This window comes from Nocardioides astragali, assembly GCF_024436375.1.
Classification (GTDB): Bacteria; Actinomycetota; Actinomycetes; order Propionibacteriales; family Nocardioidaceae; genus Nocardioides; species Nocardioides astragali.
In genome coordinates this window covers 681,893-739,563 of record NZ_JAFMZM010000002.1, presented here as the reverse complement: position 1 = coordinate 739,563, position 57,671 = coordinate 681,893, and the positions used below count along the sequence as shown (strand labels likewise).

General features: G+C 69.5%; 49 protein-coding genes (2 of these 49 running past the window's edge). 19 read left to right on the top strand and 30 right to left on the bottom strand.

Annotated elements, in window-relative coordinates; all coding sequences use genetic code 11:
• The 4 genes from J3P44_RS08405 to J3P44_RS25870 form a co-directional block, all read left to right on the top strand.
• Window positions 1–283: the 3' portion of a signal peptidase I gene (locus J3P44_RS08405; protein WP_255889853.1), read on the top strand. Its footprint begins 236 nt before the window's first position; 283 of the gene's 519 nt are visible here — the last part of the coding sequence; its start codon lies beyond the left edge, outside the window; it ends in the stop codon at window positions 281–283.
• Window positions 276–914 (top strand): TasA family protein, encoded by a 639-nt coding sequence (locus J3P44_RS08400; protein WP_255889851.1) that lies wholly within the window; start codon window positions 276–278, stop codon window positions 912–914. The genes J3P44_RS08405 and J3P44_RS08400 overlap by 8 nt, the downstream gene beginning before the upstream one ends.
• A complete protein-coding gene (locus tag J3P44_RS08395; RefSeq protein WP_255889850.1) occupies window positions 911–1,405 on the top strand; it encodes a hypothetical protein in 495 nt (164 codons plus the stop codon). The genes J3P44_RS08400 and J3P44_RS08395 overlap by 4 nt, the downstream gene beginning before the upstream one ends.
• A gap of 157 nt (window positions 1,406–1,562) precedes the next feature.
• The gene (locus J3P44_RS25870) at window positions 1,563–3,059 is read left to right on the top strand and encodes a sensor histidine kinase (RefSeq protein WP_255889849.1); all 1,497 of its coding nucleotides are present in this window, start codon (window positions 1,563–1,565) and stop codon (window positions 3,057–3,059) included.
• A 12-nt stretch (window positions 3,060–3,071) separates the two neighbouring features.
• On the opposite strand, the gene J3P44_RS08385 is transcribed toward J3P44_RS25870, so the two are convergent.
• Window positions 3,072–3,686 (bottom strand): hypothetical protein, encoded by a 615-nt coding sequence (locus tag J3P44_RS08385; RefSeq protein ID WP_255889848.1) that lies wholly within the window; start codon window positions 3,684–3,686, stop codon window positions 3,072–3,074.
• A gap of 120 nt (window positions 3,687–3,806) precedes the next feature.
• On the opposite strand from J3P44_RS08385, the gene J3P44_RS08380 reads away from it, so the two are divergent.
• The 3 genes from J3P44_RS08380 to J3P44_RS08370 all read left to right on the top strand — a co-directional run bounded on the left by J3P44_RS08380 (window position 3,807) and on the right by J3P44_RS08370 (window position 6,738).
• Window positions 3,807–4,856: an ABC transporter substrate-binding protein gene (locus tag J3P44_RS08380; protein ID WP_255889847.1), complete on the top strand. Its 1,050-nt coding sequence runs from the start codon at window positions 3,807–3,809 to the stop codon at window positions 4,854–4,856.
• Between the two features lie 62 nt (window positions 4,857–4,918).
• Window positions 4,919–5,914 (top strand): FecCD family ABC transporter permease, encoded by a 996-nt coding sequence (locus J3P44_RS08375; protein WP_255889846.1) that lies wholly within the window; start codon window positions 4,919–4,921, stop codon window positions 5,912–5,914.
• The gene (locus tag J3P44_RS08370) at window positions 5,911–6,738 is read left to right on the top strand and encodes an ABC transporter ATP-binding protein (RefSeq protein WP_255889845.1); all 828 of its coding nucleotides are present in this window, start codon (window positions 5,911–5,913) and stop codon (window positions 6,736–6,738) included. The genes J3P44_RS08375 and J3P44_RS08370 overlap by 4 nt, the downstream gene beginning before the upstream one ends.
• Window positions 6,739–6,775: 37 nt before the next feature.
• On the opposite strand, the gene J3P44_RS08365 is transcribed toward J3P44_RS08370, so the two are convergent.
• The 5 genes from J3P44_RS08365 to J3P44_RS08345 form a co-directional block, all read right to left on the bottom strand.
• Complete coding sequence (locus tag J3P44_RS08365) at window positions 6,776–7,969, bottom strand: glycoside hydrolase family 5 protein (protein WP_255889844.1); 1,194 nt, start codon at window positions 7,967–7,969, stop codon at window positions 6,776–6,778.
• Between the two features lie 192 nt (window positions 7,970–8,161).
• Window positions 8,162–8,602: a GNAT family N-acetyltransferase gene (locus J3P44_RS08360; protein WP_255889843.1), complete on the bottom strand. Its 441-nt coding sequence runs from the start codon at window positions 8,600–8,602 to the stop codon at window positions 8,162–8,164.
• A gap of 96 nt (window positions 8,603–8,698) precedes the next feature.
• On the bottom strand, window positions 8,699–9,205 hold the full coding sequence (locus tag J3P44_RS08355; protein ID WP_255889842.1) for a PH domain-containing protein: 507 nt from the start codon (window positions 9,203–9,205) through the stop codon (window positions 8,699–8,701).
• Window positions 9,206–9,214: 9 nt separating this feature from the next.
• Window positions 9,215–9,382 (bottom strand): hypothetical protein, encoded by a 168-nt coding sequence (locus tag J3P44_RS08350; RefSeq protein WP_255889841.1) that lies wholly within the window; start codon window positions 9,380–9,382, stop codon window positions 9,215–9,217.
• Between the two features lie 201 nt (window positions 9,383–9,583).
• Window positions 9,584–9,730, bottom strand: coding sequence for a hypothetical protein (locus tag J3P44_RS08345; RefSeq protein WP_255889840.1), 147 nt, complete (start codon window positions 9,728–9,730; stop codon window positions 9,584–9,586).
• A gap of 297 nt (window positions 9,731–10,027) precedes the next feature.
• Here J3P44_RS08345 and J3P44_RS08340 point away from each other — a divergent pair, with 297 nt between their 5' ends.
• Both J3P44_RS08340 and J3P44_RS08335 read left to right on the top strand, forming a co-directional pair.
• Window positions 10,028–10,831 (top strand): class I SAM-dependent methyltransferase, encoded by an 804-nt coding sequence (locus J3P44_RS08340; protein ID WP_255889839.1) that lies wholly within the window; start codon window positions 10,028–10,030, stop codon window positions 10,829–10,831.
• Entirely contained in the window at window positions 10,831–11,583 is a 753-nt protein-coding gene (locus J3P44_RS08335; protein WP_255889837.1) for a class I SAM-dependent methyltransferase, read from the top strand. Before J3P44_RS08340 ends, J3P44_RS08335 begins: the two co-directional genes overlap by 1 nt.
• Before the next feature lie 25 nt (window positions 11,584–11,608).
• On the opposite strand, the gene J3P44_RS08330 is transcribed toward J3P44_RS08335, so the two are convergent.
• The 6 genes from J3P44_RS08330 to J3P44_RS08310 form a co-directional block, all read right to left on the bottom strand.
• Complete coding sequence (locus J3P44_RS08330) at window positions 11,609–12,583, bottom strand: exonuclease/endonuclease/phosphatase family protein (RefSeq protein WP_255889836.1); 975 nt, start codon at window positions 12,581–12,583, stop codon at window positions 11,609–11,611.
• Between the two features lie 275 nt (window positions 12,584–12,858).
• Window positions 12,859–13,284, bottom strand: a complete 426-nt coding sequence (locus J3P44_RS25865; protein ID WP_443678171.1) for a rolling circle replication-associated protein — start codon at window positions 13,282–13,284, stop codon at window positions 12,859–12,861.
• 1,188 nt (window positions 13,285–14,472) lie between these two features.
• On the bottom strand, window positions 14,473–14,991 hold the full coding sequence (locus J3P44_RS25445; protein ID WP_255889835.1) for a DUF4145 domain-containing protein: 519 nt from the start codon (window positions 14,989–14,991) through the stop codon (window positions 14,473–14,475).
• Window positions 14,992–16,211: 1,220 nt separating this feature from the next.
• Window positions 16,212–20,873, bottom strand: coding sequence for a ThuA domain-containing protein (locus J3P44_RS08320; RefSeq protein ID WP_255889834.1), 4,662 nt, complete (start codon window positions 20,871–20,873; stop codon window positions 16,212–16,214).
• 100 nt (window positions 20,874–20,973) lie between these two features.
• Complete coding sequence (locus J3P44_RS08315; RefSeq protein WP_255889833.1) at window positions 20,974–21,855, bottom strand: sugar phosphate isomerase/epimerase family protein; 882 nt, start codon at window positions 21,853–21,855, stop codon at window positions 20,974–20,976.
• Entirely contained in the window at window positions 21,852–22,985 is a 1,134-nt protein-coding gene (locus tag J3P44_RS08310; RefSeq protein ID WP_255889832.1) for a Gfo/Idh/MocA family protein, read from the bottom strand. Before J3P44_RS08310 ends, J3P44_RS08315 begins: the two co-directional genes overlap by 4 nt.
• 91 nt (window positions 22,986–23,076) lie before the next feature.
• Between J3P44_RS08310 and J3P44_RS08305 the strand changes: the two genes are divergently transcribed.
• Together J3P44_RS08305 and J3P44_RS08300 are read left to right on the top strand one after the other, a co-directional pair.
• Complete coding sequence (locus J3P44_RS08305; RefSeq protein WP_255889831.1) at window positions 23,077–24,219, top strand: XylR family transcriptional regulator; 1,143 nt, start codon at window positions 23,077–23,079, stop codon at window positions 24,217–24,219.
• A 210-nt stretch (window positions 24,220–24,429) separates the two neighbouring features.
• Window positions 24,430–24,717 carry a hypothetical protein gene (locus tag J3P44_RS08300; protein ID WP_255889830.1) on the top strand — a complete coding sequence of 96 codons (288 nt, stop codon included), beginning with the start codon at window positions 24,430–24,432 and terminating at the stop codon, window positions 24,715–24,717.
• Window positions 24,718–24,758: 41 nt separating this feature from the next.
• Here J3P44_RS08300 and J3P44_RS08295 read toward each other — a convergent pair whose 3' ends face one another.
• On the bottom strand, window positions 24,759–25,556 hold the full coding sequence (locus tag J3P44_RS08295; RefSeq protein WP_255889829.1) for an alpha/beta fold hydrolase: 798 nt from the start codon (window positions 25,554–25,556) through the stop codon (window positions 24,759–24,761).
• Window positions 25,557–25,752: 196 nt separating this feature from the next.
• A complete protein-coding gene (locus tag J3P44_RS08290; protein WP_255889828.1) occupies window positions 25,753–26,340 on the bottom strand; it encodes a TetR/AcrR family transcriptional regulator in 588 nt (195 codons plus the stop codon).
• 176 nt (window positions 26,341–26,516) lie between these two features.
• On the opposite strand from J3P44_RS08290, the gene J3P44_RS08285 reads away from it, so the two are divergent.
• Both J3P44_RS08285 and J3P44_RS08280 read left to right on the top strand, forming a co-directional pair.
• Window positions 26,517–29,114 carry an RICIN domain-containing protein gene (locus tag J3P44_RS08285; protein WP_255889827.1) on the top strand — a complete coding sequence of 866 codons (2,598 nt, stop codon included), beginning with the start codon at window positions 26,517–26,519 and terminating at the stop codon, window positions 29,112–29,114.
• Window positions 29,115–29,162: 48 nt separating this feature from the next.
• Window positions 29,163–30,029, top strand: a complete 867-nt coding sequence (locus J3P44_RS08280; protein WP_255889825.1) for an alpha/beta hydrolase — start codon at window positions 29,163–29,165, stop codon at window positions 30,027–30,029.
• A 16-nt stretch (window positions 30,030–30,045) separates the two neighbouring features.
• On the opposite strand, the gene J3P44_RS08275 is transcribed toward J3P44_RS08280, so the two are convergent.
• Window positions 30,046–31,284, bottom strand: a complete 1,239-nt coding sequence (locus J3P44_RS08275) for an MFS transporter (protein WP_255889824.1) — start codon at window positions 31,282–31,284, stop codon at window positions 30,046–30,048.
• Between the two features lie 145 nt (window positions 31,285–31,429).
• Here J3P44_RS08275 and helR point away from each other — a divergent pair, with 145 nt between their 5' ends.
• On the top strand, window positions 31,430–33,619 hold the full coding sequence (gene helR / locus J3P44_RS08270) for an RNA polymerase recycling motor ATPase HelR (RefSeq protein ID WP_255890022.1): 2,190 nt from the start codon (window positions 31,430–31,432) through the stop codon (window positions 33,617–33,619).
• Here helR and mmuM read toward each other — a convergent pair.
• The 7 genes from mmuM to J3P44_RS08235 all read right to left on the bottom strand — a co-directional run bounded on the left by mmuM (window position 33,606) and on the right by J3P44_RS08235 (window position 43,947).
• The gene (mmuM, locus tag J3P44_RS08265) at window positions 33,606–34,517 is read right to left on the bottom strand and encodes a homocysteine S-methyltransferase (RefSeq protein ID WP_255889823.1); all 912 of its coding nucleotides are present in this window, start codon (window positions 34,515–34,517) and stop codon (window positions 33,606–33,608) included. The genes helR and mmuM overlap by 14 nt on opposite strands.
• 20 nt (window positions 34,518–34,537) lie before the next feature.
• Complete coding sequence (locus tag J3P44_RS08260; protein ID WP_255889822.1) at window positions 34,538–35,215, bottom strand: alpha/beta fold hydrolase; 678 nt, start codon at window positions 35,213–35,215, stop codon at window positions 34,538–34,540.
• Window positions 35,212–37,575, bottom strand: coding sequence for an ATP-binding cassette domain-containing protein (locus J3P44_RS08255; protein WP_255889821.1), 2,364 nt, complete (start codon window positions 37,573–37,575; stop codon window positions 35,212–35,214). The genes J3P44_RS08260 and J3P44_RS08255 overlap by 4 nt, the downstream gene beginning before the upstream one ends.
• 167 nt (window positions 37,576–37,742) lie before the next feature.
• On the bottom strand, window positions 37,743–39,599 hold the full coding sequence (locus J3P44_RS08250) for a hypothetical protein (protein WP_255889820.1): 1,857 nt from the start codon (window positions 39,597–39,599) through the stop codon (window positions 37,743–37,745).
• Window positions 39,600–39,668: 69 nt separating this feature from the next.
• Window positions 39,669–40,790 (bottom strand): DNA glycosylase AlkZ-like family protein, encoded by a 1,122-nt coding sequence (locus tag J3P44_RS08245; RefSeq protein WP_255889818.1) that lies wholly within the window; start codon window positions 40,788–40,790, stop codon window positions 39,669–39,671.
• Window positions 40,791–41,119: 329 nt separating this feature from the next.
• Window positions 41,120–42,934, bottom strand: a complete 1,815-nt coding sequence (locus J3P44_RS08240) for an alkaline phosphatase D family protein (protein WP_255889817.1) — start codon at window positions 42,932–42,934, stop codon at window positions 41,120–41,122.
• Window positions 42,931–43,947 (bottom strand): zinc-dependent alcohol dehydrogenase family protein, encoded by a 1,017-nt coding sequence (locus J3P44_RS08235; protein ID WP_255889816.1) that lies wholly within the window; start codon window positions 43,945–43,947, stop codon window positions 42,931–42,933. The genes J3P44_RS08240 and J3P44_RS08235 overlap by 4 nt, the downstream gene beginning before the upstream one ends.
• A gap of 83 nt (window positions 43,948–44,030) precedes the next feature.
• Here J3P44_RS08235 and J3P44_RS08230 point away from each other — a divergent pair, with 83 nt between their 5' ends.
• Complete coding sequence (locus tag J3P44_RS08230; protein ID WP_255889815.1) at window positions 44,031–45,554, top strand: helix-turn-helix domain-containing protein; 1,524 nt, start codon at window positions 44,031–44,033, stop codon at window positions 45,552–45,554.
• Window positions 45,555–45,731: 177 nt separating this feature from the next.
• Here the strand turns inward: J3P44_RS08230 and J3P44_RS08225 are convergent, their stop codons facing one another.
• Window positions 45,732–45,992, bottom strand: coding sequence for a TFIIB-type zinc ribbon-containing protein (locus J3P44_RS08225; RefSeq protein WP_255889814.1), 261 nt, complete (start codon window positions 45,990–45,992; stop codon window positions 45,732–45,734).
• Window positions 45,993–46,027: 35 nt separating this feature from the next.
• Between J3P44_RS08225 and J3P44_RS08220 the strand changes: the two genes are divergently transcribed.
• The 3 genes from J3P44_RS08220 (at window position 46,028) to J3P44_RS08210 (ending at window position 48,842) form a co-directional block, all read left to right on the top strand.
• Window positions 46,028–46,855, top strand: coding sequence for a glycerophosphodiester phosphodiesterase family protein (locus tag J3P44_RS08220; RefSeq protein ID WP_255889813.1), 828 nt, complete (start codon window positions 46,028–46,030; stop codon window positions 46,853–46,855).
• Window positions 46,855–48,216, top strand: a complete 1,362-nt coding sequence (locus J3P44_RS08215; RefSeq protein ID WP_255889812.1) for an MFS transporter — start codon at window positions 46,855–46,857, stop codon at window positions 48,214–48,216. The genes J3P44_RS08220 and J3P44_RS08215 overlap by 1 nt, the downstream gene beginning before the upstream one ends.
• A gap of 245 nt (window positions 48,217–48,461) precedes the next feature.
• Window positions 48,462–48,842, top strand: coding sequence for an RNA polymerase-binding protein RbpA (locus tag J3P44_RS08210; protein ID WP_255889811.1), 381 nt, complete (start codon window positions 48,462–48,464; stop codon window positions 48,840–48,842).
• Window positions 48,843–48,851: 9 nt separating this feature from the next.
• Here the strand turns inward: J3P44_RS08210 and J3P44_RS08205 are convergent, their stop codons facing one another.
• From J3P44_RS08205 to kdd, 7 genes are all read right to left on the bottom strand, one after another.
• Window positions 48,852–49,385, bottom strand: coding sequence for an FxsA family protein (locus J3P44_RS08205; protein WP_255889810.1), 534 nt, complete (start codon window positions 49,383–49,385; stop codon window positions 48,852–48,854).
• A complete protein-coding gene (locus J3P44_RS08200) occupies window positions 49,382–50,104 on the bottom strand; it encodes a polyprenol monophosphomannose synthase (protein ID WP_255890021.1) in 723 nt (240 codons plus the stop codon). The genes J3P44_RS08205 and J3P44_RS08200 overlap by 4 nt, the downstream gene beginning before the upstream one ends.
• A 26-nt stretch (window positions 50,105–50,130) precedes the next feature.
• Window positions 50,131–51,669: an apolipoprotein N-acyltransferase gene (lnt, locus tag J3P44_RS08195; protein WP_255889809.1), complete on the bottom strand. Its 1,539-nt coding sequence runs from the start codon at window positions 51,667–51,669 to the stop codon at window positions 50,131–50,133.
• Window positions 51,670–52,079: 410 nt separating this feature from the next.
• Window positions 52,080–52,481 carry a 3-aminobutyryl-CoA ammonia lyase gene (gene kal / locus J3P44_RS08190; RefSeq protein WP_255889808.1) on the bottom strand — a complete coding sequence of 134 codons (402 nt, stop codon included), beginning with the start codon at window positions 52,479–52,481 and terminating at the stop codon, window positions 52,080–52,082.
• Between the two features lie 76 nt (window positions 52,482–52,557).
• Complete coding sequence (kamE, locus tag J3P44_RS08185; protein WP_255889807.1) at window positions 52,558–53,331, bottom strand: lysine 5,6-aminomutase subunit beta; 774 nt, start codon at window positions 53,329–53,331, stop codon at window positions 52,558–52,560.
• 52 nt (window positions 53,332–53,383) lie between these two features.
• Entirely contained in the window at window positions 53,384–54,970 is a 1,587-nt protein-coding gene (kamD, locus tag J3P44_RS08180; RefSeq protein WP_255889806.1) for a lysine 5,6-aminomutase subunit alpha, read from the bottom strand.
• Entirely contained in the window at window positions 54,970–56,037 is a 1,068-nt protein-coding gene (gene kdd, locus J3P44_RS08175) for an L-erythro-3,5-diaminohexanoate dehydrogenase (RefSeq protein WP_255889805.1), read from the bottom strand. Before kdd ends, kamD begins: the two co-directional genes overlap by 1 nt.
• Window positions 56,038–56,207: 170 nt before the next feature.
• Between kdd and J3P44_RS08170 the strand changes: the two genes are divergently transcribed.
• Window positions 56,208–57,671 carry the 5' portion of a KamA family radical SAM protein gene (locus J3P44_RS08170; protein WP_255889804.1) on the top strand. Its footprint extends 3 nt past the window's final position, so 1,464 of the gene's 1,467 nt are visible here — the first part of the coding sequence; the start codon lies at window positions 56,208–56,210; its stop codon lies off the right edge, out of view.

Below are 57,671 nucleotides of genomic sequence, written 5' to 3'. Positions count from 1 at the left end.
CAGCCAGGCGGTCGACGACGAGGGCGTGCCGGTCTTCCAGACCAAGGGCGACGCCAACGAGGTGCCGGACCGGGCCTGGGTCCGGCCCGTGCAGATCAGGGGCGAGAAGTGGTACGCCGTGCCGTACCTGGGCTACGTGAGCAACCTGCTCACCGGGAGGGAACGCCAGATGGGGATCTACGTCGTGGCTGCGCTGCTGTTCGGCTACGCCATCGTGCTCGTCGGGTCGGGCCTTCGCGACCGACGCCGCGCCCCCCGCGCCACGAGGGCCCGGCATGTCTAGGCACCGCGCACCGAGGCACGCCGGGCCGAGGCACAGCTCAGTCCGCCGCGGCTCGGGGGACCGCGGCGTCCTGCGCTCCGCCCGCGTCCGGGCCGTGCTCTGCCTCGCCGTGGTGCTCGCCCTCGCCACCCCGGGCACCTATGCCCACTGGACGGACGAGGTGCAGGTGAGCGGCACCGCGATCACGAGTGGCACCCTCGATCTGCGCGTCGACGGTCAGGACCAGGTCACCGGCTACACGACGCTCGACATCGCACCCATGGTCCCGGGGAACTCGACCGCGGCCGTCCTGACGATCCGCAACAACGGCACCGCCCCGCTGTCGTACACCGCGGCGACCTCCGCCACCAACGCCGATGGGAAGTCGCTGGGCGCCGCGCTCGTCGCCAAGGTCACGGGCGACACCACTGTCACCGGAAGCGCGCCAGCGACCACCTGTGCCGGTGCGGCACTCTCGGGCTCTGCCGCCAGCCTCGCCGGCCCGCTGCTCTCGTCCGCCCGGCTGCTGGCGCCCGGCGCCACGGAGAAGGTCTGCGTCCAGGTCATGCTGCCGACGAACGCGGCGCCCGCGTTGCAGGGTGCGACCACCACGGTCGGCATCACGTTCACCGGCACCTCGGACGTGTCATGACCCGGCTCCTCCAGGCGCTGCTCACGGGCGGGAGACGCGCCACCTGTGTCGCCACCCTGCTCGCACTGGGCGGATCGCTCTTCGTGTCGCAAGCGTCCGCCTCCTGGGCGGCGTGGACCGACTCGGCGGCCGTCAGTGGCGCCACGCTCGGCGCCCACGAGGTACTGCCACCGACGACCGTGGACTGCGATGGGACCGGCGTGCTGGTGCCGCTGACCTTCTCGTGGCCCAGCAAGGACCCGCGCTACACCTACCGGGCACAGCTGGTCGACTCGAGCGGCGCCGTCCGGCGGACGGACCTCGTCCCCGAGTCCGGCCAGGGCAGCTACAGCGTGACGTACGCCGCCGGCGACCTGCCGGCCGGGAGCTTCACCGTCCGAGTCAGCTCGTTCCTGACGGGATCGACCACATGGACCTCGGCGACCGCCGCGTCTCATCCCGGCAGCAAGGTTTCGGTGCTGTTCGTCGGACTCGTCACGGCTTGCTCATGAGCCCGGTCGCGAAGGGGTACACGGACCGGGAACGAACCGGTGGACCCTCTGCCTGCACAGGGGAGACGGCGTGACCAGGATCGAGCCGTATCGCCACGGCAGGCTAGGAGCTGTCTGCGGACGCTGCCGTACGCCAGAGTCGCAGTGAGGAGAACCGGTGGACCGCACTCGGGGGACGGAAGAGTCGTGGCGGCTGACGCTGCAGCATTCACCGATCGGCATGGGCCTGGTGGACCTCGACGGACGGATCCTGGTGGTCAATCGCGCCCTGTGCGACATGCTGGGGTACGAGCCGGAACAACTGCGATCCAAACGCGTCCAGGACATCACCCACCCGGACGACATCGTGGCGAGCACCACCTTGCTGAAGCAGGCGGTCGCCGGCGAGATCGACTCCTTGCGGTTGCGCAAGCGATATCTGCGGGCGGACGGCACCGTGCTGTGGGCCGACATGTCCTCGGCGCCCGTCCGGCATGAGGACGGGACCATCCTCCATTTCGTCACCCAGTTCCTCGACATCACCGAGCAGCACGCATCCGAGGCCCGGCTGGCCGTTGCCAACCGAGCGCTGGAGTGCGAGCGGCGGACCTTGGAGGCGATCTTCGACACCGTCGACGTCGGTCTGCTGCTGCTCGGCCGCGACGGCAGCTACCAACGCATGAACCGCCGCCACGCCGAGACGATGAGCCTGCAGTACCCCGAGGGCCACGACGGCAGGGCGGGGCAGCCGGGCGCGGTCTATGGTCCCGACGGCCGGACTCCCTTGCCCCGCGAACAGCTACCGTCCTACCGAGCCATGCAAGGTGAGGAGTTCGACGACGTCCGGGTGTGGGTTGGGTCCGACCCCGCCAACCGCGCGGCATTCTCGGTGTCTGCCCGCAGGGTCCGCGACCACGAGGGCGAGGTGACGGGGTCGGCCCTGGCCTACAAGGAGATCACCGACCTCCTGCGCGCACTCCGGGTCAAGGAGCAGTTCTTGGCGTCGGTCTCCCACGAGCTCCGTACACCGCTCACGGTGGTGCTTGCCCACCTGGAGCTGCTCGTCGAGAACGAGGACCTTCCTCCAAGCATTCAACCGCAGCTGCACGCGATCGAGCGCAACGCGCTACGGCTCGGGAGCTTGGTGGGTGACCTGCTCCAGGTGGCCCAAGCCCTTGAAGCTGGGCTGGAGCTGCAGCGCACAGACGTCGACCTCGTGGCACTGCTCGGCGAGACAGTCGAGACGTGGCGCGCCAAGGTCGACGCGTCCGGGCTGACCCTGCGGTGCGAAACCCCACCGAGGATGTTCGCCTCAGTAGACCGTCAGCGTCTCCGACAGGTGGTCGACCATCTGGTCTCCAACGCGGTCAAGTACACCGGGAGGGGTGGGACGATCACGCTCGGGCTGCAGGGTGACGCCGATCATCTACGGCTGTGCGTCAGCGACACGGGAATGGGGATCGATGAGGCCGAGCGCGAGCATGTGTTCGCGTGGTTCGTGCGCGGCGACGAGGCGGCGCGGCGACTCATCTCGGGCACCGGGATAGGTCTCCACATCGTGCGCACCATCGTGGCCGCACACGGCGGCGAGGTCACCGTCGACAGCACGCCCGGTGAGGGCAGCACGTTCCACGTGACGCTGCCCCTGGCGCCCTTGGCGGGGATTGGCGAGTGATCATTGTGCGGCTCACTGGAGGTCACTGAGCCATGGATGGCCAGGATGAGCGGTGCACAGGGCGTCCCGGAGCCATGCCCGGGACTCGTGGTCCAGGAGGGGCGCGCAGGCGTCGAAGTCGGCCTGGTCCTTGGTCCTGAGCCCGGGCGCCTTGTGCAGCAGCTGGACCTCCGGACGTAGGTAGCGAACGCCGTCCCGTGCCCACAGCAGCTTCGACATCGGGAGGCTGGTCCCGGGGTGGCGCTTGTAGGTCCATGTCGTCGGAGTGGCGTCCATCAGGATCACGTCGTACTCCCATGGGTCCGCGCCGCTCGGTCGCAGCCAGAGGTTCTCGCAGGTCTCCGACACCGGGTCCGTCGGATCGACGATCGGGCGGAGGCTGCCGTCGTCCGCCTGCCAGACGTCGAGACGCCCGGACAGGTGCTGGTGGAGCGAGGCCACGCCGGATCGCGGGATGCTCGGATCCACGTCGTCGTGCGGGCGGCGGATGTCAGTGAATGCCTCGATGGCCCAGCCGCCTGCGATCCACCACAGACCGGCGTACCCCTCGAACAGGGCTGCGGCGTCTCGCGGTGTGCGGGGGAGCCACGGGCCGTACAGGCGGACGATCTCCTCGTGGTCGAGCACGTGATGCACCGTAGACGAGACCTGCCCGACTCGGTCGCACCGCCTACTAAGGTTAGGCTAACCTCATTGCTCGGATCGGCAGGCAGGGCCCCCACGGGGCCACGAAGCACCAGGAGTCCCATGGTCATCACACGAACGCGCGCTCTCACCGGAGCGATCTCCGTTCTCTCCGTCCTCGCGCTCACGGGATGTGGCGCCTCCGAGGTGGTCGAGACCGAGGCCCACGCGGTCGGGGGAGAAGGAGGCACGAGCTATCCGCTCGTGCTGGACAACTGCGGCCACGAGGTCACGATTGAGTCCGCACCCCAGCGCGTCGTCTCGCTCGACCAGAACTCGACCGAGATCCTGCTCTCGCTCGGCCTCGAGGACCGCCTGGTGGGCACGGCGTCGTGGACCGATCCCGTGCTCGACTCCCTCTCCAGCGCGAACGCGTCGGTCCCGCGGCTGGCGGACGACGCCCCGACGTACGAGGTCCTGCTCGGCGCCGACCCGGATTTCGTCACCGCGTCCTTCGGCCGGCACTTCAACGAGACGGGCGTCGTGACGCGCGACCGGCTCGGCGAGACGGAGATCGGGTCCTACCTGTCGCCGACCGACTGCGACAACGGCGTGAGCGTCAACGGCGGCAGCAGCCGGACCACGGCTCTCACCACCGACGCGCTCTACCAGGAGATCCGGGAGCTCGCGGAGATCTTCGACGTCCAGGGTCGCGGCGAGTCACTCATCGCCGACCTCGAGGAGCGCGCGGCCACGGCAACCGAAGGGATCGACTTCGACGGGCGCACCGTCATGTTCTGGTTCGCCGACACCAAGACGCCGTACGTCGCCGGCGGACTCGGATCCGCCTCCCTCCTGGCCAGGACGACGGGGATGGAGAACGTGTTCGGCGACGCAACGGACGACTGGCCGGCCGTGGGCTGGGAGACGGTCGTCGACGCCGATCCTGACATCCTGGTGCTCGGTGACCTGCAGCGCGACCGGTTCCCGGGTGACCGTCTCGACGACAAGATCTCGTTCCTCCGGGAGGACCCGCTCACGCGGACCCTCGACGCTGTCGAAGAGGGGCGGTTCATCGCCCTCCATGGCGCGGAGATGAATCCGTCCATCCGCTTCGTCGACGGGCTCGAGAAGATCCGGGCCTGGCGGGACACGCAGGAGGACGAGCTCTGAGCACCCTCACCGCGACGGTCGGTGTCAGGCGCTGGCGGGGGAGCGCCCACACGCTGGCCGCAGTGCTCGGCCCCGCTGCCGTCGCGGCTCTTGCACTCTCCGTCGGTGTCGCGGTGACGCTCGGACCCGCTGACGTCTCGCTCGTGAACGTTCGCGACATCCTCCTCAACCACGTGCGCCTGACCGACATCCCTGTGCGCGCCTCGGAGGACGCGATCGTGTGGGAGGAGCGGCTCCCGCGCGCGCTCGTGGCCGCGGCCTGCGGTGCAGGGCTCGGGCTGTGCGGGGCGATCCTGCAGTCGCTCCTGCGCAACCCGCTGGCGGACCCGTTCGTGCTCGGGGTGTCGTCGGGTGCCTCCACGGGTGCGGTCCTGATCGGCGTCCTGGGACTCGGGGGAGGGGCGCTCGGGATGTCAGGAGGCGCGTTCGTCGGCGCGCTCGCGGCGTTCGGCGTCGTCCTCCTGCTCGCGCGGTTCTCGGGTGGCGGCACGTCGAGCGTCGTCCTCGCGGGCGTCGCGAGCTCACAGTTCTTCGCCGCCGTCACCTCGCTCGTCGTGTTCGGCTTCGCCGACGCCGACGAGACCCGCGGAGTCATGTTCTGGCTCCTCGGGTCGCTCGAGGGCATGCGCTGGGACGACGTCGCCCTGCTCGCCGCGGTCGTCTCGGCCGGGGGTGTCATCTGCCTCGCGTCCGCGCGCTCCCTCGACGCGTTCGCCTTCGGCGAGGACGTCGCCGCGTCGCTGGGCATCCACGTGGCACGCACGCGTGTGCTCCTCCTCGTCCTCACCGCGCTCCTGACGGCGACGCTCGTGAGCGTCGCCGGCGCCATCGGCTTCGTGGGACTCGTCCTCCCACACGCAGCGCGCCTCCTGTTCGGACACCGTCACGCCCGGGTCATCCCTGCCACGGCCGTGCTCGGTGCGGTGTTCATGGTGTGGGTGGATGCCGCATCCCGCGTGGTCTTCGCCCCGACGCCGCTGCCGGTCGGAGTCGGGACGGCCCTCGTCGGTGTCCCCGTCTTCGCGATGCTCCTCGTGCGGCGGAGGGGACACGCATGACGCTCCAGGCCGACCGAGTCTCCTGGCGGCGCGGCGGCACGCTCGTCGTCGACGGCGTGTCGGTGCAGCCCGTGCCCGGGTCGACCGTTGCCCTGCTCGGCCCGAACGGATCGGGGAAGTCCTCCCTGCTGCGCCTGCTGCAGGGAGCCGCGCGACCTGACTCAGGCACCGTGACGCTGGACGGCGCCGATCTCTCGGGGATGCGGCGGCGTGAGATCGCCCGTGCCGTCGCGACGGTCACCCAGCACGCGGAGACCGACGCCGACATCATCGTGCGCGAGGTCGTACGCCTGGGTCGTACGCCGCACCGGTCTCTGCTCGGAGGCGACACCGCGCAGGACGAGCGTGCGATCGACCGGGCGCTCGAGCATGTGGGACTGACGGAGAAGGCCAGGCACCGTTGGCACACGCTCTCCGGCGGCGAGCGCCAACGTGCCCACATCGCCCGCGCGCTCGCGCAGGAGCCCCGCGAGCTGCTCCTCGACGAGCCGACCAACCACCTCGACATCCGGCACCAGCTCGAGCTGCTCGCTCTCGTGGCCGAGCTGCCGGTGACCGCGATCATCGCCCTGCACGACCTGAACCTCGCCGCGATGTTCTGTGACGTCGTGCTCGTCCTGCAGCAGGGGCGTGTCGTCGCGGGAGGGCGCCCCGAAGAAGTGCTGACGCCTTCGCTCATCGCCGACGTCTACGGCGTACGCGCCCACGTCGCGCGCGACCACGTCAGCGGACGGATCAGCGTGGCCTTCCAGCCCGGGACACCGAGCGGTGCCACGTCCCGTGGTGTCGTCTCGTCGCTTCCTGGCGTTCGGCTGCCGGGTTGAGCAGGTACTCAAGAGCAGCGCGACGTGCCTCTGGCTGCTACGAGCCAGCGCCGTACCTGATGTCGTCGACGATCTCCTGTTGGGTCACCGAACGGGTGTGTCGGTCGAACAGCCCGAAGCCATAGCGCCCGTTCACGCCGTTGTCCCAGATGAAGGTCGCCGCGCCGTACTTCTTCGCGGTGGCCGTGACGGCGTACGCGAAGTCCGCGCGGTACCTGTTGTTCGACGCGTCGAACGACGTCTTGTCGACCGAACCGTATTCGCCGACGACGACCGGGTACCCGCGCACGACGAACGTGTCGTGCATCAGCTTCAGCTGTGATTCCAGGTAGTCCTCCTGTCCCCAGGTCGACCTTCTCGACGGATCGGTCGCCGCGCTTCCCCATTGAGTGATGGTGCCGCTCTCCTCGCCGTCGAAGTCCCAGGGGGAGTAGTAGTGAACGGAGATCATGATCCGCTTCTCACTGCTCGGGATGGAGCGGGAACGGTGGGAGTCGGTCGGGATCACGAAGCCGTAGTTGCCGGCGGTGTAGTCGATGTTCGTGTTCCAGCCGGGGACGAGCAACCATCTCGAGCTGTTGTTCCCGCCAGTTCTCCGGACGGTGTCCACGAAGATCTGGTTGTAGGCGTTGATGTTCGAGTAGCACGGCTGCGTCGGACGGCCGTACTGCCCGTCGAAGTTCTCGTTCATCGACTCGAAGACCAAGCGGTGGTCGTAGCCGCGGAACCGGGTCGCGATCTGCTGCCAGGCCTTCCGATACTTGGCCTTGATGGCGCTCTGATCGGCCGCGTCACAGATGAGCCAGGCGTAGGGGATCGACTTGTAACCGTCGCCGTGCATGTTGATGATCACGTGCAGGCCCCGGCTGTGGGCGTAGTCGACCACTTGCTGAACCCTGTTCAGCCACCCAGAGTTGATCGTGTAGTTCGGGCCGGGTCCGATGTGTCGCAGGTAGGAGACTGGGATCCGGATCGATGTGAATCCTGCCGCCCTGACATCGTCGATGAGCGCTTGAGTGATGACCGGATTGCCCCATGCCGTCTCGCTGGGATATCCGTTGGCGTTGGCTTCCAGTGCGTTTCCAAGATTCCAGCCCGCGCCCATGGCGGCCACGATCTGGGCCACGCTCGAGGGCGTGCTGACCTCGGCCGAGGCCGGCTTCGTGACGCCGGGCACAGAGACGGCCGCCGCCAACACGACGGCCAGCAGAGAGCTCCTGATCCTGCCCACGTGCACACCCACCTGCGCCTCACTTCCGAGTCAGTCGAAGCGTCTAGATGAACGCTCAACCGGATCGAAGCGCATCGCCCGCGACCGGCACAAGAGCTCAGGCACAGAATCTCGGCCTGCGGTCGCCCCCGACCTGGGGGAGTGGTGTCCCGGTAGCCGTAGGGGTTGACGCGCGCTGTGGCGACGCGTCGTTCACGGTCCCGGCTGGGCGAGATAGGCCGTCTTCGCGTCGGGGGAGAAGCCGCAAGCGCGGTAGAACGCGTGAGTTGCGGGCGTCTTCGAGCCCGTGAGCAGCATGGCCTTGTAGCACCCTGCGTCCCACGCGGCGGTGAGGGTTGCCGCCATGATCTGCTTTCCGAGCCCCGTTCCACGCAGTGTCTGGTCGACGACGACGTTCTCGATCACGGCGTACGGAGCGGCGCTGCGCGTCATGTTCGGGATGACGTTGAGGTAGGTCGTGGCAACCACGACACCGTCTGTTTCGAGGACGAGCAGAGTCAGTCCGGGGGTTCTCAGGATCTCGTCGAATGCGGCCTGGTCGGCGCCGTCTTCGAGGATCGGGTCCTTCGGGTGCAGTTGACGATAGAGCCGCACAACGGCGGGGAAGTCGTCGTGCGTTGCCTCACGGATCACTGCCGAACGGTACTGGGCCGCGTTGTGCCGAACGCTGCGGGGACCAGCCCGTCACCGCGTGAATCCGCCGTCCGGTGAAGGACAGCACGGGGCACGTCAGTGGACCCTGGGGCCGCGCAGGCCCGAGCGTTGGACGACGCGCTGGATCGCCAGGTCGCGCTCGTCCGGGCGTCCGACGTAGGTGATGTCGCGCAGGCCCTGCTCCTGCGCCGCCGACTCGAAGCAGAAGTGGCCGAAGCCCAGGAGTCGTCCGTGGAGCGGCTTGCTCACCGTGATGTCGAGGATGCGCGTCAGGGGCATGGTCGCGAGCTGCTGCGACAGAACTCCGTGGACGCGGAAGACGCGCATGTTGGTGATGACGAACCGGTCCATGTGCTCGCGCATCGCCCGCCAGCCTGCGTGTGCGAGGACGCACAGGCCGACCGAGAACGGCAGCCAGGCGAGGTCGGCGCGGACGACCGCAGTCCAGAGCACGAGGGCCACGCCGAGGGCGGCTTCCAGGGCTGGGAGGACGTAGACGATCCAGTGGTGCCGGACCTCGTCGACGATCACCTCGCCCTCCTCGCGAAGGAGGTGTCGCCGGATGTCCGGCCCGGCCAGCATGAGCGTGGCCTACAGGACGCCGAAGAAGTGGACGAGGGCCCGGAACAACTGGGTCGCCAGCACCCATAGCGTGCCGGCACCAGTGGTGGCGGCTTCCGCCAGACCCCTGGGGTCGGTGAACATCCACCACCCGAGGAACACCACCACGAGGGCAAGCAACAGTTTCTTGGCGTCCATGAAAGATGACTCCCGAGTACGACGACGACATGGGCCGCGACATGCCTACCAGATCACTTCACCCAATGGGGTGAGGCACGCCTTGGGCCGCCGCCTCGCTGATAGGCCGACACCAATGTCGAGCCGGCGCTCCCGTTCCTTGTCGCTGCGGGGCTCGGTACGTGGCCGCGAACCTCTGCAGGGCTCAGCGATCGCCAGCCCTCAGCTGGCTTTCGTCGCGTTCGTCGTGCGCTTGGCAGTGCGGGTCGTCTTCTTTGCTGCCTTCTTCGTCGTCTTCTTGGCCGTCGACGCAGCTCCGCCCGACTGCGGGGGGAACCACACCGTCTTGGTTGCTTTGAGCTTCGCCATGAACGAGGCCCGTCGTGCCTGCCACGTGGCTCGGTCGGTGACTCTGCTCAGTCCGCTTCTCAGCTCCATCAGCGTCCCTCCCAGGGATAGTGCCGGCCGAGGGCCAGCCCTACTTTGGTACCGCGCTGGGACGACATCGGGCCACACCCCAGTAGAGGTGTCTCATGGTCCCGGTTGGCCTTCGTTCTGCGAGACATCCGTCCCGGATGGGTTGACGATCGACCCAACGGATCGCGCGTGCGCGGTGTCTGGAGAGGGCGAAGGCGAGACGGATCGGTCGTCCGGCATCATTCGCTCATGGATGAGGACACCTCGGGCGCAGGCCCGGCTGGCGCAGTCGGTGGCGACTCGAGCCGCCCGTGGCAGACGCTCGCGTCGGGCTTCGAACAGGCACGCGCCCGCGAGGACTCGCTGGATCGGCTCGTCGAGTGGCCGGCGCAGCGCGCTCTCCTCGGCGACGTCACCGGACTCGCCGTCCTGGACGCCGGCTGCGGCAACGGGGCCAAGATCGCGCAGCTGGCCGGCGACGGGGCCGCCGCCTCGGTCGGTGTCGACATCAGCGGGAACTTCATCGCGCCGCCGCCGCGTGTGGAGCTCCTCGAGGGCGATCTCTCCGATCTGGCGGCGGTGCCGGGGCTCGCCGGCCGGCGATTCGACCGGATCCTGTTCCTGCAGTCGTTCGGGTACGCCGCGGACCCGGTCCGGGCGCTGCAGACCGCGCGCGAGATGTTGACCGAGGACGGCTTCATCCTGCTCACTCGGACCCAGCCAGTGCGATACGCGATCGAACGATCGGAGCAGAAGGGGACCTCGCTGGGGGAGGAGTACTTCGCCACCGAATCGTTCGCCTACCGGCACCGAAACTGGGATGAACAGGTCACCCTCACCAAGCGGCCGTACACGATGTCGGACCTGCTGAACACCTTCAGTGCGGCTGGGCTGTGGATCGAGGCGGCGGTCGAGCCCCAGATGCCTGCCGAAGCCGCCGAGCGCTATCCCCACAAGCAGGCAGTCATGGACAAGTATCTCGGCATCCTCATGTTCAAGCTGCGCCCGTTGCCAGGGCTGCAGCCACGTCGCGACGCCACGGTTGTGGGCTGATGAGTCGATCGTTCTACTCCCACGCGAGGCTGTACGACCTCATGTTTCCGGGCGGCGAGTCCGCGGTCGAGTTCTACCGGGACTACGCCGATCGGCATGGCGGGCGTGTGCTGGAACTCGGGTGCGGCACCGGGCAGAAGCTGATCCCGATCGCGTCCGATGGGCACCCGTGTGTCGGTCTGGACTTCTCGTCGGACATGCTGTCTGAGGCGCGACGCAAGGCGAACGAGCGCGGTGTGGCAGTGGAATGGGTGCAGGGCGACATGCGGGCCTTCGATCTGGGCCGCACATTCGACTTCGTGTTCATCGCAGCCAATTCCCTCCTGCATCTGCACGAGGCCGAGGACCTGGTGAGCTGCTTCCGGTCGGTTCGGAGACACCTGGCCCCTGGAGCACGGTTCGTCTTCGACGTGTTCAGCCCGAGCGTTCGCCTACTTGCCGAAGCCGATGGTGTGCGGCGAGCGCGGGAGTCGTTGTCGTTCGTGGATCCCGATCGTGGCGACGTCAGCGTCGACGTCGCTGAGAACTACGACGCGCCCGCGCAGGTGACACGCGGGACCTGGTACCTCTCGACCAGCTCCGAGCCGGACTTCGTCGTCGCACCGCTCGAGATCAGGAGCATCTTTCCGCAGGAGCTGCCGCTGCTCGTCGCGCTCGGTGGGCTTCGGCTGGTCGAGCGCTTCGGCGACTGGTCGGGTCGACCGTTCGGCGTGGATTCGCCGCTCCAAATCTGTGTCTGCGAGTCCGCGTGACCGGTCTCAGCAGCACCGATGGGCTTCAGTCGGCGTACAGGCGGATGCGGGCCAGCAGGGGCGCGTGGTCCGAGTGGTACCCGCTGAGCACGCGGTGCCGCTGGAACTGGGCGACGCCGCCGGGGTTGCGGCGCGAGCGCATCGTGTGGTCGGCGAGGAAGACGTAGTCGATCCAGCGGCCGTTGCGGGTAGGCAGCAGGCCGTCCAACCCGAGAACGTCGTACGACGAGGACGCCAGGCCGCGGAACGTCCGAGTGATCCCGCCCGCCGGCTCGGCCTCCACGTCTCTGACGTGGTCGAAGTTGTAGTCGCCGGTGCCCACCACGACGTCCCCGGGGGTGGACCGCCACCCCGCGGCGAGCCGGGCGAGGTGCTGCTTCGCGCGGCGGGCGTTGAGGTTGTCGCGGAACGCCCCGGAGAGGGTCTCGATGTGCTGGTTGACATGGGTGTTGACGAGCGTGACCGCGTGCCCGGTGTGCCGGTGCCGGAATTTCGCGACCACGACCCAACGGGCAGGGAACGGCGAGTCCGTCTCGCGCGGGTAACCGCCCAGGTGCACCTTCTCGAAAGACACGTCGAGCAGCTTCAGCAGCGAGGTGCGCCAGCTGATGGCTAGCTGGATCGGACCGTCCGGGTCCGGCCAGTACCAAGTCTCCCACCCACGGGAACGGTACCGGGGGTAGAGCTTCCTGAACGGCGGCGACTTCGTCTCCTGCCAGCCGATGAGGTCGACTGCGGGGTTCGACGCGAGCCGCTCCCAGTCCTCGGCTGCGTGCGAGAGCTCCTGGTACTGAAGCGCGTTGAAGGAGACCACTCCGAGGATCCTCTCCACCCGGCCCGGCAGGGGCTGGCTGGTCTGAAGCTTGCCCGGGGTCCGAGCGGGGTCCGGCGAGCCGGCCGGACGCCCGGCGTCGGGTCGACCGAGGATCACGACCGCCACTGTGAGCACCAGCGCGATCGCGCCGGTGGCTACCCCGAGCAGGCGGGTCGAAGTGGTCATGGCCGAACGCTGCCTTCCTGCAACTCAGTGGGGGTGCGGCAATTCTCGGGGTTGCACCCACCCGTGTGGACGCGGCATCGGCTGACAGCTTCGGCGGGGACGGGTCAGCGGGCGCTGTTCGTGACGCTATGCACACCTACCACGGGCTGCGTATCGCCCTCACCGTTCGGGCTGCGTGTCTGTGCAACCGATCAGTGCGAAGGTGTCGCAGGCAAGCGGTGCCGTCCGCCAGGCAGCAGGGGAACCGGGGGCGATACAAACGGGAGCGGCCCCAGCTACTCCATGGGTGTCCAGACGAGCCGCCTCGTTTGGCTTCGTACGGGGGAGGGATCTGGAGACAATGCGCAAACGCTGACTGACATAATGTCAGTTATCGGCGAACCGGATGGAGTCCAGCCGTCAGGGGCGTAGACAGCCAGATGCAGGTGCGGCGTGCCCCGTCTCTGCCACTCCACCACCCAGTGCCACCGGCTCAACCCTGCAGCTCGGAACTCTCGGATCAATTTCTGCAGGAGGCTCATCCACTCGGTGTGGGTCGGCGGTGTGTTCCTGACGGTCAGCGTGACGCCGAAGCCAGAGCCGTCCAGCCTGGGCACATCGACGCTGTAGAGGAACTCCAGATGCCGACGGACCGCTGAGCGTGACCAGCCGTCGACACAGCCACGCTTCCCGCCTTTCGGAGCGTTGTTGCCTCGCCCCATCGTCGCCCCGTTCGCATACGCTTTGAAGGTCGCCACGTCACTTGTCCTGACTGGTGATCTGACCCCCGGAGATTGCCGTCTCGCGGGGGTCATTCTTTTTGGTTGTGAGGGGTCCCGGTTGGGGGCCCTGTCGAGATATGCAACTACTAATCAAGGGACGGCCCCCCGAGGCACGCCGACGACTCCCCCAGCAATTCAGTGCTAACTCGCTGTTAGCGGTATTCGCATTCGTCAATTGGTGTTGACGAGATGCAGGGTCGAATTCGCATGATCGGTGACAAGATCGATTGCTGTGAGCACCGAGGCAGGCACCCACAGCGCGGTGGTGGGTCAGCAGGACCCTGGCAACGCTCCACCCGATCACCCACGGCCCACAGCGACCCTTGGAGCACCTCGAGGCCCTGCGACACGCCAGAGAGACCCTCGATGCCGCAACGACTTTTATGGTCGACGCAGCACGAGCTGATGGAGCCACCTGGGCCGAGATCGGACGCGCCCTGAACGTCAGCCGTCAAGCAGTCCGGCAAGCAGCAGTCCGACGCGAGGAACTCGACGTAGCGCGGACCGAGGCCAAGACCTGGCACATGCCCCTGCCCGTCCAACGGCGACGACTGAGGTGGTTCCGCCGACGTGCCTCCTAGGGGCGGCGAGCCTGCGGGTGTGGGGCCCCGCCCCTCCCCAACGCCCTCCTTCGTCGGGCGCCGGGTCCCCGAAGGGGCTACCCGAGAGGCCCCACACCCACCCCGCAGGCTCGCCGCGCGCAAGTGACGTTCACGCACCACAGGCGCGCAGACGATGCACCCAGCATGACCGACCGAGTGACACTGATGGACGAGGGCAGAACGAGCGCCCATGACGGGCCCTTCCGACGACGAGACAGGACTCCCGCCTGCATGTCGTCGGCATTTCCTCTGGGCCGGTGGCGGGTGCTACCGGTGCCTGTCCCTCACTAGGGGAACCCTCATCACGCGCTACATAGTCAGTTGCCGCGTACAGGTGAGATTAGCCGAGCCACCAACACTGAGTCAGCGAATCGCCGTACCGAACCCTCTAGCGCACGAAGCAGCCCAGGCACCCCGGGCGTTCCTCGCGACTCCGTCGCTTGCGGTACGCCCGCAGCGCCAGGGCCGTCCCGTCCACCGGGAGGGACCGAATCTGCGGAGCCGAGCAGCCTCGCAGTCGCAGACCTCAAGCCAACTCGGGCGCGGCCGACGTGGGGTCTGTCATTAGCGCGTCCATCTCGTAGGCCAGCACGAGCAACTGTTCGGTGAAGGTTGCGACGTCGAGCGCGTCATCAGGACCGATGGGAGTTACCTCGTGGTTGGCGTCGTTGCCGACGTCCTTGATGCGATCAACCCAGGGCCGCATCTTCTTGGTGATGAGCCCTTCGTTTTCGAGGTGCTCGACCGCAGTCCAGTAGCCCGGGGCGCGGTCCTTCGCATCCTTCGGCGCTAGACCGTGCGCCACGGCGATGTGAAAGAGGAGCTTGCGACAGAGCATGACGGCTGCGGTGTGAGCGCCCACGCCTAAGCAGGTACGCACTTCGCCCCAGATGCGGTCGTCCACCGCGGGCAGACCCATCGGCACACGGAGCGGCTGCGCGGACGGGTAATAGGTGCCCTTCACTCGGACGATCCCCTGGCGGCATGACGGGCAGCGGTACCACGCCGACTCGTCGCTCAGGATGTTGTTAGAACTGTTCACCACTATCCCGATCCTTACGATCTGGGCCGCCCCGCAGTGCGGGCACGGGTGGTTGATCCAGTGCTGGCTGTCCCCCACCGAGATCGACGCAGACGTAGTGGTTGTCCGCAGCCCGTCGCTTACGCCTGCCATGTGCTCCCCCTCGTCAGTCCGTTGCCGACCAGACCGTACGCGGCCTCACCCACACCGGACCATCGATCCACCCGAATCTGCGGCGACAAGTGCGGAACCTACCCCCGTGTTACTGGTCGGGGGTCCAGCCAAGCGGGACGTGCGCTGCACCGGCTGTCTCACACAGGTAGAGCGTGGAGGGTCCGTACGCAGGGTCATCGTTAGGGATGACGATGAGCCGGTCACCACACGTTGGGCAGTTGAGGTCCATGCGGTGAACGGTAGACCTAGGAACCGGTTGGCGGGACCGGTTCGGGGTCACTTCACTTCACCGGTCCAACCCGCAGCCAGCGCCATAGACACGAGCGCAGGACCGGGCACCCACCCCGAGAAGCCGCGCACCGCCGAGAGGCTGCGATCGTTGCAGCGCAGCATCCGACGAGCCCACGTCAGACGCCGACGAGCAGCCGCATGAGCAGGAGTGCCGGGACGAGCAGCGAGTAGCGCAGCGCGTGCCTCAGCAACGACGTAGGAGCGGACCATTCGACGCATCCGACGGAACGTCAGGTCATCCATCTGACCGTGGACCGGTTCCACCCGAGGCCACCCGGCGGATGACTTCCCCCAGAGCCGGCCAGTGGACTGCCAGCCGGCCGGCTTGCCCTGACGTTGGTAGTGAGCCACACCCCGAGACGCGTGCTTGCTCAGATACTTCAGCCAGCCCTCAGGGCCAGTGATCGGAACCACCGCCTGGGCGATCTGACCAGCCCCGTACGGAGCCGCGAGACGGAGCCACGTCGAGACTGTCCAGTCCCCCACGGTGTCAGTTATCGGCGTACAAGGCTGCGCCTGGCACGAGGGTGCCCAAAAGGCATGCCCCGTCATAGCCCAGGGTCGAAGCCACTCCCGATGAGCCCGTAGCTCGCGTCCGATGTGGTAGTCCGCTGGGCCGCCAGCCTTGAGGACAAGACGACCTTGCTCGCTGCTCAACTCGAGCACGACGGTTTCGACCAGCCCCCAACTGTGATTGGCGACGACCCGGGCGTCTGGGACCCAGCGAGCCAGACGCGAGCCCGGACGAACGGCTCGTCCGGGCTCGCGTCGCGTCGCGGTTAGCGTCTGACAGTGATGCGGATCGCCTTCGCCACGCTCTCCAGCAGCGGACTGCCGCGGTAGACCACCTTCACCACTTGCCTACCGAGCTTCGTCAGCTTCGGCAGCCGCACCGTCGTCTGGCCGTTGGCGAGCCTGCGGGTGATCGCCTTGCCTCCCTGGAGCTTCAACGTCACCTGGCCGGTCACGGGCACGCCGTTCGGCGCTGAGATCGTGACCTTGACCTTCGGCCGGCCCCCGCGCCTGACCGCCGCGGGCGCCTTCACGTTCATTCGGGGTGCGGCCTTGCGAACGATCACGCTCAGCGTCGTCGAAGATCCTTGGTGAGCATCGTCGCCGACATAGCGGAGGGTGAGGTCGTGGGTCCCGGGTCGCAGGGACCTGGCCGGCAGCACGAGGTCGGCCTTGCCTCCCACCAGCGTGCCCGTGGCGAGCCTTCTCGAGCCCGTCACCACCTCCACCTCACCGGTGGCGGCCGCCGGAGTGACGGTCACCGCCACCTCGCCCTCGGTGCCGTAGCGGTGAGCGGTCACGGAGCCCGTGATCTGCGTCTTGGTCGGACCGACGTCCCGCACCGCGATCGTCACGATCACCGGGGCCGACGTGTCCGTCCCGTCGTCCACGCGGTAGGTGAACGTGTCCGTGCCGGTGTACCCGGCCTTGGGGGTGTAGGCGAACCCACCGTCCGACTCCAAGGTCACCTCGCCGTGATCCGGCTGCCCGGCGCCGACGGCTGTGAGCGGATCGCCGTCGGCGTCCGTGTCGTTGGCCAGCACGCCGGGCGCGTCGACCGTGAGGGCGGTGCCCTCGTCCGTGCTGTAGGTGTCGCCGACAGCCACGGGCGCGGTGTTGGTCGTCGACCCCTTGTTCAGCTCCATCCAGTTGACGCGGACCTTCTCGTCCGGGAAGACGAGGTGGAGCGGGAAGCTTCCCTGGGCATCGCTGAGGTCAACCACCACGTCCTGCCAGGTTGCGGCGTCGTCCGACACGACCACGGTCCCGTCGTTGCCGATACCGGAGGAGTCGACCGCGATGCTGCCACCGTCCTCGTCGAACTGGTACCAGGCGACATTGCCTCCGCCGACGTCGCCGCCGGCGCCGTCCATCATCGACGCGACCTCGGCCGGCGGCAGTGCCCGGTCGAAGACGTTGAAGTCGTCGACTGATCCGCTGAGGAGCGGATCGGGCTCCCACTGCGAGTCTCCGATCCAGTTCTGGTCGGTCGCTCCGAGGTCGGCCGGGCTCAGCGTCATGTTGGTGTTCGTCCCCACCGGCTCGCCGTCGAGGTACAGCGTCCCTGTGGTGCCTGAGAGGGTCACTGCGACGTGGTGCCAGCCGTCCGTCGGCAGGGCCGGGCCCTCGATCGTCTGCTCGCCGGACCCGGTCGTGATCGCATACCGCAGGTTCCCGGTGCCGCCGGCCGCGGGCGTGAGGAACATGTAGTTGCCGGTCCCTGAGCCGAAGTCGAAGATCCGGGCCCAGGTCTGGCTCCCGTCCCAGTCGACCCACGTCGAGACGGTGAAGTCCTCGACGTCGCGGAGGGGCCCCTCCGGCATCTCGACGTACTGCAGCGCGCTCCCGCCGTTCAGCCGCACCGCGGTGCCGAACCCGTCCGGGCCGGCGGTCCGACCGACCTCGGTCGAGCCCGTGATGTTGGCAGTGCCCAGGAGCTCGCCGTCCGGGGTGTCCCGGCGGATCTCGAGGGTGGCGTCGTCCTCCGCCTTGGCCCGGAGCGTCATCTCGTCGACACCCTTGAGGTTGTAGGGCTCGTACGACGCCCACGCGCCATCCTGACCCGTGATCGCGGCACCGCCGCCGGTCTGCGCGTCGTTCGCGGCGCCCACGGCGATGTCGTCGGACGCATCGCTGAAGTGCTCCGTCTGCTTCCGGTGCTGCTGGAGGACGTGGGACACGCCGCCGGTCAGCTCAGGTGAGCCGGACTCACCACCGAGGTCCGTGTAGTTCGCGGTGACGACGAGCGAGATGTCCGCGGAGTCTCCGTGCTCGGCGTCGGCCTGGGTCTGGAGCACACCCTCGCAGCCGGTCTGGGACAGCCCGGGATGCACGTGCGCATTGCCGCCCTCGTCGTGGTACAGCCCCTGTTGGACGCTCACCCGCTCGCAGTCGATCGCCGGGCCGGAGCCGTCTTCAGGGTCCGACACGGAGACCCGGAAGGGGATCGCGTCGCCCCAGCCGAAGACCTGGCCGTTGGCAGGCAGCTCGAGCGTCACCTCGGGTCGCGTGTTGCCGGCGACGATCGTGAGGTTCGAACTGCTGGAGCGTCCCGACGGATCCGCGACCGTCAGCTGGACCGCGTACTCGCCCGGCTCGGTGTAGGTGTGCGTCGGATTCGCCTCGTCGGAGGTCGTCCCGTCGCCCAGGTCCCAGGTGTAGGTCAGCTCGTCACCGTCGGGGTCGTGGCTGCCCTCGCTGGAGAACGCCACCTCGAGTGGAGCAGGCCCCGAGTCCCGGTCAGCAGCCGCCTTCGCGACCGGCGTCCGCGCCCCGTCGGTGTAGTTGATCTTGTACAGGCCGGAGTCGGGATTCACACCACCGCCGCCGTAGTTGAAGTCGACGCCCCACTCGAGCAGGTACATCGCACCGTCCGGCCCGAATGCCATGTCGTGGGGGCTGCGGAACTGGGTCCCCGGCATGAACCGCTCGAAGCCCGCGTAGTGGCCGTTCTCGTCCAGCCGCAGCATCCCGATCCACTTCCGCGACCACTCCATGACGAACACTGCGTCGTCGTAGTACTTCGGGAACTGTCCGTCCCCCAGGAGATCCTCGTCGTAGTGGTAGACGGCGCCCGCGTATGCGGAGCGGCCGCCACCCTGTGGAATCTCCGGGAACTCGGGCGAAGCGCCGTACGGGTACCAGACGAACGCGTCCTTCACCGGCGGCACGGTCTCCAGGCCGGTGTTGAACGGTGACTCGTTCTTCGGGCCGTTCTCGCAGTCGAAGGACTCGCCTGCGGTGCCGGTCGCGAAGTCCCACGCCCGGTACGGCTGGCTGTCCGCGATGCAGTACGGCCATCCGTAGTTGCCCGACTCACGGATCTGGTTCCACTCGTCGTAGCCCCGGGGCCCGCGGTTGGGGTTGTCGGCGCCAGCGTCCGGCCCGACCTCGCCCGCATAGACCCAGCCCGTCTCGTCGTCGACGGCGATCCGGAACGGGTTGCGATGGCCCATCGTGTAGATCTCGGAACGGGTCTTCTCCATCCCCGGCGGGAAGAGGTTGCCCTCCGGGATCGAGTACGTTCCGTCGTCCTCGGGCGTGATCCGCAGGATCTTGCCCCGCAGGTCGTTGGTGTTCCCGGACGTCCGCCGCGCGTCGTACGAGCGCTTGGCGTCTTGACTCGTGTGCTCGTCGTGGATGCGTCCGTCGATCGGCGCGAAGCCGTCCGACGCGAAGTGCGCCGTGTCGTCACCGGTCGAGATGAACAAGTTGCCGTCCGGTCCGAAGGCCATGGAGCCGGCCGAGTGGCAGCACACCTCACGCTGGTGGGGGAACTCGAGCAGCACCTTCTCGGAAGCCATGTCCAGCGAGTCGCCGTCGAGGGTGAACCGTGCGACGCGTTGCACCTCCGGAGATGGCGCGCTGTAGAACAGGTATACCCACGGGTTGGTCTCGAAGTCCGGGTCGAGCGCGATGCCCAGCAGGCCGTTCTCGTTGCCCCGGTGCACCGGGATCTGGCCCGCCTTCGTGACGGCGCCCGTCTCCGGGTCGTACAGCTTCACGGCGCCCGCCAGCTCGACGTACAGGACCCGCCCGTCGGGCGCGACGGCGAGTTCCATCGGGTTGGCGGTGCTGTCGTCGAGGGCGACCTTCTCGAACGACGCCTCGGTGGGGACCGCCTCGCGAGGCTCACCGCAGTCACCCTCGGCGACGCCGGCAGCCCACTGGATGCCGCCGAGGATGTGCTTCCGCAGGAGCGGCTCGGAGTAGTGCTCGGGGTTGTGCCCCAGCGCCGTGTACCAGCTGCGGCCGCCGTCGTAGTTGGAGCACCAGGCGATCGGGTGGTCGTCGCCCATGGCGTCGCCGCCCGGGGAGTACGTCGACTCGTCCAGCGAGGCGAGGACGTGGACACCCGCCTCTCGCGGGTTCGCGGTGAAGTTGTACCACTCATCCGAGCGGACCCATTCCGCCGGCAGCTCGGCCGTCGACGGGTGGGTCGCGTCCTCGACGCGGACGGTCGCTTCCTGGAACTGGTCCGCACCCGAAGGGTGGCTCTTGAAGAAGGCTCCGCCCATGAGGTCGGACCACCACTGCCAGTTGCTCTTGTCCATGTTGGACGACGAGTGCAGGCCGGCGACCCCGCCGCCGTCCTTGACGAACTGCTCGAACGCGGCTCGCTGGCCGACGTCGAGCGTGTTCTCGCCGTCGGTGAACAGCACGACGGCCTCGTACTCGGCAAGCCCTGCGTCGGAGAACACCGAGGCGTCCTGGCTCTCGGTCACGGAGAAGTGGTGCTCGACGCCGAGCTCCTCGACCGCGGTGATGGCGGCGGGGATCGAGTCGTGACGGAACCCGGTCGTCTTGTGGAAGAACAGGACGTCGTACTCGTCGTGGGCCTGGGCGGAGCTGAGCATGGTGCCGGGAAGGGTCGAGGCCACGAAGGCCAGGAACACCGTGAGAACGATGGACTGGTTGCGTCGTCGCATAGTCCACTCACCGTCTTTCGTCATTTCGGATGCGGATAGGGATGAGGAAGAGGGGACAAGGACCGGCGTGCGCCGGCGCCCGCGGTTCCCGGGAGGGATGTCAGCGGGCGACGGGCATCCCTCCCCTCACGAGCCCGGTGAGGAAGGACAGGCCGTCGACGGCGATGGCGTCCTGGCTCCGCGCCAGGGGACGCCAGATCGACGCTGCCGTCGCCATCGTCTCGTTGTCCTGTGTGAACGACTCGATCGTCATTGGCCCCTCGTAGCCCACCTCGTCGAGCGCCTCAACGATCCCCGGCCAGTCGATGTGGTCCGCACCCGGTGCGCCCCGGTCGTTGCCGCAGACCTGGACGTGCGCGACCCGGTCGCCGGCGCGTCTGATGGCCGCGGGGATGTCCTGCTCCTCGATGTTCATGTGGAAGGTGTCCAGGCCCAGCCCGCAGGCGTCGGTCGGCAGGCCGTCGAGGGCCTCGATCGCCTGGTCGACGGTGTTGATCACGCTCGTCTCGAACCTGTTCAGCGGCTCCACGGCGATCGTGACCCCGGCGCCGTGGGCGTGTTCGACGACGGGCGCGAGGTTCTCCCGGAGCTGGCTGTAGCACGCCCGACGCTCGCTCTCGGTCATCCGCCACGTTCGTCCCACCGATGCGTAGAGCGGCCCGGCGACCACGGGTGACGAGACCGTGTGCGCTATGTCGACCAGCCGGCACAGGTAGTCACGGGTGGCGGCAATCGTGCGGGAGTCGGCCACCACCAGCTCGCGGCCCGGTCGCATGGCGGCGACGAGCGTGGCCGTCAGCCCGAGTGACTCGAGCAGCTTCGCCGCCTGTTGGGCATCCCAGTCGCCGACCTCCTCCACCGGTAGCTCGATCGCGTCGAACCCCCAGCCCGCGACGCGCGGCGCCAGCGCGGCGAGCCGGTCGTCGGTCAGCGGCGAGGTCCATACCCACGTGTTGACCCCGATCGGCCGCGGTGACCTCACCTGTCGCCCCCGGTGGCGCCCTCAGCCAACGAGGCGTAGTCCGGGATCGGGATCCGAGCGCCCTGCTTCATCGCCGACTCGTGGGCGCAGATGCCGACCGACGTCCAGTTCGCGGCCGTCACCTCGTCGATCGCAGGAGCGCGGTCATCGACGATGCTCCGGACGAACTCGTGCGCCAGGTGCGGGTGCGAACCGCCGTGGCCCGCGCCCTGGACGAACGACAGGTGCTCGTGCTGGTCGTCGTAGACGCCCCGGGTCGTGAACCTCGCGATCTCCGACGGCAGGCGGTCGGCGAAGTCTGGGATCTCGATCTGCTTGGGGTACTCGCCGACGTGCAGCACGTGTCCCGAGCCCTGGGTCTGCTCCCACTCGAAGGTGGCGCGGTCGCCGTACACGGTGAAGCTCTCGACGTACTCGCGGGCCGTCTCGAACAGCGACCGCGCGATCTCGGCTCCTACGGGAGAGTCGCGCAGCGTGAGGAGCGCGCTCTCCACGGCGAACGGCGACCCGTAGCGACCCGTCAGCTCCGGCGAGATCCGGCCCGACCCGAGGCACACCACGCTCTCCGCCAGCGCACCGGCGAGGGTCAGCACGGGGCTCACGGCGTGGGTGGCGTAGTGCATGGGCGGCAGGCCCTCCCAGTAGCCGGGCCAGCCGGCCATCTCCTGGTGGTGGGCGCCGCGCAGGAATTGGATGCGGCCGGTCGTGCCGTCGACGACCAGGTCCCTCACGTGCAGGAACTCACGCGAGTACACGACCGTCTCCATCATCATGTACTTCTTGCCCGACTGGCGGACGGCGGCCACGATGGCGCGGCACTCGTCGAGCGTCGTGGCCATCGGGACCGTGCACGCGACGTGCTTGCCCGCCCGCAGGGCGGCGATCGTCTGCTCGGCGTGCGAGGGGATCGGGGTGTTGATGTGGACGGCGTCGATGTCGGGGTCGCGCAGCATCTCCTCGAAGCTGGTGAAGCGCTTGGCGACGCCGAACGCGTCACCGACCTTGGTCAGTGAGTCCTCGGACCGCTGACAGATTGCCGCCATCTCGGCGTCGGGATGCGCCTGGTAGATCGGGATGAACTCGGCACCGAATCCGAGCCCGGCGATCGCCACCCGTACTTGTCCACTCAACGTCGGCCTCCTTGGTAGGTGCCGAGCACGCTACGGACGGCGATCGGGGCGCAGCCATGCGCGATCGTGCATCGTCACTTAGATTTCTGGCATGCCCCCGCCGACCCGTCACGTCGCCCTGCTCGTCGAGACGTCCAACGCCTATGCGCGGGGCCTGCTCATGGGCGTGCGCTCGTACGCCGAGGCGCGGGGCGGGTGGTTCATGTACCTCGGCGAGCACAGCCGCCAGGAGACGGACTTCTCCTGGCTCGAGGGGTGGCGGGGCGACGGCGTGCTCGCGCGCATCGAGAACCCCGAGACGGCCGCCTTCATCGCGCGGCTCGGACTGCCGACCGTCGACCTGAGCGCGGCCCGGCTCCTCCCCGAGCTGCCCGGGGTCGAGACGAACGACGAAACGATCTCGCGCTGGGCGGTCGAGCACTTCGAGCAGCGGGGCCTCCGGCACTTCGCGTTCTGCGGTGACGAACGGTTCGCCTGGTCGCTGAAGCGCGCGACCCGGTTCGCCGAGCACGTGCGCGCGCGCGGTGCCACCACCCACGACTACCAGATGGTCCCGTCGGGCATGCGCTCGGTCGACCGCGAGCGCCTCGCCGCATGGCTCGCCGGCCTTCCCAAGCCGGTGGGGGTGCTCGCCTGCTACGACATCGCCGGCCAGGAGGTGCTGGAAGCCTGCACGCTCGCGGGGCTGCCGGTTCCCGACGCGGTTGCCGTCATGGGCGTCGACAACGACGAGCTCATCGGGAACCTGACGTCCCCCCCGCTGTCCAGCATCGAGCCGGACACGAAGCAGATGGGCTCCCTCGCCGCGGAGCTCCTGGACCAGATGATGGACGGCCGCTCCCTCGAGCCGGGCCTGCGGCTGATCGACCCGACACGAGTCGTGTCTCGGCAGTCGTCGGAGATCCTCGCCGTGGACGATCCGCTCGTCGCCGAGGCACTCCGATTCATCCGCGACCACTCCACGCAGAGCATCACCGTGGCGGACGTTCTCGGGCACGTCGGCCTCTCCCGGCGAGCGCTCGACCAACGCTTCTCCCTGACCGTTGGCCGGACGGTGCACCACGAGATCACCCGCGTCCGGATGGATCGCGTCGCCGTGCTCCTGTCCTCGACGGACTGGACGTTGCACCGCATCGCCGAGCGGCTCGCTTTCCGGCATTCCGAATACATGGGCGTCGCATTCAAGAGGCACACCGGCAAGACCCCGGGGGAATACCGCCGAGCCGTGGGATGAAACGCATCGGGCCTGTCGGAGCAGGACAGTGAGGGCAACGGTCGTGAGGCCCCGCGACCCACCGCCACCGCCTCACCCCAGGGACGGCTAGGTGATCCCGCTGAGCCGATCACGGGGTGACGTGGAGTCAAGGTCAAGGTATGCGGCATGTTCTCCGCAGATCGCGCGAAGTTGGCGATTCGTCTGGCTCGCCGGCCCCACACTCACGCCATGACCCGTCGAATCCGCGAGACGTTCCATGGCCAAGACCTCCCTGAGGTGAGGGTCGAGGTCGACGGTGTCGAGTACACGGGCGGGATGCGCGCCAAGGCGGTCGACCACGACCCTGCCAGCAATGAGGGCGACGACTGGTGGGTCCTGGTCCAGTGGCCCCGGGAGCACGGCGGAAGCCTCCTCGACTGGTTTCCCGGGGGGCGCGTCCAGCTGGTTGCGGACCTCATCGAGGAGGACGCCCGCGCTACGACCCCCGTGGTGCCGCTGCCCCGGCGGACTGGCTGAACAGCAAGGCGCAGGGGTGGCCGCTCCGCTCCCCCACTGGTTCAGGCGACGGACGACCCGTCGGAGCTGTCCGACACCCGACGGCCCCCGATCCCCCGGCCCTCGACGAAGTCGACCACGTGCCCGATGACCTCACGGTCGCGGAGGATCTTCCGGTGCCCGAGGCCGTCTGTCGTGACCAGCGGCGCACCGATCGAGTCCGCGAAGTCGGCAACGTCGTCGTACGGCGTCTGGCGGTCGCCACGGTCGGTGATGACCAACGTGGGCACCGGGTGGACGTGTGCGGCCTGGAACCGTGCGTCGAACTCGGCCACCGGGATCCCGACCCACTCGAGGATCGAGCGGTCGAACGCCCGCCGGGTGCGCGCGCCGAAGCCCAGTGCTGCCTGGAACTGGTCGAACAGCGACTGTGACTCGACCATCGGCGCGATGAGGATCAGCCTGTTCGTGCCGAGCCAGCCGAACCGCAGCGCCAGGTAGGTCGCGATGGTGCCGAGCGAGTGTGCGACCACGGCCTCCGCCGGCCCGAACCTGCAGAACACCGCGTCCAGTGCCTTCGCGAACTCGACGCCGTTGGTGCGCCGCGGCCCCGCCGGGCCGTGGTCGGAGTCGCCGTGTGCCGGCGCGTCGAGCATGACCACCCGGTGGCCGGACTCGAGGAGCGGCTCGACCATCGCACCGAACTGCGAGCCACGCCCGCCCCAACCGTGCACGAGATAGACCGTCTTGAGGGGCCGAGCCGAGTCGACACCGTCGCCCCACACGCGCCCGCGCACCACATGGCCTTGGGCCTCGACCTCGAAGGACTCGCCCCCGTCCGGGACCGGCAGCTCAGCCATCCGTGGCGGAGCCGTGAACCACAGGTCCCGGGCGAGCCGACCCGCCGGACCGGGCAGCAGGTGCTCGGCGTAGCGAAAGGACGCCCCGAGTGCACGGTTTCGTGCACGAACGATCGTGCTGTTTCTTCCTCGTGACATTGCTCTGTCTCCTTCTCGAGAGTGAAGGGTCGAGCCGTCGCTCGACCGGAAGCTGCCGTCAGGCGCTGGCGGACTCGATCAGCTGGTCGAGCCCGCGTCGGATGTGTTCGAGGGCCTTCGGGTCGCGCAGCAGGCGCGCGGTGTGGTGGAACGCGTACATCAAGCCCTGGAGCGAGAACGCGAACTGCTCCACGTCGAGATCCGCGCGGAAGTCGCCTTCGCTGACGGCCGTACGGGTGACTGTCTCGATGAACTCCGCCCAGTCGCGCTGGTTGCGCACCAGCGCATCTCGCATGGGGCCTGGCTGATCGTCGTACTCGATCGACCCGGTGACGAAGATGCACCCACCCTGGAGTGCCTCCGTCTCCCAGATCAGCCAGGCGTCAGCGAGCGCACGAACGCGCTCAATGCCGCGGGGCGCTGCCAACGTGGGCCGGATCACGAGGTCGGTGAAGCGCTCACGCCCCCGCTCGAGCGTCTCGAGCTGGAGCGCTTCCTTGGACTTGAAGTGCGCGAACAGCCCGCTCTTGCTCATCCCCGTCGACTCCGCCAGCTGCCCGATGGTCAGCGCGTTGAAGCCGACTTTCGATGCCAGCGCGATCGCCTCGTCGAGGATGGCGGTCTTGGTCTGCACTCCCTTGCTCACGAGTCCAGAGTGGCACGGTCGTGCTTTTTGTGTCAACCCATCTTCAGGGTCTTCCCCCTCCCAGTCCAAAGTCGAGGCACGCGCGTTGACGCGCCTGGGTGTTAGCGCTAACACTCTTAGCGTTGCGGCGCTTCGCGGGGGCCATCGCTCCGCAGCTTCCCGTATCCATCAGATCCATGGAGCCCTCGGAGGCCGCAGTGATCAAGCCCGCCCACCCCGCAGATGGAATCGCATCCCCCGATCTCCTCGGCCCGATCGACCGACTCGTCGCCAGACGTCCGGTGATCAAGGGACTTCTTGCCGCGGCGGGCGTCACCGCTCTCCCGACGGGCTTCGTCGCGAGTGCACCGATGGCACACGCTGCGGTGAGCCATCCCGCGCTCCTGCACACCGAGGCTGACTTCGCCCGGATGCGCGAGAAGGTGCGGGCCGGTGAGCAGCCGTGGAAGGCCGCGTGGGACCAGCTGGTCGCGAGCAGGAACTCGCAGACCAACTGGGGGCCGCGCGCGACCTCGGTCATCAGGCGAGGCGCCTCCCCCGACAACGTCGCGTTGCTCTTCAACGACGCGGCTGCGGCATACCAGAACGCGTTGCGGTGGAAGATCTCCGAGGATGAAGCCCACGCGAAGAACGCCGTCCGGCTCCTCAACGCCTGGGGATCCACGCTCACCGAGGTCACGGGCGATTCGTCCCGCTTCCTCGCCGCCGGGATCTACGGATACCAGCTGGCCAACGCGGCCGAGATCATGCGGACCTACCCAGGCTGGGCCGACGCGGACTTCGCGACGTTCAAGGACATGATGCTCCGGGTGTTCTACCCGATGAACAACCATTTCTTGGTGAATCACAACGGCGCCCACGTGGAGAACTACTGGGCCAACTGGGACCTGTGCAACATGGCCTCCATCCTCGCGATCGGTGTCCTGTGCGACGACCAGGCGAAGATCGACGAGGCCATCGCCTACTTCAAGGCCGGGGCCGGGAACGGGTCCATCAACCACGCCGTCCCGATCCTGCACTCCCCCACGCTCGGCCAGTGGCAGGAAAGTGGCCGCGATACGCCGCACACGCTCATGGGCGTCGGGCTGATGGCGTCGATCTGCGAGATGGCGTGGAACCAGGGCATCGACCTCTACGGCTACGCCGACAAGCGATTCCTGGCCGGCGCCGAGTACGTCGCCCGCTACAACAACATGAAGGACGTCCCGTTCGCCTACTACTCGTGGCGCAACGGCACGACCGGTGCGCCTCACACCCAGGCCGTCATCGCCGCCGACGACTCGCGCGGTGGGTCGCGGACCATCTGGGACACGATCGTGGGCCACTACGCGCATCGCCTCGGCCTGCACATCCCCGAGGTCGAGCAGAAGGCCGCCGCCAACCGCCCCGACGGCGGCCCAGCGGCCGGCATGCACCCCAGCACCTTCGACCACCTCGGCTTCACCACGCTCACCCACTACCGCGGCCCGATCCCCACGCGGGTCCCGACCGGTGTCTACGTGCTCACCGCACGCCACAGCGGCAAGGCCCTGACGGCGCGCGGCAACGGCACCGCCAACGGCACCGTCGTCGAGCAGCAGACCGTCGTCGACCCGTTCCATGACGACAGCCAGCAATGGATCGTCGAGGACCTCGGGACGGGCCAGTACCGGATCCGTCGTGCGTTCAGCGGACGTGTCGTCGACATCAACGGCGCCTCCACCGCCAACGGCGCCAAGGTCCAGGTCTGGGACGACACCGGCAGCAACCACCAACGATTCACCCTGACACACACCGACTCCGGCTACTTCCGCGTGACAGCGGTCCACAGCGGCAAGACCATTGCCATCGGCGGCTCCTCCACAGCAGATGGCGCGGCGGCCATCCAGTGGCAGAACACCGGCGGTGCTGACCAGCAATGGAAGCTGTCGGCCGCCAGCACGGTCCGCCGCCTTCGCCTCTCGGGCACCACGAACCAGTACGTCCGCCACTTCGGATTCCGTGCCCGGATCGGTGTCGATCCCTTCCCGGCGCAGGACTCCGAGTTCCGGATCGTGACCGGCCTCGCCGGACCGCTCGGCATCTCGCTCGAGTCCGTGAACTTCCCGGGCCGCTACCTCCGCGTGCGTCCCGACGGAGAGGTCTGGGTGGAGCAGACCGACGACACCCAGGGCTTCGCCGACAGTGCGACCTTCCGCCGCGTTCCCGGCCTCGCCGACGCGTCGATGCACTCCTACCGGATGTGGACCGACAGCACGCGCTATCTCCTCCACCAGTCGGGCCTGGTCACCGCCTCCCCGGCCTCCGACCCCGCCGCCCACGCCGCGGCGACGTTCGCAGAGGTGGCAGCGTCGCCGCCCCCGCCGCCGCCGATCACTCCGATCGACACGCCCACCGACACGGCCACCGACACACCGACGGACACGCCCACCGACACGCCCACGACGACGTCGGCACCGACGTCGTCGTCTCCCCCACTCGCTCCGACGGCCTCGGGGCTGCTGGTGTCGTCGACCACCGTGGCCGTGTCCTCACCGAAGCCCGGCAAGCCGGTCAAGGTGGTGGCGCGGGTGAAGATCGGACTCGCCGCCGCAGCGACGGGCAGGGTCAGGTTCAAGGTGGATCGGATCGTGATCGTCAAGACGGTCAGCATCAAGGACGGCAAGGCCGTCCTCGTGCTGTCGGAGAGGCAGCTCAAGTTGCTCGGCACAGGCAGGCACCGGGTCACGGCGACGTACCTGGGATCGGCGACGACGAAGAGCAGCCGCGGCAAGGTGCCCTTCACCCTGAGGTGACCCGCCGCAACGTGCACAGGGCCGACAGCCGGCGCTAGGTTCGCGGACATGGGGACTCGCGTGCCGTACCGCCCGCTTCCGATCGACCAGTCCGACGTCGAGTACGAGCACGGGCCCGACTCGTCTCGGCGTCCGGACGTGCCTGCAGGCCGGACGACGGTATTCGAGATCACCGGGAGCACCGCCTACCCGGGCACGAGCCGCACGGTGTGGGTCCACGTCCCCGCGACGGCGCCACCTGACGAGCCGCTGCCGTGCATGGTCTTCCAGGACGGCGGGGGCTACCTCGACCCGGACGACGACGTCCGCGGCGGGATCGTCCTGGACAACCTGATCCACTCCGGTGCGATCCCTCCGGTGGTCGGCGTCTTCGTCGACCCGGGGGTCTTCCCGGAGACCGACGACCCGCACGAGCGCACCAACAGGAACGTCGAGTACGACGCATTCGACAGCCGCTACGCCGACTTCCTGCTCGACGAGGTGCTACCACTGGTGGGTGAGCACGCCCCGATCAGCGACGATCCGCTCTACCGGGGCCTGTGCGGTCACAGCAGTGGCGGCAACGCGGCCTTCACCGCAGCCTGGCACCGGCCCGACGGGTTCGCGAAGTTGATCGGTTTCGTGTCCAGCTTCGCCCAGATGCCCGACGGCAATCCCTATCCGCGTCTCATCCCGTCCGAGCCGGCGCGGCCGCTGCGGGTCTTCCTGCAGGCGGGCCATCGGGACCTGGACTGGAACGGGCCCGACTACAACTGGTTGGCCGAGAACCTCCGCGTGGCAGCGGCCCTGGCGGAGTCCGGCTACGACTTCCGGCTGGTGCTCGGGGACGGGGGCCACAACACCAACCATGCCGGCGTCCTCCTCCCCGACGCACTTCGCTGGCTCTGGCGCACGGAGACGTCAGCGGGCCGGTGACCGCTCCCCCGCGTCCTCATGCAGGCGCGCGCACCCTGCGGAACGACGTCGAGGCCAGACCGGCCGCGACGAGGGCGAACACCACGGCCGCGGCCGCCAGCATGGCCCCGATGCCCCACGCGTCGGCCAGGACTCCCGCGATCGGCGCGACGACCACGACGACGGCTCGGTTGAGCGAGCGCAACGTGGTGTTGGTGCGCGCCTGCAGCTCGTCCGGTGTCACCAGCTGGCGATAGCTCATCTCGTGGGAGTTGCTCATCCCCATCGCGAGTCCGTAGAGGCCTTGTCCGGTCATGAGGAAGGCGACGGCCGCGGCGGTCGACACGTCCCTCCCGGCCAGCAGCATCGCGGCGACGCCGACGGTCGTCACGAGGTGGCAGACGATGATCGTGCGACCGGTCCCGAGCCGCCGCCCCACCGCGGTGGTGATGGCTGCGCCGATGACGGCGCCGACTCCCCCGACGGCTCCGACGATGCCGAACTGGAAGGCAGTGAGGTCCAGCGTCAGCAGGGCGTACGGCGCGAGCACGACCCCGACGATCGCGTTGCCGACGAACCACCCGTGGGTCGCGAGCGCCAAGGTCCTGAGCCCGGAGCCCCCGTAGGCCCACCGCACCCCCTCGACCACGTCCCTCACCAGCCCTCGAGCGGTGACGCCGGTGCGGGCCGGCGGCTCGTCGAGGTCGATCCGGCGCAGGGCGAGCGCGGAGTAGAGGTACGTCAGGGAGTCGAGGACGACGGTCAAGGGCGCCCCGACCGCGCTCACGAGGAGCCCGCCGAGCGCCGGTCCCGCCATCGAGGACACCGCGTCGGCCCCGTCGATGCGCGCGTGCGCCGGCTGCAGCTGTCCCGGGCCGACCAGGCGCGGCAGGAACGACATGGTGGCGGACATGTTGACCACGGCGGCGGAGCCGTAGGCGAAGACGATCAGCATGAGCGCGGGCAGGGACAGCATGCCGAGCCACCACAGCAGCGGGATCGTGAGCAGCAGGACGGCCTGCAGCAGGTCGGTGCCCACCATCAGCGGCAGCCGGCGCCTCCCGTCGACGATCGCGCCGATGACGAGGCCGAAGACGAGGTAGGGCAACCAGCGCGCCGCGTTGAGCCAGCCGACGTCCGTCGCCGTGCCCTCGAGGGTCAGGAGGACCAGCGCCTGCAGGGCGAACACCGTGACGTACGTGCCCATGCCCGACACGGCGCCGGCTCGCCAGTAGCGCTGGAACGGCGCGGACGCGAGATCGTCGGTCCTGGTCACGCGGGACAGCCTCGCACCCGCTCAGAGCCGCCGGGACCGGGAGGCGTCACCCCTTCTCGCTGGAAGGACTGCCTCCACTCTCAACGTATAGGCCATCAGGGGGCTTGCCGCAAGGCCCCATCGGTCCCGCACACTGCACGGCGTGATGCCGCCCCGACGACACCAGGACACCGCACCCTTCGCCCTCCCCGACACCCTCTCCGCCAAGACCGACCCCGCTCTCATCGGCCACGACCGTGCGCACTTCCGCGCGATCGCCACCAGCCTCGAGCACGCGATCGCCGAGCTCGAGGAGAGCCTCGCCACCACTCGCAAGGCTCGCGCCGGCTACGGCCAGGCCGCCCTCGACCGCGACCTGGAGGTGCACCGGATGACGGCCCGCCTCGGCGCGCTCCGTCGCTTCGACCTCGACCTCTGCCTGGGCCGCGTCGTCCACGACGACCGCCCGGAGCCGACGTACATCGGCCGCTTCGGGCTCGCGGACCCGGACGGACGGCGACTGCTGGTGGACTGGCGCTCCCCCGCCGCCGAGCCGTTCTTCGCCGCCACGCACGCCCACCCGCACGGCCTCGTGAGCCGCCGCCGCTACCGGTGGGCTGGCGGGAGGATCGTGGACTACTGGGACGAGGCCTTCACCGAGGAGGGCCTGAGGCACACCGCGGCGCTGGACGACCAGTCCGCCTTCATCGCCACCCTCGGCGGGAGCCGCACCGCCCGTATGCGTGACGTGCTGGGCACCATCCAGGCCGACCAGGACGCCATCGTGCGCGCCGGCTCGAAGGGCGCGCTCGTCGTGGACGGCGGACCCGGCACCGGCAAGACGGTCGTCGCGCTGCACCGCACGGCCTACCTCCTCTACGCCGACCCGCGGCTCGGTCACCGCCGCGGCGGCGTGCTGTTCGTCGGACCCCACGAGCCCTACCTCGCCTACGTCAGCGACGTGCTGCCCAGCCTCGGGGAGGAGGGCGTGCAGACCTGCACGGTGCGCGACCTCGTGCCCGAGGCTCCGCTCGCCCGTCCTGAGGTCGACGACCGCGTGGCCCAGCTCAAGGCGGACGCCCGGATGGTCGCCGCGATCGAGCCGGCCGTCGCGCTCTACGAGGAGCCACCCAGCGACCCGCTGCTCGTCGAGACGCCGTGGGCCGACGTCCGGCTGACGGTCGCCGAGTGGGCGGAGGCCTTCGACTCCCCCGATCCCGGCACTCCGCACAACGTGGCCCGGGACGACGTGTGGGAGGAGATCCTCACCATCCTGGTCGACAAGCTGGCCGACACGGTCGACCCCGACGAGCTGTCACCCGGCGACTTCCGCGCGGTGCTGGACCGCCACAGCGCACTGCGCGACGCCTTCGACCGGGCGTGGCCCCTCATCGAGCACACCGACCTCGTCGGAGACCTCTGGACGGTGCCGGCCTACCTGCGCCACTGTGCCCCGTGGCTCGAGCCCGACGAGGTCAGGGCCCTCCGCCGCTCGGACCCCGAGGCGTGGACGTACGCCGACCTGCCGCTGCTCGACGCCGCCCGGCTGCGGTTGGGCGACCCCGAGGCGTCGCGGCGGCGACGTCGTACGGTTGCCGCCGACGCCAGGGAGCGGGCACGGATGACCGAGGTGATCGACGACCTCCGTACGACCGCGCGCGAGAGCGGCGCCGACGAGTACGGCGACGGCCTGGTGGCGATGCTCGTCCACCACGACCTCCAGACCGCGCTGGTGGACGAGGACGCCCTCCCCACCGCGGATCCCGACCTGCTCTCGGGGCCGTTCGCCCACGTCGTCGTCGACGAGGCCCAGGAGCTCACCGACGCGGAGTGGGAGATGCTGCTGCGCCGCTGCCCCTCGCGCAGCTTCACGGTCGTCGGCGACCGCGCCCAGGCACGTCACGGATTCACCGAGTCGTGGGCCGAGCGCCTGGACCGCATCGGCCTGCCCGACGTGACGATCGCTCCCCTGACCATCAACTACCGCACCCCGGCGGAGGTGATGGCCGAGGCGGAGCCGGTGATCCGCGCTGCGCTGCCAGCGGCCAACGTCCCGACCTCGATCCGCGAGAGCGGGATCCCGGTGCTCCACTCCCCTGCAGCCGACCGCGACACGATCGTCGAGGAGTGGCTGGCAGAGCACGCCGAGGGCACCGCCGTCGTCATCGGCGACCCGACGTACGCCGGCACTCCCCGCGTCCGCTCGCTCACGCCGGAGCTCGCCAAGGGGCTCGAGTTCGACCTGGTGGTGCTGGTGGACCCCGACCGTCTCGGCGACGGCGTCACCGGCGCGGTCGACCGCTACGTCGCGATGACGCGGGCCACGCAGCGGCTGGTGGTCCTCACGAGCGGGTGAGCGCCAGCGCGTCTCGCAGGGACGCGATGTCCTCCGGACCGACGCGGCAGCATCCGCCGACCAGCCGGGCACCGGCGGCGACCCACGCGGAGACGTCGTCGCCGTGGAAGGCGGAGCGGCCCTCCCACGCGCGTGTCGTGGCGTTCCACGACTGGCCGGAGTTCGGGTAGACGACGGCTGCCCCGTGCGCACCGGCGAGCGGAACGGCGTCGCGCGCGTCCGCAGGCGTCGTGCAGTTGACCCCGACGGCGACGATCTCGGCCACGCTCGCCGCCATCGCGAACGCCTCGCCCAGGGGCTCACCGGCGCGGGTGAGCCCGTCGGCGGCCGACAGGGACAGCCAGGCCGGCACGCCCGTGCCGTCGAGCTCGGCCAGCACTGCCTCGACCTCAGCCAGGCACGGGATCGTCTCGACCGCGAGCACGTCGGCGCCCTCGCCGACGGTCGAGGACAGGACGTCGAGCCGCGGCCGGTGGAACGCGCGGAGACCGGCGACGTCAAGGTCGTAGTCGCCGCGGTACTCCGAGCCGTCGGCGAGCACCGCGCCGTAGGGCCCGACCGACGCCGCGACCCAGCCGTCGGGTGCCGCCGCGTCGCGCGCGGCGGCAGCGAGCTCCACGCTGCGCCGCAGCAGCCGTTCCACCTCGTCCCGGTCCACACCGGCCGCGCCGAAGCCCTCGAAGGAGACCTGGTAGGAGGCCGTCGTGGCGACCTCGGCACCGGCTTCGAAGAACTCGCGGTGCGCCCGCTCGATCGCAGCGGGGTCGTCGCGGAGCAGCCGCGCGGACCAGAGGTCGGACGAGAGGTCGTGGCCGTGCCGCTCCAGCAAGGTGGCGAGTCCGCCGTCGAGGACGACGGGACGGGACGCGATGGCCTCGCGGAGGTCGGTGCGGCTCATGGCGCCATCCTCGCAGGCGGTCAGGAGAGGAGCGCCAGCACGGCGGACGAGTCCTCGACGTGGACGTTGTGTCCCAGCCCCGGCAGCGTCACCGGGTCCGGCACCAGAGCGGCCAGCTGCTCGTGGGTGACCATCGCGTCGTGCTCGCCGCGGGCCAGCACGACCGGACAGGCGACGGCCGCGAGCAGTCCCGCCATGTCCGGGACCCCGGCCTCGAAGGTCCGCGGGTCCTGCGCCAGCCGCCACCCGCTCCCCTCCCCCGCCGTGCGGCGGTCGACGACGGCCTCGTCCACCATCGGGTCGCCCGGGGCGACGAGTCCGACCAGCCCCGAGACCCGGAGGAACCGGTCGACCGCCTCGTCACGGGTGTCGTACGTCGCCACCGGCCGTTCCGCCATCGCTGCTGCCTGCGCCGCGTCCTCCGGCGGCCAGGACACCTTGATGCCGAGCCCGACCACGAGCCGCACGCGGTCCGGCGCCATGGCAGCCAGGACGAGGCCGACGACGCCGCCCATCGAGTGCCCGACGACGGTCGCCGGCTCCGCGCCCAGGAGCGGCAGGACCGCCTCGGCATGCCGGGTGAACGAGTAGGGCGCGTCCCACGCAGCCGAGCCGTGCCCGGGCAGGTCGGGCGCCGCACCGTCGTGGCCACGCCACACGCCACTGGTCGCGCCCAGCCCGTGGAGAAGCAGCCTCATGCTCCGACGTACGCCTTCAGGTGCTTGGCTGTCAGCGTCGGCTTCGTGGCAGCCACCATCTCGCTCGGCGGTCCCTCGAAGACGACCAGACCGCCGTCGTGGCCGGCGCCCGGACCCAGGTCGATGATCCAGTCGGCGTGCGCCATGACGGCCTGGTGGTGCTCGATGACGATCACCGACTTGCCGGAGTCGACCAGCCGGTCGAGCAGGCCGAGGAGGTTCTCCACGTCGGCCAGGTGCAGGCCGGTGGTGGGCTCGTCGAGGATGTAGACGTCGCCCTTCTCCCCCATCTGGGTCGCCAGCTTGAGCCGCTGCCGCTCGCCCCCGGACAGCGTGGTCAGTGGCTGGCCGAGCGAGAGGTAGCCCAGTCCGACGTCGCTCAGCCGCTCGAGGATCTTCACTGCCGCCGGGATCCTGGCCTCGCCGTCGCCGAAGTGCTCGAGGGCGTCCTCGACAGACATCTCGTGGACTTCGGCGATGTCCTTGCCGCCGAGGGTGTGCTGCAGCACCTCGGCCTTGAAGCGGCGACCCTCGCACTCCTCGCACGGCGACTCGACGGTCGCCATGGGGCCCAGCTCGGTGAAGATCACGCCCGCGCCGTTGCAGGTCGAGCAGGCACCCTCGGAGTTGGAGCTGAACAGCGCCGGCTTGACGCCGTTGGCCTTGGCGAAGGCCTTGCGGATCGGCTCGAGCAGCCCGGTGTACGTCGCGGGGTTGCTGCGCCGCGACCCCTTGATGGCGCCCTGGTCGATCACGATCACCTCGTCACGGCCCGCCAGCGAGCCGTGGATCAGCGAGCTCTTGCCCGAGCCAGCCACGCCCGTGACGACCGTCAGCAGTCCGAGCGGCACGTCGACGTCGACGTCGCGGAGGTTGTGCGTCGAGGCGCCGCGGACCTCCAGCTTCCCGGTGGCCGAGCGCACCGAGCTCTTGAGCTGCGCCCGGTCGTCGAGGTGCTTGCCGGTGATGGTGCCGCTGGAGCGGAGGCCGTCCATGTCGCCCTCGAAGCAGATCGTGCCGCCGGCCGCGCCCGCTGCGGGGCCGATGTCGACGATGTGGTCGGCGATCGAGATGGTCTCCGGCTTGTGCTCGACCACCAGCACTGTGTTGCCCTTGTCGCGCAGCTGGAGGAGCAGCTGGTTCATCCGCTCGATGTCGTGCGGGTGCAGGCCGATCGTCGGCTCGTCGAAGACGTAGGTCACGTCGGTCAGCGACGAACCGAGGTGGCGGATCATCTTGGTGCGCTGCGCCTCGCCGCCGGACAGGGTGCCGGCGGGCCGATCGAGCGAGAGGTAGCCGAGCCCGATCTCGGAGAACGAGTCGAGCAGGTGCCGCAGGCCCTTGAGCAGCGGCGCGACCGAGGGCTCGTCGAGGTCGCGCACCCACTCGGCGAGGTCACTGATCTGCATCGCGCACAGGTCGGAGATCGACCTGCCGTTGATCTTCGACTTCCGCGCCTCGGGGGTGAGCCGGGTGCCCTCGCACTCGGGACACGTCTGGAACGTCACGGCACGCTCGACGAAGCGCCGGATGTGCGGCTGCATCGCCTCCGGGTCCTTGGAGAGCATCGACTTCTGGATCTGCGGGATGATCCCGTTGAAGGTGAGGTTGACGCCCTCGACCTTGATCTTCGTCGGCTCGGCCCACAGCATCGTCTCGAGCTGCTTCTTGGTGAAGGACTTGATCGGCTTGTCCATCGGCAGGCCCATGCCCTCGAAGAGCCGGCCGTACCACCCGTCCATCGAATAGCCGGGGACTGTCAGCGCGCCCTCGGAGAGCGACTTCTCCTCGTCGTAGAGCGCGGTCCGGTCGATGTCGTTGACCTTGCCCATGCCCTCGCACCGCGGGCACATGCCGCCGAGGTAGACCTCCTGCTTGGCGATCCTCCGCTCGGTGCGGCCACCCTTCTCGGTGGTCATCATGCCGCTGGCCTTGCGGGTCGGGACGTTGAACGAGTACGCCGTCGGCGGGCCGACGTACGGGTCGCCCAGGCGGCTGAACAGGATCCGCAGCATCGCGTTGGCGTCGGTCGCGGTGCCGACCGTGGACCGCGGGTTGGCGCCCATCCGCTCCTGGTCGACGATGATGGCGGTGGTCAGGCCCTCGAGGTGGTCGACGTCAGGGCGCGACAGCGAGGGCATGAAGCCCTGCACGAAGGCGCTGTAGGTCTCGTTGATCATCCGCTGCGACTCAGCGGCGATGGTGGCGAAGACCAGGGAGCTCTTGCCCGAGCCGGAGACTCCGGTGAAGACGGTGAGCCGCCGCTTCGGGAGCTCGACGGTGACGTTCTTGAGGTTGTTCTCGCGAGCACCCTCGACCCTGATCAGGTCGTGGGCGTCGGCTGGGTGTGTGGTGGTCATGCTGCGCGTCCCCTGTCTGCTGGCCGGTGCCTGCTCCCGCGTGCTGCGGGCAATCCTGCCAGTTCGACGTCCGGACGGGCACGAGTGTGACCGCCCGCCCCATCCCCGCCCCATCCCCAGGATCCGGAGCCGGCCCGGGCGGACCCGGGCCGGCCCGATCGGCTCGGCTACTTCTTGCGTGCGCCCTTGGCGGGCGGCTTCGCCGGGGTCTTCGCTGGGCTCCTGACAGCGCCCTTCGCGCGCTTCTCCGGGGCCCTGGCGGCCTGCTCCACCCGGGCGACGCCGGCCTCCGCGACCTGCGACAGTGAGCCGAGGTCGCGTTGCAGGTCCCGGATCCCGGCGGAGAGGGCGGTGGCCATCCCGCGGGTCACGATCGCTGCCTCCCTTTCGCCGAAACGTGGCGGCTTCGCCGTGGGATAGGGGTACGCCTCGCGCAATGCCACGAGAGCACCGCCGAGAGCGACGTTCAGCAGCGGCTCGGGGTCGATCCAGGGCAGCTCGGGCAAGCCGTCACGGGCCACCGGACCCCACGGGTCCACCCACGGCACGAACTCCTCCCAGACCCTGTCCAGGTAGGGGATGACGAAGTGCAGCGACCGGCACACCGTCGCCCGTCGTCCCAGGACGTCGCGGGCCTGCGACCCGATCTCGTAGAACTCGTGCAGCTTGACGTTCGCGATCGTGATCCCCGGATCCAGCAGGGTCGCCTCGACGACCCGGTCGCTCCACAGCAGGTCCCACCAGAGCCGGTCGTTCATGGCCTGGATCAGTCCCGGCGGGGCGAGCCAGACCGCCGTGTTGACGTAGTAGTGCTGGATCTTCTTCAGCACCTCCTGCCCCTGGACGCTTGCCAGGAATCCCGTGTGCTTCGTGGGGTCCTCTCCCGACCGGACGAAGTTGTCGAAGATGCCGCCCTCGAAGATGCCGATGAGGTTGACGTTGACGAAGTGGTGCCACGTGGAGTCGGTCACCACTCGGCCCACCCCCGCCCGGTGCCCGTCGTAGGCGCACAGCACCCCGAACCCGTGCGCGACGGTCGCCTGCTTGTTGCCCGGCTTCCCTGCCAGGGCCGAGGCGGTGTTGCCCGCCGCCACCCTGCCCCGGGCGATGATCATCGGTTCCTCCTGCCCCGAGCCGTCGGTGCGTTGCGGATACTCCGCGCTGCCGTCGCGACAGGTGAGACCGAGATCGGGCGGCACCCGCACCTCGCCCTCGTGCGGGTGGTCGGGAAACACGTCGATGCGCCCGGTCGGGCTGCAGAGGATCGGGTGCGGATACCGCTCTTCGCGGAAGAGCCCGGTGGGTGTCCGGAACAGCTCCAGGTCCAGGCGCTGCGGCACGTCGTCGCTCTGGTCGCTGAACTGGAACCCGGGGTCGTGACCGGCGGCGTTGGAGTCGTTGCGGTAGGGCCCGTCCATGCTGATCTCGCCGCTGCCGAAGTCTGCCCAGTGGCGCATGTTGCGGGCCCGGTCGACAGCTCTCCCCAGGCCAGCGCCGAGCGAGGCGTGGTCCCCTGTGGCGAACAGTCCGCGTCCGCCGTTCATGTGGGCGGTCAGCCGGTCCAGCTCGGCGTCGGCGAGACGGTCGGCCGGATAGCTGCTGCTCGAGCTGCGCGTCCCGTACTCCGCCCGCTTGAAGTTGGTCTCGACGCCGAACAGCCACACCTCGTCGTACATCGTCGGCGTGAAGTGGGTGGTGACGTCGAAGCGGAAGCCCTTGATCCGCTTGCTGATCCGGGACTCGCGGATCAGCATCGCCTGGTCGCTGACCCCGGACTGGAGGTGACCGAGGGTGATGTCGAACCGGGCGTAGCGACGGCCGTCGTTCAGCAGGCTGGTGATGAAGGCCGACAGGCCGAAGTCGCCGTCACCGAAGTCGAGGCCATCGGTGACGAGCAGCAGCTTGACCGGGACCGGGTTCCACCACGGCCAGAAGAGCTCGGGTCGGATGCGCGCGATCTCCCACCGCTGCCGGGCGAGGTGTTCGAGCGTGTTGACCACCGGGACATCAGGAACGTCAGGCATGAGTGACCTCCGAGAGTGAGTGTGTTACCCCTTGAGGAGGCCGGCGCCGGCGTGGTGATACCGGCGAGGTCAGCCGTGAGCGACCTGGAGCCCGAGCCAACCGGCCAGCGCCTCGATCGCCGCCTCCACCCGGCTCCGCCGCCGGGCGGACCAGTCGCCGTCCTCGTGGACGGCGTCGACGATCAGCACCCCCGCCTCCCGGTCGCCGGTGGCGTCGACCTTGCCGACGAGCTCGTCGCCGTCGAGGACCGGCATCGCCCAGTAGCCCCACTGGCGCTGCGCGGCCGGCTCGTACATCTCGAGCTGGTAGTCGAAGTCGAAGAGCTCGTCCATCCGCTTGCGGTCGAACACCAGCCGGTCGAGCGGCGAGAGGATCGCCGTGCGGCCCTCGAACCCGTCGTCCCCCACGAGGTCGAGGAGCGCGGGGTCGACCCGCCACAGCCCGCGCACGCCCTCGACGCGGGCGGGCTCGCCGACGTCGCGGACGTCGTACGGCTCGTGCCACGCCTCGAGCGCACGCGGACGCGCGACACCGAGGGCTCGCAGACGCCGCTCGGCGAGCGTGCGGTGCGCCTCCTCCGCGGGCACCGCCGGATCGCCGGGGTGGACCCGCTCGGCGAGGTCCCACTGGCGCTCGCGGCCGGCGCGGGAGGCGACGGCGACCTCGCCGCGCGACTCCATGCACTCCAGCAGCTTCATCACGTTCTTGTTGTTGGTCCAGCCCGTCGAGCGCCACGGCACCTCGCAGCTGTCCGGGAGGTCGCGCGCCGCCGTCGGGCCCTCCGACCTGAGCATCGCCAGGATCTCGCGGCGGCAGCCGTCGTTGGCGGCCACCCAGTCACGGACGTCCTCCTGCCACTCCCTCAGTGGCGGCTCGCCCGGCCAGGCCCCCATGTCGGCCCGGAAGAGCGCGACGTCCTCGCTGGGACGGAGCATCGCCTTGAGCTCCACCACCGCGCCGTCACCGACCAGCTCCTCCAGGTCGGCGGGTGCGTACGACGACCCCAGCCGGGTCCAGAGTGCGAGGTCGGCGTGCCGCGCGACGACGTCGGTCAGGTCGACCTGCAGGAACCCCAGGTGGCGGATCACGTCGAGAGCGTCGGTCGGACGGTCGGCGTCCAGCAGCTGCGCGCGTACGGCGATCCGACGGGCCTGCTGCCGCGACAGCTCGTGAGCCTTCCCCGCACCCATGCGGTGATCCTAGGTGCGTCGTTGCTGAGAAGGCGGCGGCCCAGCCCCGTGAACGGGCCACCGACCCATGGCCCGAACGGGTCATTCGTGCCCCGGATCGGGCAGTTGTGGGCGGGTTCGGGCATGTCCGGCGTCATGCGGTGCCACGCTCGACGTCTCAGCATCACAGGACGACACAGCAGATGGGATCAGGACCATGTGGGACACCGTCGAGACCAGCTCGGTGCACTTGTCGCACGACATCCCGTGCACGCGTTGCGGCCACGGGCGCCACACCTACCTGCCGTGCTCCGACACCTGCGACTGCGCCCACGGTCGAGACCGCGTGCTCAGCGCTGTCTGACGCGATCCCTGACTTTCGCACGGAAGCGTCGCGCGACGCCTCGCCGTAGCCGGTGCACCACGCGGCCCGGGCTCGGCGGCCGGCCGTGCTCGTCGAGCGCATAGCTCGCGACCTTGGCCAGCCGCGGGCGCTCGTGGTCGTCGACTACCTCACCGGTCACCCACCACATCCGCAGGCTCGGACCGTCCACCTGCAGGCACGCCAGGTTGTTGTCGAACCACGGCCCCTCGGCGTAGCGCCAGGTCAGCGGAGAGTCCGCGACACGTGTGGACCTGGAGGCGAGCCGTCCGACGGGGCCGGCGACGCCGTACGAGCTCACCGCCGTGGCGAACCGCATGTTGCGCGAGAGCGGGTTGCGGATCGGGGAGCACACCGCCTGCAGGATCGTCGACCGCACCGGCCGGCTGACGTCGGTGGGCCTCGCCTCGCTGACGTAGCTGTGGTGCACGTCGCCGGACAGGAAGGTCACCGTCGAGGGTGCGCGCCCCCGCTCCCCCGCCGCGACCGCGATCACCTGGCGGGCGACCTGCTGGAAGCTGGCCTGGAAGGCGCCCCAGTGCTCGAGGTCGACGAGCTGACGCACCTTCTCCCCGACCCGGCTGCCCCCGCGTCCCCACGCACCGTGGGCCAGTGCCTCGCTGAACGCCTCGAGGTGGTGCAACCCACGGGCCAGCAGGAACGGCAAGGACGTCCCCACGAGCAGGTGGTCGACGTCGCCGCGGAGCTGCTCGTCGAGCCACGCCGCCTCGACGGGGTCGAGCAGGGCCCGCGAGTCGGGGTCGAGCTCACGGGCCGCCCGGGAGTCGACCACCACCAGGCGGGCCTGCGTGTCGAAGTCGCGCCGGTAGCTCCAGCGATAGGTCTTCGGCTGCTGGTCGACCCGGTCGGCGAAGGCATCGATCACCTCGCTCAGGTCGAGCTCGTCGACTCCCTCGTGCGCCCGCACCAGGGCGTACAGCTCGTCCTGCGCGCGCTCGGCGGGTGACAGGTTGCCAAGGTGCTGGTAGACCCAGTAGGACGCCAGCCCGCCGACGATGCGGCCGTGCCACCACGAGGTGGCCTCCATCGTGCGCCGCCAGGCCTCGGAGGTGTTCCAGTCGTCGCGGATGTCGTGGTCGTCGAAGATCATCGCGCTCGGCACCGTCGACAGCAGCCACCGGTTGGCGGCGTCGGCCCACGCCAGGCTGTAGAGATGGGCGTACTCCTCGTAGTCCTTCAGCTCGGTCCACGGCGGCTGCTCGATGTCGCGCCGTGACCTGATGAAGGCCCGCATCTCGTCGGTGGTCTCGTCCGCGTAGACCTGGTCGCCCAGGAAGAGCAGCAGGTCGGGGAGACGCTGCGGCGACAGGTCGGGGTCGTCAGGATCGGCGGCGGCGACCAGGCCCGCGGTGCGCAACGCCCAGGCGCGGAGGGCGTCCACCCCGTGGCTCCGGTTGCCGCGCTCGTCGTGGGACACCGACGTCCGGCAGGAGCCGAAGGCGAGGTGCAGCGGTCGACCTGGCTCGAGAGTGGCGATCACCGGGGCAGGGAACGCGGATCCGGGCTCGGGCCAGACGCTCTCGCCGTCGACGGTCACGGTGTAGGCCTCGGTGGTGCCCGGCTCGAGGTCGCCGAGCTCGACGAGGGCGTAGTGGTGGCCGTGGACGGCGAAGGTGCGCGCACTCGCCGTCGCCGCTCCCCGGCTCACGGTCACGGTGCAGGCGTCGCGGGTCTCGACCCAGACGGCCGCAGAGGTGTCGTCGACGTAGCGCAGGAGGGGACCCAGTACGAGGGTGCCGTCGGAGCCGTCGGACCCGCTCACGGCTGGAGGAGGACCTTGATCGCGCGGCGCTCGTCCATCGCCCGGTAGCCCTCGGCGGACTCGGACAGGGGCAGTGTGAGGTCGAAGACTCGACCGGGATCGATGGCACCGGACAGCACCCGCTCCAGGAGGTCGGGCAGGTAGCGGCGCACCGGCGCCATGCCGCCGGCGAGGCCCACGTTCTTCTGGAACATCCGACGCACCGGCAGCTCGACGCCGTGCGGCACGCCGACGAAGCCGACCGTCGAGCCGGGACGTGCGACCGCGAACGCGGTCTTCATCGCCTCGTCGGTGCCGACGCACTCGAGCACCGCGTCGGCACCGATCCCCTTGGTCAGCTCGGCGATGCGGGCGCCGCCCTCCTTGCCTCGCTCGGCGACGATGTCGGTGGCACCGAAGGCCCGCGCGATCTCCTGGCGCGGCTCGTGGCGCGACATCGCGATGACGCGCTCCGCACCGAGCTGCGACGCGGCCAGGACACCGCAGAGGCCGACCGCCCCGTCGCCGATCACGACCGTCGTGCCGCCCGGCTGCACCCCGGCCGCGACGGCGGCGTGCCAGCCGGTCGCCATCACGTCGGAGAGGGTCAGCAGGGAGGGGATCAGTGACGCGTCGGGCATGCCGTCGGTCTTGACCAGGCTCCCGTCCGCCTGGGTGACCCGGGAGTACTCCCCCTGGCCGCTGGCGGTGAACCCGAGGTTGTCGCAGACCGACTGGACACCGGCCTCGCAGTGCGCGCAGGTGTTGTCGCAGTGGCAGAAGGGCACGATCACGAAGTCGCCCGGCCTGAAGTCCTTGACCGCCGAACCCACCTCCTCGACCACGCCGACGCACTCGTGACCGATCGTGGATCCGCTGTCGATGTCGTTGGCGCCGCGGTAGGGCCAGAGGTCCGAGCCGCAGATGCAGCCGGCGACCACCTTCACGATCGCGTCGGTAGGCTGCTCGATGACCGGGTCCGGGACCTCCTCGAAGCGGATGTCGCCGGGAGCGTGGATGGTGGTGGCTCGCATGGTCGCGATCCTGCCACGGCGGTCCGAGCGGCGCCCCGGACGTGCGTGTGGCGTTATCTCATATTTGAGATACCGTGTTCGGCATGGCTGACTACAAGGGTCGTATCGGCAACCTCATCCGCGACGCGCGCAAGCACCGCGGCCTCACCCAGCACCAGCTGGCGGAGCTGCTCGGCACGAGCCAGAGCGCGATCAACCGCATCGAGAAGGGTCACCAGAACCTCTCCCTCGAGATGCTCGCTCGCATCGGCGCCGCCCTCGACTCCGAGATCGTGGCCCTCGGCGCCGGACCGACGCATCTGCGCGTCGACGGGCCCACCACGCTCTCCGGCTCGATCGACGTGAAGACGTCCAAGAACGCCGGCGTCGCGCTGCTGTGCGCGTCCCTGCTCAACAAGGGACGTACGACGCTGCGCAAGGTCGCGCGGATCGAGGAGGTCAACCGGCTGCTGGAGGTGCTCAACTCGCTCGGTGTCGCCACCAGGTGGGTGGGCGACGACAACGACTTGGAGATCATCCCGCCCGCCGAGCTCAACCTCGCCGCCATCAACGAGACGGCAGCCCGGCGCACCCGGTCGGTGATCATGTTCCTCGGGCCGCTGCTGCACCGCTACGACGAGTTCGACCTCCCCTACGCCGGCGGCTGCAACCTCGGAGAGCGCACCGTCGAGCCGCACATGGCGGCCCTGCGTCCCTTCGGGCTCGACGTGAAGGCCAGCGAGGGCAGCTACCACGCCAGCGTCAACCGAGCCATCGAGCCCACCCGCCCGATCGTGCTGACTGAGCGCGGGGACACGGTCACCGAGAACGCCCTCATGGCGGCCGCGCTCCACCCGGGCACCACCGTGATCCGCAACGCCTCGTCCAACTACATGGTCCAGGACCTGTGCTTCTACCTCCAGCGGCTCGGTGTGGTCGTGGAAGGCATCGGCACCACCACGCTCAGGGTCACCGGCAAGGCGTCCATCGACGTCGACGTCGACTACGCCCCCTCCGAGGACCCGATCGAGGCGATGTCGCTCCTCGCAGCCGCGATCGTCACGAAGTCCTCCATCACCATCCGCCGGGTGCCGATCGAGTTCCTCGAGATCGAGCTCGCGACGCTGGAGGAGATGGGTTTCCGCTACGACCGGTCGGAGGAGTACGTCGCCAACAACGGCGAGACCCGACTGGTCGACCTCACCACGCACGCCTCGCAGCTGCGTGCGCCGCTGGACAAGATCCACCCGATGCCGTTCCCCGGCCTCAACATCGACAACCTGCCGTTCTTCGCGGTCATCGCCGCCGTGGCCGAGGGCCAGACGCTGCTGCACGACTGGGTCTACGAGAACCGGGCGATCTACCTCACCGAGCTCAACAAGCTCGGCGCCCAGGTGAAGCTGCTCGACCCCCACCGGGTGCTGGTCGACGGCCCGACGCACTTCTCCGGGGCGGAGATCGTGTGTCCCCCGGCACTGCGCCCCGCCGTCGTGATCCTGCTCGCGATGCTGGCGTCCAAGGGCCGCAGCGTGCTGCGGTCGACGTACGTCATCCACCGCGGCTACGAGGACCTCGCCGAGCGACTCAACGAGCTCGGCGCCAACATCGAGACGTTTCGAGACATTTAAGTCTGATTGGCTCGCTCCGCTCGCCGTGTCCGCGTCGCCGCAAGACGGCGCCTTCGTCGTCGTTGCGGAACCCTCCTCCGCTGCGCTCCCCCGGCTGCAGCCCTCCTCCTGCAGGCGTCGTCGCGACGCGGACGGCGATGGCTGATCTCCCGGACACGGCGAGCGGAGCGAGCCAAGTTAACTGAAGAGCGTCTCCACCCATGCACGCGACTGCTTGCCGACCGACGGCGGCGCGGTCATGTCGGCGGTGATCCGCGGCATCGGTGCGGTGTGCTGGCCGGCGTTGCGGTGCCAGTCGTTCTCCGCCTCGATCAGCAGGCCCAGGTCCGCGCGGGCGAGGAACACGCCGTGTCCCTCGGGGCACTGACTGACCGTGGCCTCGCCGACGGTCCGCTCATCCATGTCGTCGCCGCATCGCGGGCAGGTCATGCTCTCCATCCCCTGACGGTACCCCTCGCGGCCATACTTCTCGCGTGAAGTCACCGCACGCGCCACGACCTCCTGCGTCGAAGTACCTCGACTCGCCGCGACCGCTGGCCTTCGCCCACCGCGGCGGCGCCTACCACCCCGACATCGAGGGCCTGGAGAACACGCTGGCGGCGTTCACCCATGCCGTCGACCTCGGCTACACCTACCTCGAGACCGACGTCCACGTCACCAGCGACGGCGTCCTCCTGGCCTTCCACGACACGGTGCTCGACCGGGTCACCGACCGCACCGGAAGCATCGCCGAGAGCACGTACGGCGAGGTGCAGCGGGCGGTGATCGGCGGCTCGGAGCCCGTACCGACCCTGGCGGGACTCTTCGACGCCTTCCCCGATGCGAGGTTCAACATCGACCTCAAGTCGGAGGGCGCCGTGGAGGCGCTGGCCGCGTTCGTCGACGAGCGCGAGGCGTGGGACCGCGTGCTGGTCGGGTCCTTCTCCGTCCGGCGGATGGGAGCGTTCCGGCGGCGTACGCGCGGACGCGTCGCGACGTCGGCCCACCCTCTGGAGGTCGTGGCCTTCGTCCTCATCCCCAGCGGACGCCTGGCGCGGTGGCTGACCCGCGGCCGTCCCGTGGCGCTGCAGGTCCCGCACAAGCGGGGCCCGCTCACCGTGGCCTCGCGCGGGCTCGTACGTCGCGCCCACGCCGCCGGCGTCCAGGTGCACGTCTGGACCATCGACGACCCGGTCGAGATGAACACCCTCCTCGACCGTGGTGTCGACGGCATCATGACCGATCGCACGGACATACTCAGGGACGTGCTCCGCGCCCGCGGACAGTGGCACGGCCTCGAGCCGGCTCCGGAAGGTGACTGATGAGCGAGATCGACGGCGGGATCGCCAACCTCAAGCCGCTCGCGCAGGCCGAGGAACAGAAGGCTTGGTACTGGTACGACTGGGCCAACAGTGCCTACACCACCACCATCGGCACGGTCTTCTTCGGTCCCTACTTCATCAATCTCGCCGAGAACGCGGTCGGCGGCGAGGAGGGGCGGTTCGAGCTCGGCCCGCTCTCCCTCCCGCCGGACTCGCTGTTCTTCTGGCTCATCACCGTGTCGACGATCCTGTCCGCAGTGATCCTGCCGCCCTTGGGGGCGTACGCCGACCGGGTGGCCAACAAGAAGCGCCTGCTGGCGATGCTGGCCTGGACGGGCTCGTTCTTCGCCGCCCTCATCTTCTTCGCCACGGATGACAACTGGCAGCTCGCCGCGATCGGGATCGTGTTCGGCAACCTGCTCTTCGCCGCGGCCGGCGTGGTCAACGACTCCATCCTGCCGCTCATCTCCGACGAGAACGAACGCGACAGGGTCTCCTCCCGCGGCTGGGCGTTCGGCTACCTCGGTGGCGGGTTGCTGCTGGTCCTCAACCTCGTGGTCTTCCTCGGACACGACGCGCTGGCCCTGAGCGAGGGCCTGGCAGCGCGACTCTGCATGCTCTCCGCCGCGGCGTGGTGGGCAGGCTTCACGTTCATCCCGTTCCTCAGGCTGAAGGATCACCCCCCGGTCGACGTGGAGCACGTCGAGGGCAACGCCCTGAAGCGCAGCTTCGGGCAGCTGGCCGCCACGCTGCGCGACATGCGCAGCTACCCCATGGCACTGACCTTCCTGCTCGCCTACCTCTTCTTCAACGACGGCATCCAGACAGTCATCGCGTCGGCGACCGTTTTCGGGTCGGAGGAGCTGGGCCACTCGCAAACCATCCTGATCGCGACGATCCTGATGGTCCAGTTCGTGGCCTTCGGAGGTGCCTTGGTCTTCGGGCGCCTCGCCGGACGGTGGGGAGCCAAGCGCACCATCCTGGTCGGGCTGGGCATCTGGAGCACGATCGTGACGATCGCCCTCTTCCTGCCCGCGGGCAACGTGCCGTTGTTCCTCATCCTCGGAGCCGCGATCGGCATCGTGCTCGGCGGCACCCAGGCGCTCGCCCGGTCCTACTTCTCCTTGCTGATCCCCCGTGGCAAGGAAGCGGAGTACTTCAGCTTCTACCACGCCATGGACCGCGGCACGTCGTGGTTCGGAACCGCCACGTTCGGCATCGTCCTGGCGCTCACCGACTCCTACCGGCCAGCGATCTTCGCGCTCATCGCCTTCTTCGTGGTGGGCGGGCTCCTGCTGACGCGGGTCGACACCGAACGCGGCATCCGCGAGGCCGGCAACGACGTGCCCGCCGTCATCTGAGGTGCGGTGCCTCCGGCCGACGACGCGAACCTCACTCCACCCCTGGGGGTGAAGTACGTCTCGCCTGAGCGTGACGCATGCCCCAGCGAATCCCCGGAATGTGGCCCACCCCGCTACCGTTGAAGGATCACAGGGGCGAGCCGCGTCGTCACGAGCGGCGTCATGGACAACGGTCCGGCTCGTCCCACCTTTAACCCGGTACACAAACACAACGGGGTCAGCAAACCCTACTGGAGGTGGGCACGGTGGCGGAGCGCACACTGCGTGGCGCGAGGCTCGGCGGCCAGAGTTTCGAGGACGAGCGCGGGATCGAGTTCGCGGCTCGGCAGCAGGTCGGATATCGGTGCAAGCAGGGTCATGACTTCGAGGTCACCATGTCGGTCGAGGCCGACATCCCGGCGATGTGGGAGTGCCCACGCTGCGGGGCAGAGGCACTCAGCACCGCGGGCATCCTCCCCGAGGAGAAGGTCGAGAAGCCGGCCCGCACGCACTGGGACATGCTCCTGGAGCGCCGCTCGGAGAAGGAGCTCGAGGACATCCTCAAGGAGCGCCTTGAGCTGCTGCGCGGCGGCGAGATCGGCCCCGCGCACCTGCACCGGGCCAACAAGAAGAAGCGGGTCTCCTGACCGCTCGACTCAGTCGACGACGTCGCCCCGGACCACCGGCCCCTCGGCCCCCGGTCCGGGGCGTCGTCCATCTCGGAAGGCTCCGCCGGGTCCTGGTCCGGGGAAGCCACCGAGGCCCGCGCCCGGTACGACGACGAGGCGCCTCTCCACGACCGAGGTCAGCAGCCGACGGGCCACCGGCCGGGTGAAGGGCAGGATCAGGAGGAGGCCGGCGAGGTCCAGGACGAAGCCCGGGCTGAGCATCAGGGTGCCGCCGATCAGGATCAGCGCCCCGTCGGCGAGCTCGCGGGCGGGCATCCGGCCACCCTGGAGCGCCTCGCGCAGTGCCCGCCACGCCCGGCCGCCCTCGCGACGGATCAGCCAGGCTCCGAGCATGCTGTCGAGGACGAGCAGCACGATCGTCCACCAGGGGCCGATCAGCTGGCCGACCTGCAGGATCGCCCAGATCTCCGCAAGCGGCACGAGCACGAAGGCCGCCACCAGCACCGGGCGCAGCCACCTGCGCCGGCCAGCCGGGCTTCGCCGAGCCTGGGGGTGGGTCACGCCTTCCCCCTGCTCCTGCTCAGCTGGGCGCGGCGCTCGGACAGCCCCCACCGGGTGATCATCCGCAGCGACTCACGGGCCACCTGCCCGCTCATCTTGGAGTTGCCGCGCTCGCGCTCGACGAACTCGATCGGCACCTCCGTGACCCGCATCCCGCGGGCGAGGGTGCGGTAGGCGAGGTCGGTCTGGAACACGTATCCAGTAGACCTCACAGACCCAAGGTCGATCGCCTCGAGCGTGGCGCGACGGAAGAGGCGATAGCCGGCGGTCGCGTCCTTGACCTTGATGCCGAGCAGCAGACGGACGTAGAGGTTGCCGCCGCGCGAGAGCGCGAGCCGCTGGATCGGCCAGTTGACGACCGATCCGCCCGGCACGTAGCGCGAGCCGATGACCAGGTCCGCGGTGCCAAGGGCGTCGAGGAGGCGCTGCAGCTGCTCGGGTTGGTGCGAGCCGTCGGCGTCCATCTCCCCGATCACGTCGTAGCCGGCCTTCAGCGCCACGTCGAAGCCGTGGAGGTAGGCGGCGCCCAGCCCTGCCTTCTCGGTCCGGTGCACGACGCTGATCGCGTCGTCCGCGGCGGCCAGCCGATCGGCGACGGCACCGGTGCCGTCGGGACTGTTGTCGTCGACGATCATCACGTCCACACCGGGCTGGGCCGCACGCAGACGACCGACGATCCACTCGATGTTCTCCGACTCGTTGTAGGTCGGGACGACCATCACGCAGCGGCCGAGGCCTTCGACACTCACGCAGTGGTACCTCGCTCCTCTGACTGGTCGTCGGAGCGATCGGCCCGACGTCGCCGCTGACGATAGGTCACCAGGACGAAGGCGGTGTGGCCTATGAGGAAGGCGAGGGAGAAGCGCGCCGGCCAGACGCCGAGACGGACGGCAGGCGTGAGCGTGCTGCTCAGGCCGATGGTCTCCACGAGCACACCCTCACGGCGGGCCGGGATCGAGGCGACGACGTGCCCGTCTGGACGTACGACGCCGGAGATGCCGTTGATCGCGGCGACGACCACCCAGCGGCCGGTCTCCTGGGCGCGGAGCCGGCTGATCTCGAACTGCTGACCGAGCTGGCCGGTGAGGCTGAACATGGCGTTGCTGGTCTGCACGGTCACCAGCTGCGCTCCCCGCGCGACCTGTCCGCTGATGCCCTCGTCGTAGGCCACGTCGAAGCAGATCGCGTCGGCGACTCGCACCTCGCCGACGCGCAGGGGCTCGAGGCTGGTGCCGCGCACCATGTCGCGGGGCACCAGCCGCAGCTTGCCGTAGGAGGACGGGATCAGGCTGCCGCGGAACGGGATGTACTCGCCGTACGGCACCGGGTGCCGCTTGGTGTAGCGGTCCCCGCTGCCCAGGCCCGGACGGTAGACGATGCCCTGGTTGAGCACGTTGGCCTCGTCGAGCGGGTCGTTGGACATGCCGCCGACGACGATGGGCACCCCGATGGCGTCCGAGGCGGAGACGATCCCGGCGCCGACCTCGGGATCGGTGAACGGGTCCACGGCTGTGGAGTTCTCCGGCCACACCACGAAGTCGGGCGCCGGCTCCTCCCCCGCGGCCACCGCGGCGGCGAGCTGCTCGGTCATCCGGACGTGGTTGGCCGAGACCTCGCGGTGGACCGCGACCACGTCGAGCCCCGTGCCGGGGACGTTCCCCTGCACCGCGGCCACGGTCGTGGTGCCGCTCTCCTCGACGTGGAAGGGCACGAGGAGCGGCGCGACGGTCACGACGGCCAGCGCTCCCACGACGGCGTACGCGCGACGTGACGGGGACCGGACCTGCAGGACCAACCACGCGAGAGTCGTCCCGGTGAGCGCGATGAGGAAGCTCACTCCGGTGGTCCCGATCCACGGAAGGGCATCGGCCCACGGCGTGTCCGCCGAGGCGTAGACCAGCCGCCCGAACGGCATGCCGGAGAACGGGAAGCCGCTGCGCCAGGTCTCGATCCCGACCCACCACAACGCCGTCCAGACCGGCCAGGCGCGGAGCCGCAGGCTCCAGGACAGCCCGACACCCAGTGGGACGAAGAACGCCGCCTCGACGGCACACATGGCGATCCAGGCATCGGTCCCGACGGCGCGCATCCAGACCATGACGGCGTAGGAGAACGTGATGCCGAAGAGCAGGCTCGGGATCCAGGCGCGGCCCGGGCGCAGCCCGCGCACGGAGAAGATGAGCGCCGCGATCGCCGGCGGCATCAGCCAGGCGAGTCCGACGGGCTCGAACGCCGCTGCCAGCACGAGTCCGCCGACGAGGGCGAGGAGGCAGCGCAGCGGCACGCGTCAGACCGTAGCCGACGGCGGTTCACGTCGTGGGCAGCCTGCAGCGGAGCGGGAGGAACGAGGGGGCTTCGGACCAACGCGCGATCCCCTGGCTGACGATCGCGCGAAGTTGTCTACGGCCCCGAGGTTCCTCCCGCATCCAGCCCCCGCGGGACGCCCTCGACGGGTCGGCGGACGATGGGCATCGCTGGCTTCGCGTACCCCACGTCTGACTCCCCACTGCCGATGGCGCCACCCGCGAGCTGCACAGGCGGACGCGGGGAACGATGCCTCCGAGACGAAGAGGTGTCAACATGGGGGTGACCTGCGAGAACGCGCGAAACTGCAGGTCAACGCATCACGCCCGGCCGAAACTCGCTCGTGAAATTTTGCGGGCCTGCGGCGTGTCGCACATGACACGCCGAGCGTCAGTCCGCGCGCGGTGGGACGACGACGGTGCCGGTGGCCGTGGTGGCCGTGACCGGCGGGTCGAGCAGCCGCGCCGCACCCGGGGCGTCGTCGGTCGGGGCGCCCCGCCCGACGACGTGCACGGCGAACTCCATGACCCGGCTGCGGGTGCCCTCCCGGACCAGCGTCGCGGTGATCTCCAGGAGGTCACCGGCACGGACCGGTGCCCTGAACTGGACGTCGGAGTAGGACGCGAAGAGGCCCTCGTCGCCGTCGAGGAGGATGCACATCTCGGTGGCGACATCGCCGAACAGGCCGAGGCTGTAGGCGCCGTCGACCAGGTTGCCGGCGTAGTGGGCGTGCGAGTAGGGGACGTAGCGCCGGTGGGTGACGACCGTGCCGACGCGGGTGCTCTCGCTCATGCGCGTACTCGCTTCGCTCCGTGCGCGCATGAGACACCTGTCGCACTGTGTTGGACGATTCGCTCGCTGCGCTCGCTCATGAGGCCTTCTCAGTGGTGGTGGTGGCGGGGCTGCTGGGGGTGCGGGGTGAGGTCAGCCGGTGCACGATGAACGACGCGACCTCGCCCGGCGTCGTCCCCCGGGTGAAGACGCGGTCGACCCCGAGCTCGTCGGCCATCGTCTCGTCGAAGCGGGGACCGCCGACGACGAGGAGCGGGCGCTTGGCGGCCGGGTAGGCCTCGCGGAACGCCGCGGACATCTCGCGGGTGTTGAGCAGGTGGGCGTCGCGCTGGGTGACGACCTGGGAGACGAGGACGGCATCGGCCTTCTCCTCGCGGGCGGCCTCCACCAGCTGCGGCACGGAGACCTGGGCGCCGAGGTTCACGACCTTGAGCTCGCGGTAGTACTCCAGGCCCTTCTCCCCCGCGAACCCCTTGATGTTGAGGATCGCGTCGATGCCGACGGTGTGGGCGTCGGTGCCGATGCACCCGCCGACCACGACCAGCCGCCGCCGCAGCGACCGCTTGATCGCCGCGTTGGCCTCTTTGGGCGTCAGCAGCGGGTAGTCGCGCTCGACGACCTCCACGGTGCTCGGGTCGACCAGGTGGTTGACCCGGCCGTAGACGACGAAGAACGTGAAGCCATCCCCCATCGGCTTGGCGTGCACGACCAGCGCCGGGTCCATGCCCATCTTGTTGGCGAGCTGGACCGCGGCACCCTCCGCCACCTTGGAGTGCTCGATGGGAAGAGTGAACGACAGCTGCACCATGCCGTCGCCCGTGGTGTCGCCGTAGGGCCGGACCAGGCTCATCGCTTCACTCCTTCGGTCCCGGAGGTGCGAGCGGAGCGAGCCTCGAAACCCATCACTGTCCCTCCAGGATCTCGGTCGCCGGGTTGTAGTAGTCGGGTGCCTTCCGGGCGACACCGTCGAGGCCGCGGCCCTTGTCGGGGGGCCGCTTCATGAGGCCGAAGGTGCCGTCCGCGATGGCCGAGAGCAGCGGCGGCTGGCCCGGGGTGCTGCGGTCGTCCTTGATCTCCTCGAGCAGGCCGATCGCCTCGCCCAGGACCTCGCGGGCGCGGTTGGCGATGAAGCCGTCGGGCGCGGGACGGAAGTCCTCGTGCAGCTTGCCGGCGGCGTTCATGACGTAGCGGACGTTCTGCAGCGCGAGGTCGCGATCGGAGATCCACGGCGTCACGACGGCCTCGGTCATCATGCCCACGAGCAGGATGCCCTGCCCGGTGAGCGCGCCCACGAGGTTGAAGAAGCCGTCGAGGAGGTAGCCCTTGAAGATGTCACCGGTCATGTGGCGCGTCGGGGGCATCCACTTGAGGGGCGCGTCGGGGAACAGCTCGCGGGCGAGCATCGCGTGGGCGAGCTCGAGACGGAACGAGTCGGGCACCTCGGGGTCGATCTCGAACGCGTGGCCCAGGCCGAGCTGCCAGTCCTCGAGCCCCGCCTCCTTGGCGAAGTACTCGTTGAGCAGCTGGCTGGTCGTGACCGTGTGCGCGGCCTCGATCGCGTCGGCAGTGGTGAGGTAGTTGTCCTCGCCGGTGTTGATGATGATCCCGGCCCGGGCATGGATCTGCCGGCTGAAGCGCTGGTCGACGAAGGTGCGGATCGGGTTGATGTCGCGGAACAAGATGCCGTACATCGAGTCGTTGAGCATCATGTCGAGCCGCTCGAGGCCGGCCAGGGTCGCGATCTCCGGCATGCAGAGGCCCGAGGCGTAGTTGGTGAGCCGGACGTAGCGCCCGAGCTCCCTCGACGTCTCGTCGAGGGCCGCGCGCATCAGGCGGAAGTTCTCCTGGGTGGCGTAGGTGCCCGCGAAGCCCTCACGCGTCGCGCCCTCGGGCACGAAGTCCAGCAGGGACTGGCCCGTGGAGCGGATCACGGCGATCACGTCGGCGCCCTCGCGCGCGGCGGCCTGGGCCTGCGGGATGTCCTCGTGGATGTCGCCGGTGGCGACGATGAGGTAGATCCACGGCTTGCTCGGCGCGTCGCCCACCTTCGCGATCATCTTCTCGCGCGCGATGCGCTGGCGGTCGATCTGCTTGATGCCGGCCGCGACGGCCTTGCGGGAGGCAGAGGCGGCGCGCGTGGCGTCCTTGCCCTCGGGGACGCGGAACGTCACCGAGCCGGCCGCGGCCTTCTGGGCCAGTGTGAGCAGGTCGTCCGCGTCGCCCCGGAGCAGCGCGTCCCACACCGGAAGGCTGACGCCGTGCTCGAGGCCGACGTCAGCGCGTACGACGTCGGCGAGGCGGTTGACCCACGGCGTGCCGTCCGGGTCCGCCCCGCCGAGACCCGCCAGGCGCAGGGTGGCGCGCTCGACGGAGACGGTGGTGTGGCGGGTGGCGAGGTCGACGATCGGCTTGCCGACCTGACGCGCGAGCGTGCGGGCCTGGCGTACGTCGGCCCGGTCGAGTCCGAGCTGGCTGGTCGGGCGTGCCATCAGAGCCTCCGCTCGAAGAGCCCGCGGACGCCGGCGTCGGCGCGCAGCAGCTCCATGGCGTACGCCGCGTGCCCGGGCACGTAGCCGTTGCCGACGAGCATGGTGACGTCGGCGGCCAGGCCCTCCGCCCCGAGCGCCGCGGCGCTGAAGCTGGTGGCCATGGAGAAGAAGATGACGGTGCCGCCCTCGGCGGTGGCCAGGATCGCCCCTCCCTCGCAGCCTGGGACGTCGACGCACACGACGGTGACGTCGGCCGGCCCGCCTGCAGCGGTGACGGCGTCGCGCAGGGTGATCGGGTCGCGTGCGTCGGCGATCGTGACGACGTCGGCGATCCCGGCGTCGGTGAGCAGGTCGCGCTCACCCTGGTGCGGGACGACGCCGATGGTGCGCTCCGCTCCGGCGGCGCGCGCTGCTGCGAGGCTGAGGGAGCCGGACTTGCCGGCGCCACCGATCACCATCACCACCGGGGTGGTGCCCTTCTCGACGTACTCCCCCACCACGCGAGCGGTGAGAGCGGGTGCCCCGCACACGTCCATGACGCTCAGCGAGAGGGCCGGATCGAGGTCGTCGGGGATCACGGCGGCGATCGAGCGGCCGAAGAGCACGGCGTAGCCGTCGCAGGGCACCTGCTCGCTTCGGCCGTCCCACCCGGCCAGGCCGTCCTCGATGACGAGCGGGGTCAGGGTCAGGCTGACGAGGGTCGCGACCCGGTCACCCACCGCCAGGCCGAGCGGGGACTCGGGGCCCACCTCCTCGACGGTGCCGACGAGCATGCCACCGGATCCGGTCACGGGGTTCTGCATCTTGCCGCGCGTGCCGACGATCTCGAGGACCTCCGCGCGGACGGCGTCGCCGTCTGTCTCGCCGTACAACGTGTGCTTGCGCTCGAGCTGGCGGAACGACGCGGCGTCGAGGTTGAGGCGCTCGACCCGCACCCGGACCTCGTCGGGCCACAGCTCGGCGCGGGTGTCGAGGCGCTGGGCCGCCTGCGGCAGCACGACGGCGTCGTCGAGGACCCGGTGCAGACCGGTCGGATCACCGGTGCGGATGTCCGTCGGGGCGTTCATAACAGGAGGTCCTTCTCGTCAAGCGCGACATCGACAACAAATCTTACGGCGTGGCATTGGACTCACCGTATGTTCTCCGCGTACTCTTTCAGATGTGGCGGCGCCCACACAACCGGCGCGCCGTTCGGCCTGCCCCCGGAGCCATCCGGGGTCCGCTTCAAGGAGATCTCATGAGCATCGGGACCGCCAGCCCACTGGGACAGGCACTCGACACCGGTCAGCCCTACCCCTACCAGCGGGTCGAGCTCGTCGAGCCCGACTGGACGCGCTTCCCCGGGTGGGCCGACGTGACGGCCGCGGACTGGGCCTCCGTCCAGTGGCAGCGCGCCCACTGCATCAAGAACCTCAAGCAGCTGCGCGAGCTCATGGGCGACCTGCTCGACGATCGGTTCTACGCCGACCTCGAGCGCGACCAGGCCGAGCGCGCGACCATGTCGATGCTCGTGCCGCCGCAGATGATGAACACGATGGTCCCGGCCTTCGAGCCGTCCGGTGCCGGGTCGCTGACGGAGCAGTTCTACGCCGACCCGATCCGGCACTACATGATCCCGGTGTTCAGCGACCGTCGCACCGACTGGCCCTCGCACCCGCACGCCACACGCGACTCGCTGCACGAGCACGACATGTGGGCGACCGAGGGCCTCACCCACCGCTACCCCACCAAGGTGCTCGCCGAGCTGCTGCCGACCTGCCCGCAGTACTGCGGCCACTGCACCCGCATGGACCTCGTGGGCAACTCGACCCCGGTGATCGACAAGCTGAAGTTCGCGGCCAAGCCCAACGACCGGCTCGGCGACATGATGGCCTACCTGCGTCGTACGCCCTCGGTGCGCGACGTGGTGGTCTCCGGTGGCGACGTGGCCAACATGCCGTGGCCCCGCCTCGAGGCATTCCTCACCGACGTCCTCGAGATCGAGAACATCCGCGACATCCGGCTCGCCACCAAGGCCCTGATCGGCCTGCCGCAGCACTGGCTGCAGCCCGACGTGGTCGAGGGCGTCAACCGGGTCGCCCAGCTCGCCCGCTCGCGCGGCGTCTCGCTGGCGATGCACACGCACGCCAACCACGCGGCCTCGGTGACGCCGATCGTCGCCGAGGCGACGCGGGCGATGCTCGACGCCGGCCTGCGCGACGTACGCAACCAGGGTGTGCTGCTCAACGGCGTCAACGCCGACCCGCACACGCTGCTCGACCTCTGCTTCCGCCTCCTCGACGGCGCGCAGATCATGCCCTACTACTTCTACATGTGCGACATGATCCCGTTCTCGGAGCACTGGCGGGTCTCGCTCGCCGACGCGCAGCGCCTGCAGCACCACATCATGGGCTACCTGCCCGGCTTCGCGACGCCGCGCATCGTGTGCGACGTGCCGTTCGTCGGCAAGCGCTGGGTGCACCAGAACGCCGACTACGACACCGAGCACGGCATCTCCTACTGGACGAAGAACTACCGCACCTCGATCGAGGCCGACGACGCCGAGGCCCTGTCGCGCCACTACGAGTACTACGACCCGATCCACACGCTGCCCGAGTCCGGCCAGCAGTGGTGGGAGCAGCACGGCCGCCTCGACGAGGCGTCGCTCAAGGCCGCCGAGATGGCCGAGGCGTCCCGGCGCACGGCGGCCCTCCAGGCCTAC

Coding starts and splice junctions, on each gene's coding strand:
- J3P44_RS08400 (WP_255889851.1), top strand. CDS start 276: ATGTCTAGGCACCGCGCACCGAGGCACGCCGGGCCGAGGCACAGCTCA.
- J3P44_RS08395 (WP_255889850.1), top strand. CDS start 911: ATGACCCGGCTCCTCCAGGCGCTGCTCACGGGCGGGAGACGCGCCACC.
- J3P44_RS08380 (WP_255889847.1), top strand. CDS start 3,807: ATGGTCATCACACGAACGCGCGCTCTCACCGGAGCGATCTCCGTTCTC.
- J3P44_RS08370 (WP_255889845.1), top strand. CDS start 5,911: ATGACGCTCCAGGCCGACCGAGTCTCCTGGCGGCGCGGCGGCACGCTC.
- J3P44_RS08355 (WP_255889842.1), bottom strand. CDS start 9,205: ATGCTGGCCGGGCCGGACATCCGGCGACACCTCCTTCGCGAGGAGGGC.
- J3P44_RS08350 (WP_255889841.1), bottom strand. CDS start 9,382: ATGGACGCCAAGAAACTGTTGCTTGCCCTCGTGGTGGTGTTCCTCGGG.
- J3P44_RS08345 (WP_255889840.1), bottom strand. CDS start 9,730: ATGGCGAAGCTCAAAGCAACCAAGACGGTGTGGTTCCCCCCGCAGTCG.
- J3P44_RS08340 (WP_255889839.1), top strand. CDS start 10,028: ATGGATGAGGACACCTCGGGCGCAGGCCCGGCTGGCGCAGTCGGTGGC.
- J3P44_RS08335 (WP_255889837.1), top strand. CDS start 10,831: ATGAGTCGATCGTTCTACTCCCACGCGAGGCTGTACGACCTCATGTTT.
- J3P44_RS08330 (WP_255889836.1), bottom strand. CDS start 12,583: ATGACCACTTCGACCCGCCTGCTCGGGGTAGCCACCGGCGCGATCGCG.
- J3P44_RS25865 (WP_443678171.1), bottom strand. CDS start 13,284: ATGGGGCGAGGCAACAACGCTCCGAAAGGCGGGAAGCGTGGCTGTGTC.
- J3P44_RS08320 (WP_255889834.1), bottom strand. CDS start 20,873: ATGCGACGACGCAACCAGTCCATCGTTCTCACGGTGTTCCTGGCCTTC.
- J3P44_RS08305 (WP_255889831.1), top strand. CDS start 23,077: ATGCCCCCGCCGACCCGTCACGTCGCCCTGCTCGTCGAGACGTCCAAC.
- J3P44_RS08300 (WP_255889830.1), top strand. CDS start 24,430: ATGACCCGTCGAATCCGCGAGACGTTCCATGGCCAAGACCTCCCTGAG.
- J3P44_RS08295 (WP_255889829.1), bottom strand. CDS start 25,556: ATGGCTGAGCTGCCGGTCCCGGACGGGGGCGAGTCCTTCGAGGTCGAG.
- J3P44_RS08285 (WP_255889827.1), top strand. CDS start 26,517: ATGGAGCCCTCGGAGGCCGCAGTGATCAAGCCCGCCCACCCCGCAGAT.
- J3P44_RS08280 (WP_255889825.1), top strand. CDS start 29,163: ATGGGGACTCGCGTGCCGTACCGCCCGCTTCCGATCGACCAGTCCGAC.
- helR (WP_255890022.1), top strand. CDS start 31,430: ATGCCGCCCCGACGACACCAGGACACCGCACCCTTCGCCCTCCCCGAC.
- mmuM (WP_255889823.1), bottom strand. CDS start 34,517: ATGAGCCGCACCGACCTCCGCGAGGCCATCGCGTCCCGTCCCGTCGTC.
- J3P44_RS08260 (WP_255889822.1), bottom strand. CDS start 35,215: ATGAGGCTGCTTCTCCACGGGCTGGGCGCGACCAGTGGCGTGTGGCGT.
- J3P44_RS08255 (WP_255889821.1), bottom strand. CDS start 37,575: ATGACCACCACACACCCAGCCGACGCCCACGACCTGATCAGGGTCGAG.
- J3P44_RS08250 (WP_255889820.1), bottom strand. CDS start 39,599: ATGCCTGACGTTCCTGATGTCCCGGTGGTCAACACGCTCGAACACCTC.
- J3P44_RS08245 (WP_255889818.1), bottom strand. CDS start 40,790: ATGGGTGCGGGGAAGGCTCACGAGCTGTCGCGGCAGCAGGCCCGTCGG.
- J3P44_RS08235 (WP_255889816.1), bottom strand. CDS start 43,947: ATGCGAGCCACCACCATCCACGCTCCCGGCGACATCCGCTTCGAGGAG.
- J3P44_RS08230 (WP_255889815.1), top strand. CDS start 44,031: ATGGCTGACTACAAGGGTCGTATCGGCAACCTCATCCGCGACGCGCGC.
- J3P44_RS08225 (WP_255889814.1), bottom strand. CDS start 45,992: ATGGAGAGCATGACCTGCCCGCGATGCGGCGACGACATGGATGAGCGG.
- J3P44_RS08215 (WP_255889812.1), top strand. CDS start 46,855: ATGAGCGAGATCGACGGCGGGATCGCCAACCTCAAGCCGCTCGCGCAG.
- J3P44_RS08200 (WP_255890021.1), bottom strand. CDS start 50,104: ATGGTCGTCCCGACCTACAACGAGTCGGAGAACATCGAGTGGATCGTC.
- kal (WP_255889808.1), bottom strand. CDS start 52,481: ATGAGCGAGAGCACCCGCGTCGGCACGGTCGTCACCCACCGGCGCTAC.
- kamE (WP_255889807.1), bottom strand. CDS start 53,331: ATGAGCCTGGTCCGGCCCTACGGCGACACCACGGGCGACGGCATGGTG.
- kamD (WP_255889806.1), bottom strand. CDS start 54,970: ATGGCACGCCCGACCAGCCAGCTCGGACTCGACCGGGCCGACGTACGC.
- kdd (WP_255889805.1), bottom strand. CDS start 56,037: ATGAACGCCCCGACGGACATCCGCACCGGTGATCCGACCGGTCTGCAC.